Source organism: Qipengyuania sp. (assembly GCF_964227205.1).
In the GTDB taxonomy this organism is placed as follows: Bacteria; Pseudomonadota; Alphaproteobacteria; order Sphingomonadales; family Sphingomonadaceae; genus Qipengyuania.
On record NZ_CAXQVB010000004.1, the window covers coordinates 1 to 54,714 of the forward strand.

Consider the following 54,714-nt stretch of genomic DNA (forward strand, 5'->3'; position numbering starts at 1 on the left):
TCCGGGATCCAGGATGTGGGTGCTGTCTGAATTGGGCAGGCCATGTCGAAGACGGGATGAATACGAAGGTGGCATCGGTCGACAGCAAGGACATGGCGGCGATCAAGACCGCGCGCGGCGTACCGGAAGAATTGTGGTCGTGCCACACGATGGAGGTCGATGGATACATCATCGAAGGTCACGTGCCCGCCGAGGCAGTAGACCAGCTTTTGCGCGAGCGGCCCGCCGGCGTTGCCGGCCTTGCGGTTCCGGGAATGCCGCTGGGATCTCCTGGCATGGAGGCAGGAGACCGGATCCAGCCCTATGAGGTCATCGCCTTTGGTCCGACCGGACAGAGCGTCTTCGCATCTTATCGGTGATTGTAAGGAACTGACGCCAGTGGCCGCGCGAGAAATAAGGGCGATGTCTCGTTGAAGAACAATCGCGCGGGAATAACACAGAAGCCCGGGACACCGGGACGGGCGCTAAGATGCCTGTCGATCATCCCGCTGGGTCCGGGGCCGGCTGCCCCGACGGTCCCGGACCCTTCCGTTTGCATAATTTTAGGACGCACGAAGTGGGAGAAATGCGATGGTAAAAGGATCAATCAAGAACTCGATATTCGCATGGGGCTGGACGCTCAGCGTGTTCCTGCTTGTCAGCTACCTCCTATGCATTGCCTTCGGAGGCCTCGCACCCGAGCGGTTTCACATGCACCAAGCCTGGGCTCCGTTGCTGCCATGGTTCGAATGGCTGACCCTGTCGGGATTTCTCGCAGGAGCGGTGGGCAGTTTTCTCTACGGCTGGTACATCGCACTCATCGCGGTCCCGCTGCACCGGTTTTTCCAGGCCCGGTTTTCCTGATTTGACGCGCTGAATATTAGGCGCACTCAGCGTGGACTGCCGTGCCTTGACGCGCCGCCATCGGCATCGCTGCAGGAAGAAAGAGCGCGCCGCCGGAAATCGATAGCTCAACGCGATTCCGGGGCCAGCCCAAGGATGGCTCATGCCCCGCCAGAAAATTTTTTGAGGGGTGAGCCGCTTCGCAACGTACTGCTTGTCGTGATGTTTCTCGGACGGGAGGACATCGACAGGGGAAAGACTTGCAGACAGATGGCGACGATCAACATGGGAAGAGTGCTGGATCGATAACGCTGCTTGGCGGTGTCGCAATGGGAACCGGCGTCATGATCGGCGCTGGTATTTTCGCACTGACCGGCCAGATTGCCGAACTGGCTGGACCGCTATTTCCGCTTTCTTTCATAGTCGGCGCCCTGATCACTTCCCTAGCCGCCTACAGCTACATCAAGATGTCGAACCGCTGGCCCTCCTCTGGCGGCATCGCGATGATTCTTCAGAAGGCCTACGGACCGGGTGTTGTTGCAGCATCGGCATCGCTCCTGATGGCGCTGTCGATGGTCATCAACGAAAGCCTGGTCGCTCGGACCTTCGCGACCTATGCCTTGCGGCCCTTTGGGCTCGAGAGCAGCGGCATTCTGGTTTCCGTCGCGGCACTGGCGCTCATCGTCTTCGCCTATTTCGTGAATGCGGCAGGCAACAAATCGGTCAGCGGTTTCTCTCTCGTCATGTCGGCGATCAAGATCGGCGGCATCGCCCTGTTCGCGATTGCGGCGATCTGGGCCAGCGGCTTTTCGGGCGGCGCCTTCTCAGAGCCAGTCGCGCTTTCGGGTCTCGACGCGTTGCTCGCGTCGGTCGCCTTCTCGATCCTCGCGTTCAAGGGTTTCACCACCATCACCAACAGCGGCGGCGAAATCATCGATCCGCACCGAAATGTTGGCAGAACCATTATCATTTCGATCACAGTATGCGTGGTCGTCTACCTTCTGGTCGCGGTGGCGGTCGGAGCCAGCCTCAGCACTTCGGAAATAGCGCAAGCGCGCGATTACTCGCTTGCGGCAGCTGCGCGCCCCGCGCTCGGAGAGCTTGGGTTCTATTTCACAGTCGCAATCGCGATCGCAGCCACGACCTCGGGTGTCATCGCCAGCGTTTTCGCCGTTTCGCGAATGCTGACGATGCTGACCGAAATGAAGATGATCCCGCATAGCCATTTTGGGATGAAGGGACCGATCCGCAGTCACATGCTGGTCTATACCGTCGTGGTCGCCGGCACGCTCGCGGTCCTGTTCGATCTTTCGCGGATCGCCTCGCTCGGAGCGTTCTTCTATCTCGTAATGGACATGCTCGTGCATTGGGGCGTGCTGCGCGGTTTGCGGGAAGAAATAGGCGCGCGTGCCTGGATCCTCTGGTCGGCGCTCATGGCGGACGGCGTAGTCCTGACAGCTTTTGCCCTCGCCAAGCTCAAAACCGACCCTGCGGTCGTCGCCTATGCGGTCGCAGGTATTGCCGCAGTGTTCGGAGCCGAATGGTTCTATCTCCGTCGGAATCCTGCGCTGCGTGAAATGCCCGCCACACACGATGGAGATCATCGATGATCGCCGCACTAATTCTCGCCATTGCACTTTTTCTGGCCTCGGTCGGCGTGCATCTGTCGATCCTCGGCGCAGGGCATCGCATGCTCGACGCACCCGGAAATTTCTCCGCCAAACTTGGGGTCGCGCTTCTCGTCCTGGCATCGCACCTGCTTGTCGCGACGCTCTTCGCTGGCGGTTTCTGGCTGGGCGCGGAGCTGGGTCTCGGCGGGTTCGACAAGACGCCAGCGATGAGTGCGATGGACTATTTCTATTTCTCGCTGATCAACGTGACCACGCTGGGGCTCGGCGACATCTACCCGACCGAGCACCTGCGCGTCATTGCCGGCGTCGAAGCTTTGACCGGCTTCGCGCTCATCAGCTGCTCGGCACAATTGTTCTGGACCATGATGAAGGAAGGAGAAAACGCATGACTGAAAGCACATCCCACTCGGATAAGGGAGGGGGCGGCAACTACTGGCGATTCATGGCCATGGTATCGACCTCGACCGTGATCATGTTCTTCCTGATGTACGCCAACAGCTTCGACATGGACGACGTGTTCTGGAGCGAGACGCGCTTCTGGATGATGTTCGTCATGGGCGCGATGATGATGGTGGTCATGCTTCTCTTCATGTGGGGCATGTACAAGGACCGGACCAAGAACTTCATCATCCTGGGTGTCGGAGCCCTCGTATTCGCACTCGCGCTATGGCTCGTACGCAGCCAGACCACGGTCGACGACACTGAATATATGGCCGCAATGATCCCGCACCACTCGATCGCGATCATGACCAGCGAGAGGGCGAGCCTGAAGGATCCGCGCGTCCGCGAACTCGCACAGGCCATCATTGTGGCCCAGCGGCGTGAGATCGCCGAGATGAAATATCTGATCGAGGACATTGAGGAGAACGGTCCGCGCGCCGAAGAACGTCTGCCCGAGGAGATGCAGCAATGAACAAGATCGCAATTCTGACGCTTGCAGCCCTTCCGCTGGCGGCCTGCAATACCAACACCGCGATCGGCAATGATCGCGAAGCGCAGCTTGATCCTCCGGCAACGGCAGCTCCGATAGAGAGTGCTGCGAGCGCTCTTGCCAATCTCAGCCCCGGCCTCATGCTGCCTGAGACCATGAGCGAGGCGGACCTCACCGCGCTGGGAGCCGAGAACACGTGCCAGTTCCGCTTCACTGAGGTCGCATTTCCTACGTTTGTTTATGATAACAGCGGTCGCGGAGCGATCAAAATCAACGGCAAACTGATTCCCGTCACGGCGAGCGCGACAGGCGGTTATGCGAACGGCGATCTCCGTATCCGCACGCGCCTACTTGATGACGCTGGAGACGCCGGATTGCAGATGCAGGAGCTAATCGTCGCTGGTCCGCGGATGAAGGACGAGTTCGGCTTCTGGGGCTACACCACCTGTGGCGGCCGCGAGGCTTGAACATGATCCGGTAGTCGACGGCGATCGGGGAACTGTGACGGGGCGATGGGATCATCTTGAGCGCGGCATTATGGGGAGCCGGGGCAAGGACGGAAGCTAATGAAAAACCATTCCGATCCACAATAACCGTCCCGGCTGCCCGACTATGACTTCAATAGAGCCGCCCTCAAGCCTGACTGAGATAGCCTCGCCAGATCCCTGGCTCGCCGTTCACAAGCCCCGCTTCCTGCTCGACTTGGGCTTGCAGGGGCAGACCGTAGCCACAGCCAACTTGGGGAGTACGAAATATGGCCGATGAGCGTAACGCGATCAAGGACACGGCTACCGACCCGGTTTGCGGAATGAGCGTGAAGATGAACCGAGCCCGCTTCGTCGATCGATACGAAGGTGGCGACCATTACTTCTGCTCCTCGCGCTGCCTCGACAAGTTCCGTGCGGATCCGGAGACGTATCTTTCGAAGGCGCACGTCGATGCTGTCGAGGATGTCCCGGAAGGTACGATATATACCTGTCCGATGCATCCGGAGATCCGGCAGTCTGGGCCGGGCGCTTGCCCGATTTGCGGGATGGCGCTCGAACCTGAAACGGTCAGTCTCGATGAGGGCCCCGATCCGGAACTCGTCGACATGCGCCGACGATTCTGGTGGAGCGCACTCTTCACGCTCCCTCTCTTTGCCTATGCAATGGGCGACATGATCCCGTCGCGGCCGTTCGATCAGGTCATCGAACCCGCTTTGGCACAGTGGCTCCAACTCGTCTTGGCCACTCCGGTGGTGCTTTGGGGCGGCTGGCCCTTTTCCATCCGAGCGCTGCAATCGTTGAGGACAATGAACCTCAACATGTTCACCCTGATCGGGTTTGGCGTAGCGATCGCGTATGCTTTCAGCCTCGTGGCAACGCTCGTCCCGGACATTTTTCCCGATGCCTTCCGCGATCATGCGGGCAGGGTCGGCGTATATTACGAGGCTGCAGCGGTCATCACGACCCTCGTGCTGCTGGGGCAGGTACTCGAACTAAAGGCGCGCGGATCGACATCGAGCGCGCTGCGGGCGCTTCTGGAGCTCGCGCCCCCGACGGCGATGAAGATCTTCGGGCGTGGGGACGAGCGCGAAGTGCCGCTCGATGAACTGACGTCGGGGGACCTGCTGCGCGTGCGCCCAGGCGACAAGGTACCCGTCGATGGTACGCTGGAAGATGGAAGCAGCGCCATCGACGAATCCATGATCAGTGGCGAACCCATTCCCGTCAAGAAAAGCGCGGGCGATCCGGTGATTGGGGGCACTGTAAACCAGACCGGCAGCTTTACCATGCGCGCGACGCAGGTCGGCGCGGACACCATGCTCTCGAAGATCGTACAGATGGTCGCTGAAGCCCAGCGCAGCCGGGCACCGATCCAGCGGCTTGCCGACCAGGTTACCGCGTGGTTCGTACCCATCGTTGTCCTTGTCGCTATCGTCAGCTTTGTCGTCTGGGCCATCTGGGGGCCTGCGCCTGCGCTCGCTTACGCACTTGTCAACGCAGTCGCCGTTTTGATCATCGCCTGTCCCTGTGCGCTCGGACTGGCAACGCCAATGTCGATAATGACCGGTACCGGTAAGGGGGCCCAGCACGGGATATTGATCAAGAACGCTGAGGCTCTCGAAACGCTGGAAAGGATCGATACGCTGGTCGTCGATAAGACCGGCACACTGACCCGGGGCAAGCCCGATCTTGTCGACGTAAAGCCTCAGCCCGGCGTGGATGAGCAGGAGTTGCTGAGCCTAGTCGCAGCCGTTGAGAGAGGAAGCGAGCATCCGCTTGCCCATGCGATCGTCGAGGGTGCGGAAATCAGGGGCGCTGCCATTCTGGATGCTTCCGACATCGAGTCCGTGACCGGTGAAGGCATTCAGGCAAATGTCGACAAGCGCAGCATTGCGATCGGCAATGAGAAGATGATGGAGCGCGTAGGGGCGATCGGAGAAGGCTGGCAGTCGTCGGCGAATGAAGGCCGAAGCCTGGGCCAGACGGTGATGTTCGTGGCCGTGGATGGGGCGCCGGCAGGCCTCATCGCTGTCGCCGATCCGATCAAGGAAACCAGCCGCACTGCTATTACCGCGCTGCATGAGCGTGGCGTCAAGATCGTGATGCTTACCGGCGACAGCGAAGCCACCGCGCGTGCGGTAGCAAGCCAGGTCGGTATCGACGAAGTCGAAGCGAACGTCTCGCCCGAGGACAAGCATCGCAAGATTGAGCAGTTGAAGAGCGAGGGTCGCCGGGTAGCAATGGCCGGTGATGGCATAAACGACGCCCCTGCGCTCGCCGCTTCGCATGTCGGCATCGCGATGGGAACGGGCACCGATGTCGCGATCGAAAGCGCGGGCGTGACATTGGTGCGCGGCGACCTTGTCGGCGTTGTTCAGGCGCTTGTCCTGTCTCGGGCGACTATGCGCAACATCAGGCAGAACCTGTTCTTTGCCTTTGCCTATAACGCGCTTGGCATACCGGTCGCCGCAGGTGTTCTATATCCGTGGACCGGGTTGCTCTTGAACCCGATGATCGCGGCAGCAGCGATGAGCTTGTCTTCGGTTTCGGTCATCGGCAACGCCTTGCGGCTGCGCGGCCTTGACCTGCCCAGGTTTGAAACATGACCGGCTCAGAAGAGATGGATCACCTGTCAGCCTTGGAGGCCATTATCCTGAGAGAATGGCGGCCACGTTGGGTGGTTGGGCCGATCGTCTGTGAAGGCACAGCTCACACAATTCGGCGCCAGTACGATCTGCTTGGCATCTCGGCTGCCGAAGGTAAGGAAAGCCATGTTTGAGTTCGACAAATCCGATAAAGAGAACCGCCTGCCTTCGCCACCAAACAAGTCCGTGAGAGCTCCGGTCCGTGCGCAGCATCGTAGTCAGTTGCTTTGGGGAGAGCATTGCACCGAATGCGCCGCGCCAGATTGCTACGAAAGCTGCTCGCTCTACGACCCACGGCCCGATGGCCGCTGTCGACGGTTTGAATTCGGAGCACTGCCCAATCGAAACTTCCCTTCGGCGGGCAGTGCCGCCGCCGAGATCAAGTTCAGACGATGGGCGCGTCTTATGGCGAAGGGGAATACGTTGCTGCTTCCCAGTTGGCTGGCAACGGCGACTGAGTGGCTGATCTTACGAACGTCGCCCATCTTGGACGCAATCGGATCGCTCGCAGCAAGAGTTTCGGGGGATCGCCGCTGGTCGTACCTTGGATACCATGTCTGGGACAGAATGACCGGGATTGCCGCCAGATTTCAAACCGAGCGCCCCTATGCGCTTGCGATCGAAATATTTAATCCGACCGACCGGATCGTGGAACTGGTGCTGCAAATCTCGGTTGATCGAAGCCGGATGCGCCCGCGACGCGAGGAGCATAAACTACCCGTGCCGTTCTACGAAACGCTCCGCATTCCTTCCGGACACTTTTCTCAGATCATCCCTGGGGAAAAATTCGCTCCCATCGCCTCTTCGGGACTACCATTCGAAATCGCGATCGAGCCACTTCAAGAAGATACTCATCTGGTCTTCCTAACACTGGATCTAATCGCGCAACCCAAAAAGATCGACGAACAGAAACCGGTGCAGGATCTGCCCGTCAAATGTGTCATCTTCGATCTCGACGAGACGTTATGGAAAGGCACGCTGGTCGAAGGCGACGTCCAGCTGAAGAGCGGGATCGCGCACCTTTTTGAGGTGCTCGACCACCGAGGAATTCTGATTTCAGTGGTAAGCAAGAATGATCCGGCTGCAGCCGAGGAACAGCTTCGGACCTTTGGCCTGGATCATTATGTGCTGAAATCGCAAATTGGCTGGCGCCCCAAGTCGGAAGGTGTGAAGGCAATAGCGGATCAGCTCAACATCGGGACCGATGCGCTGCTTCTAATCGATGACAGTCCTTTCGAGCGGGCCGAGGTCGAACGTGCCGTGCCCGGCGTCAGAACCTTGTCGGAAAAGGCGCTGGACGACCTGCTTGACGACCCTCGACTGGCCGGCGCCGCAACGAGCGAGTCGAAGGAGCGGCGCCGCTTATACAAGGAAGCGGAAACGCGGAAGGAAGCATCCACATCCTTCGATGGAAACTACAACGACTTTCTCCGCTCTTGCGAAATTCGTTTGACGATACGGACCAATGAGTTGCGTGACGCAGAGCGTATTCAAGAGCTCGTCCAGCGAACTAACCAGCTGAATTTCTCCGGCCACAAATACTCAAATCGCGAAGTAGCACTGCTTCTGGATGACTCCACCTTAGTTCGCCATGTAATAGAATGTTCCGACCGCTATGGTAGTTATGGAGTGGTCGGCTTCTGTCTTACACGCCTTGAAGGCAGGGTGCTGCGCATCGAAGACCTGATGCTCTCATGCCGCGTACAGGGGAAGCAGATCGAACGCGCGCTGCTGTACCACTTAACAAACAACAATGGTCATACGCTTGACGCTGTAGAGATCGCATTCCATCAAACCAAACGGAATGGACCGGCTAGCGCGGTCCTCGACGACTTGGGCTTCGAACCCACAACAAATGAGGTTCGCCGCATCACAATGACGCCCGGGATTTTCGACACCGATATCGTAACGATCGAAAATTGTCAGCCGGGGCCGACAGGCGATCTACCGTAGCGCACTGAAAGAGCCTTTTTTGTACCAAGTCATGAACCGATTGATCGCGAACCATCCAATTCCGACCGATATGAACAGTTCTTTGAATTCGGTAGCGTTGGGTATTTCGATCATTCGCTGACCGAGCGTGAGGAAGATCGACTGCCCCGCAAGGATCCCGAAGGCTAAGAATCCGAAAAGGCATGCCTCACTTCTGTCTCCGCGCAGGCGGGCAGCATTTCCGAACGCAAGCATGACGAGCAAAGTGGCGAATGCGGTCACCTGAATGGGTATCAGGTTCCAGTGTCCGTAATTGAACATTGCCGTCGGCGCACTGATGGCGGCGACGCTGCGCGCTGGTAAGAAACCAAGCAATGCATCGAGTGCTGCGACGCCAGGCCTTACAGTTTCCCGCAACAGGGGAAACAGGCACAGAAATATCCCGGCGCCTGTATAATAAACGGTTTCCGACAGGTCCGTATGGATATTGTGGAGATTGAATTCTCCCTGCCAATTGATCTCCTCGATTGCAGCGGGCGTGTCGAAATCGGCGATACGCTGCATCCATGAAATCTCCTCCATGCCGATCAGAAAGAAGAGTAGAGCGAACCCGCTGGCAATCAACACCGGGACGTGTCTCAGCCGCCCGCCCTCTAGATTTCGAGCTCGTATCAGAGCCTCGACCGCGAATAGGCAGCCCGCGCCGAGCGTGAAGATTGCTGACAGCCATTCCGCCGTGCTGTCTTCCTCGGCCATGGCACGGAACGTTTCGGGATCGGCGAGAAAAACCGCCGTCAGACCGAAACCTGTAAACATCGTGGCGAGCCCGAGAGTCCGCTCGGTAATACTTAACCGGCCACGACATTGCGAGGTTTCCGCTGCCCCCGTAGAAAGTACGCTGACCAACGTCCCGGCAATTGCCAAGGCGAACAAGGAACGAAGCAGGAAATACGTCGTGAAGACCGGGGGCTCCTCCCTGACCGGGTAGAGGCCGAGGGCGAGAAACTCGTAAGCAGTCAGGGCAGACCACGCGACAATCGAGGCGAGTGCAATGATGAGGAAACAAGCCAAGGGTTTTGCGTCGTGAGAGCTGAGCGGGTTTTCCATCATCCATTGCTCGCAGTCAGCAAACGATCAGCTTTTACCGGATCCCGTATTAGATCCAAACTTAAAGGCTTTGCTGTCGGATCGCTAGCTGGCAGGCAGCTTTTCCCCATTTTCAGTGGATAGTCGACTGTCAGCTAACGGCCCCAAAGTCGCCACGCTACTGGTCGACGCAATCGTCAGGTTCTGAGGCGCGCTCCCTAGCCCGCTATTGATCGCGTGTCGGAGCTCGGCGACGCAAAACACTGCCCGAGCGCGTTGGCCACAGTCGGCCCGGCATGGAAATTTCCAAGGCCAATCGGACCTGGATATCTCGCGGACGCGGCTGATACTGCCGCAAGACCTCCCCTCGGCGGCCCGTGCCAAGGTCCGCCCGTGGATGAGGATGATTTTTTATGATGCGATCAGGGTTTCGGTGGCTGAGGTGAGGACCGGTTCACGGCATTGACCGAAACGTAGGTCCTGTTCCTCCACGGCCGCTGACGCTTCATCCGATTTCGCCGGCGCATTCCTACGAACTTCCAGGCGTTTTTACTGCGCTGGCTGTTGGCCACAGTGAACGGATGGATGCCGTGAAGCTGAGTGTATTTCTTCATGGCGGCATCCCCGAGGCGGTTGGAGATGGAGATACGCTTGAAAGGGACAAATCCCTGCGGCCTGTGCTGAATGTGATAGTGTTTCGCGTAAGGCGGATCGATTCCCTTGCACATGTACATCGCGTAGCCGACCGGCTTGTCCAGCGGCGTTATGTCGATCGCGTCACGTGGGACGCCCTGGCTGTATTTGCGCAGGACCCGGTTGGCGATCTGTTCGATGAGTCTGGTGGGCACACCATACCAATGGATCATCCAATGGACGTGCAGCGGGCCGTAGACCGGTCTTCCGAATCGGCGTCCAAAGGGAGGGTTCTCGAACACGGCGAGGTAATACAGCGGATCGCTGACCGCTCCTTTCCTGCGCCTGTAATTCCATGCGCGCTGGACCTTGTTGCGGATCTCGATGAACACGTCGCGCGCGCTGATCCCTGGTTTCAGGGGCCGGGTGAAATTGATGGTCACCGCGTGGGTCATGGGCCGCTGGAGCGACCGGGCGAAGCGTTCGGCGTGCAGGAGCTGAAGCGCGCTGGTCCAGGGGAGACGGTATCCTCGCGGAAGCGAACGAACGCCCGGTTGCATCTTGTCGTATCTGGACATGCACGATCGCTTGCAACAGCAACCGTTACGAGGGCCTTACCGCAAACCACATATGACGTCGCAACTAGCAGCCCCGTTATACATTTACATACGCGCGGGTAAGACCATTTCGGGCCTTGGTTCCGGTGATACAGGGGCGCTATTGCCTGCATCGACAGTTAGCCGAGCGGTTGCGTCTCGTAAAGGATCCTGCGGATCGACGTGAACAAAGCGAGCGCTGGGAAGCAACCGTAAATGGGGGAGGGCACCTGCCTGCCAAGCGGGGGCGCCCCAGCGGAGTCGCTAATTTGGTGCCGAGCAGATCAACCCAGCATGATCATGAGGGCAATCACTGATCCGAGAAACGCTGCCCCGAAGCAAGCTGCGATAAACGCCGCTATCGTATGTTTCGATATCGGGGGCGCGCCTTCGGATGCGGGCACCGAATAAAAACCGATGAATGGATTGTAGCCGACCTTCGCATGCCCATACTCGCGGATTTCCTGCAAAGCATGCTGAGCACTTTCGATGTCGATCTTGAAGGCCTCCATTTTGCCATGGAGATCCCCGTAGGTCTCGTTGATCCGCAAGACCGACCGGCGATTCTCCTCCATCGCCTGGCCAAAATTCCGCAGTACCTTGAACGGGCTCGCCTTGTGCTCGATGAGCACTAGGAACAGCATGCGGACGAGAATTGCGGCAAGCATGGTAACGGGTGCGTCGCGTTCAAATTGCTCGCTTACGCCGATCATCACCTTCTCTTCCAAGATCGTGATGTCTTTTTCAAAGAGGTCTCTCCAGAGTTCTTCGAGATAGGTCATCTGTCACCCACCAGCGCTTTGTAGAATTGTTCCAGATTGAGACGGGCTTCCTGGAGCGTCCAACTCCCACGGCATTGTTCGAGAGATGTCTGAAGGTCACCCGCGCCAGCCCACAGGAACTCCATGATCGACCTGTCGAGCCAGGGTAGTACGAGCCGGTCCGCATCTTGGGCCGCAGGGCATTGAGCAGCCTGTTGACAGATGAAGGTCTGGTCGATCTTGTTTGCCAGGGCATTCCTCTCGTATAGCGGATCGGCTTCGTGGCGCGCGCAGACGTAGAAGATCGTCGGCAGCAGGCCTGCGTCGAGAGAGATCATGTCCTTCGCGATGCGCAGCGTATCGGTATAGAGGGCCGGCTCGAATTCGAGGATCGCGACCCGGTCGGGATGCGCCAGCCTTAGGTCCATCGCTTCGTTGATCCGATTGCCATCGGAAATCGGAAAGTGTGCGTGCAAATCCTCGCTGCGCCCGCGGAACATGGGACAGCGATTGCCGCCCACCTCGATGATGAGCGCCTCTTGCCGCATCAAGAATTCGAGGATGAGCGCGAGCGTGCTGGTGCCGGTGCCACCGTAGCGCTTGGCCAGCATGATTGTGCTTGCGAGCCCGCTTTCGGACGCGTCGTCCATCACCAGAACAGGCGCTTTGGACCACCACTTTTCAGCAAGCTTCTCGCGCAGCAGGGCCGCGGCAGGATTGAATGTCGTGATCTCGCTAGTCATCTTCCCACACCATTTTCTCTTCTTCGAACAGCGGCAGGGCGCGTCTTGCGACACCCTGACTAGAGGTCGGTGCTTTGTCGCTGCCCGGCGGCTTGTGACCGTCAGCGGACCGGCGTGCCGACCTCGCAGATTGGTTCTTTTGTACCGGTTCAGACACCTGTTCAGCGGATTTTGCCGATCCGTGGTCGTCGCCATTGTCGGCTGTCAGGGACGCCGACGCGAGGCTGGAAAGCCCCTCTCGGTCGTATGCCCGCCGCTCTAATGAGGCGGTAGACCACCGCGCGAGCTCGACATTTTCGCTGGCATCCTCGGGATTATCAATGTCGTCGTCGTCGTCATCGCTCCGCGCCACAATGGCGTAGAAATCGACTTCCTCGCCTTCTTCATCCTCATCCATTGCCGATGCGTATTTGCGGCTTTCGAGATCGGCGGGATCGGGCTCGAGCGGGGTTCCGCCGTTGTTTTCCCACTCCGGTTCGATGGGCACCAGCACAGGATTCAAACGCTGATCCTGCGCATTCGAAGCGGAATATGCCGGGGTCTCGCCGGCCGACCGATCGCTGTTCGTTTCGCCTTTAGGGCCATCCTGTTCGTCGAGAACGAGGGCTTGGTAGACCTCGGCGTCCAGCTCGTCGAAACCTTCTTCGTCTTCGCAAACGGGAAAGCCGAAGCCGTCGATCTTGAACGCGCGTCCTTCTAGGACGGCGCCGCGCATGAGCCGCAGCCGATTGAGTTCCGCGTCCTTCGCCGCGCGGATATCGGCCTCGTTCTCGAAGTGCCGATAGGTGTAGCTGGAATGGATCGCGGCGCTCAGTAGCGCGTAGAACGCATCCTCGCTGGAGAGGCGGCTGCCGAAGACTTCGGCTAGATTGCCGAGCTTCTCGGTGACTTTTCCGACCCATTCGGTCGCAGGCTTCACATGCGCATTCTGCGTGTCGATGACCCGCCGCATCACATCGATCTCGACCCAGGTCGGCAGTTGGGGATGGGTCGATACCGATTGCACTCGAAGGAAATTGAGGAGCACTTGCAGCTTAACCAAGCCGGGCTCGGAGTCGATTCCGAGAAGCATGCCGAGCTGCTCTGCATCCTTGTCCCGGACGAGGTTGTGGGCATCGGCATAGGCCTGTGCCAGCCCATCCGAGAGGGTGCTCGCGGACTGCATGATGCGCGCCGCGCCCAGCGCCACGCCCGTGCTGACGGTTAGGCCGTCCGGAAGGAATGCGCGCGCTTTTTCCAAGGCCTCGGCCGCCTCCTCCTCGCGCAGCGTAACAGCGACATCAAGGAGCCTCGCTTCGTCTTCGGTAAGCCCAGTGCGGTAGGCATCGATGTGGCCGGAACGGTACATCGCGACCCACGGATTGTTTGGGTCCTCATACTTCGGATCCTCGTGTGCCGACTGGATGAGCTGGGCAATTACATCGGCCTCGCTGGCCCTGCGCCGGGAAATTGCAGCGGGGGTTACGCGGCGTGCGATCATGTCCTGAACGAACGGTTCGGCGATGCGCGCGATGCCGTCGCGGGTATGATCCTCGCGGCTCTTGGGCACCAGCCTGGTGCCATCATCCTTGTCGCTAAGCAGCCCCGCTTCGATGTCCCACTGCTTGTAGACGACGTATGCTGCCAAGGCTTGCGCGATGGCGGTTTCGGCCTTTGCCTTCGCTTTGCGTCGCTGCTTTTCGACCTCTTTTTTCGCACGCTGATAGGGCCGCATGTCGAGCAGATCGCTGCGCAGATACTGCCTCGCATCATGGGCCGCGCGCGTGAGATTGCCGTGCTCGTCGCGCTCATCTATTCGTTCGAACGCCGCGTTAAAGGCATCGAGTTTCTGCTTGGCGCGCGGGAAGTCCTTCGCGCACAGTTCCAGCGCATCGGCGAGCAGCTCGTCTAGTGGTGTATTCTCCATCTACCAGCTTGTAGGACGAGATTCTGGGCACCCCAAACGGGTCGGGAATTTTTTCGATCGTGCTCGCGGTCGTGTAAGTCCGACCGCACCCAACCTATCCCAGTCCGTCGAATTTCTGTTGTACCCTTCGGAAAGGGGGTCCTTTTTCCAATCCGAAGGAAATGGCCCGGTTCCGTCGGAACGTTGAACCGACAATTCCAGGGAAATTGTCGAAAAATCCGTAAATCCGCCATTCCGAACGAACGCACGAATTTTCAGCGTTCTCGTTTTTTTATGCGCAATACCGCAAAATGGTATGCACCTGTTGGCGCGAACCATTTTGCTGCGCTTGTTCGGACCCGTATGGGGCCTCCAAGGGTAGCTCGACCGGCAGTCTCGCACGTCGGTTTGACAACCTCCTTGGGTGCGACCGCCAGCGGTCTGGGGCGGCGTCACGACGCCTTGGAAGAAGCGCGGACCCTGCGCTGACAGCTTCGGGCCGCAAGAGAAAACATCATTTTGGCCTGCCGGGTGAAGCCGGCAGGTGAAGGGAAAAGTTGAGTGTGAAAGCTCAGATCCCGCCTCGCCGGTTTCGACACGAAACCGGAGAAACCGAAATGATCAATACCGACCATCTGTCGCCAGACGCGGAGGCGCTGGCGAAAGACCTTGAGCAGCACGAAGGATACCGCGTGCTGCGGCGCGTCCCGAAACCGTATTCCTCGATGCCGCATCAAGGGCCAGTGCCCGATGGGAGATGCGTAGCCATCTTGGATGTCGAAACGACCGGCCTTTCGGCCGAGCACGATGTCATCATTGAGCTCGCCATCATGCTTTGCTTCCTCGACGGTGAAGGCGAAGTTGTGGGGCACTTCGGACCGTTCAGCTGGCTGCAGGATCCAGGCTGCGAACTCGATCCCAAGATCAGCCTGGTCACGGGCCTACGTACGCAGGACGTGGCGGGCCAGAAAATCAACGACGCCTTCGCCATCGGCCTTCTCGATCGTGCCAGCCTCATCGTCGCGCATAATGCCCGCTTCGATCTGGGGTTCATCGAGCGCCGCTACCCTCTTCTTGCGGGGCGCGCTTGGGCCTGTTCGTGCAACGAAATCGACTGGCTCAAACTCGGTTTCGAAGGGCGCGCGCAATCGGCGCTCCTTGCCCACGTCGGATGGTTCAGCGATGCGCATAGAGCGGCTGCCGATGTCTGGGCCTTGTTCTGGCTTTTGCAGCACCGTCAACGCGATGCCGGTGGCGGGTCAATCCGCACGCATCTCCAGCGCCTGATCGAAGCCGCCAGCAGGCCCTCGGTGATCGTGCAGGCCGAACGCGCCCCGTTCTCCAAGAAGGATATGCTGAAGGCTCGCGGCTACAGATGGAATCCCGATGGTCCGTTCTGGCAGATCGAGCTGCCGCCCGAGCGCGTCGAGCACGAGCAGGCGTGGGGCTACCGCTCCGGCCTCCCGGCCATGACGACGCGCACCATCACGGCGTGCCAGCGTCACCGCTAAGCAGCACCTCTTCACCGCTTCACAATTCGAGCCGACGACCCGCCATCCGAGCGGGTCTTTTTTTATGGAGATTACCAATCATGCACAACGACAATGTAAGCTTCGAAGAAGCTCTCGAGCGCGAAGCTCGCAAGTTCCTAGGTCACCACGCCGGAGACAGCCGAGCAGGACGCAACCCGCAGCGCATCATCGTCGCCGATTTCGAATATCGCTGGGACAGAAGCCGATACGATGGGTACCGTGTCAGCGAAGGCGAAAGCGCCGAGCCGACGATCCGCTGGCCCTTCCATCGCATTGCGGCTGCCTCGTGGCTACAGCTGCGCTTCGATCCAGGAGAAGAGGTTCCAGCGGTCGAAAGCATCGTGGTGTTGGCCGAAGACGAGGCGAGCGAGCAGGAGATGATCGCCCGGTTCTTCGAAGCGCTGCACCAGATGCCGACAGTGCAGCTCATAACATGGGGCGGGGAGGTCAAGGACCTGGCGGTGCTGCGCCGGTCGGCCGGCGAGTTCGCAATGATCCTGCCGCGCCAGCTTACGGACGGCTCCCCGCATGCGAGGGAGCGCATCGATCTGTGCCGTGCGGTGACTGTGCAGGCCAGGTCGCCCCACCTGCCGGAATACGCCGCAGCAACCGCCATCCCGGCAAAGCCGTCGCCGAGCAGGACAATCGGTGAACTGGTCGAGAAAGGGGACTGGCCCAAGGTGCGCGACCAGGTGCTCGCCGACGTACTGACCACAGCGGTTATCGCAGTGCGTCATCTCGCTGCGCATCGCGTAATCGAATGCCATCAGTCCAACACCCTCATGGCTGTCGCCGATGCGGTGGCGGCGGCGATCCCCGGCAGCGAGTTCGCTCGGCGAAGTTTCGCTCCGTGGGCAAGGGGACAGAAGGCTGCGAGCGGATTGCGCGGGGCGGTCTATCGTGCCGCCGCGTGAACGACAGGAAGCCTGCCACCAGGTTGGGCGGTAATGTGACAATACGAAAATCGAGGAGGAAAAGATGACGTAGCGAACAGCAAGAGCAGGCTGGCACGGGCCTTGAACATCACCAACCGTGCCGCGACGGTTCTGCCGCTAAGCAGATCAAGATAGAGCCGCCCATCCGCGAAGGATGAGCGGCATTTTTTATGCCCGAAAAGGAATCTGAAAATGCCGAAGAAGAAGGCCAACGCCGGCCACGCCATCGCGACCGCGAAAAACACCAACCTTGTTGAACTGCCCGAACGGATCGCCATCGGCGATCACGAGGTCAGGCCCGAGCAGCTCTATGTCATCAAGGATCGGCGTCCGCGCGGCCAGGGACCATGGAGCGATGAGCCGTTCGACAAGATCGCCTGGCGCGATGCTGCAACCGGCCTCGACTGTATCCTTCTGCGCCAGGCTTCGGGCGTTTGGGGTGGGTTCGTAGCGGTTGAAAGCGGTCACCCGCTCTACGGCTACCGCGAGGACGCGATACCGGCGGGCGCCGGGCTCACACCCCACGGCGGGATCGACTACGCGGAAATCTGCTCCCGCTACGGATCCGAGGCGGTGCGGGTATGCCATGCGCGCATGGGCGGGCGGGCCTCCATGCTCAACACGCCGAGCGCCGAACATCAAACCGCGGATGACGCCTGGTGGTTCGGCTTCGTCGCCGACAAGCCGGGTGACCTGGTGCCATCGGGTTCGAAGCCGATCCTCGCGCGCGAGGAGGGCGAGGTCTATCGCGGCATCGATTACATGTACGAGGAGACCATCAGTCTGGCACGCCAGCTCAGGTCGATCGAGGCAGGGCGTGACCTCCACACCGAACCCGCGCTCGCTCCGCCGCCGCCGCCGCGGCTCGGCAAGCCGGGAGGGCGCTGACCATGGACCAGCAGGACATCCCCTACGAACAGCGTCGCAACCCGAATTTGCCGTTCGGCTACTGGTGCATTGCGGACCCGGATGGCTACCCGCACCTCATCGATAAGCTCGGGCGGCGCTGGTCGTCGCTGCGCGAATACATCTGGTGCGGGCGGCTCTGCATGGCGCGGGGCTCGGACTGGCAGTTCACGGCCATGACCGAATTCCTGCTCGCGGTACTCGCTGCGCTCGATCGGCGCATCGTCCATGTCGAGGAACGGGTGAATGATCTGTTCGATGGCGCGTGGGATGTCGCGCGCCACTACGGATTTTGGCTCGAGGGGCACAAGCTCTCAGAAGGCCTGACCGGCGACCTGACACCGGAGGGGAGGGCTATCCTCGTCGCGCTGGCCAGCACGCGTGGGGCCGAAGCGGCACCCATTCCGATCGGGCTTCCGACGATCGCGCGGTGGCACGGCTTCGATGGCGGAGACACCCGCAACGAGCGCGAGCGGGTATTCAAGGTCAATGAGAGCTTTGCGCTCGACCTGCCGGGCAGGTTCGTGCGGGAGCGTATCAACCGTGATCCGGGTATCAAGCTCATCGGGATCCCGACCGGCGAAAACATCCCGCTTGGCCGGGTGCTGTGGACCATGACGTTCCCTGACGAATACGCGCGCGATCGCCTATTCGCCTGGCTGATCCATCGGCTCGACCGGTGGGAGGCCTGGGTGGAGCTTGCAAGAGGGAGTGGCGCGCAGGCGTTCACCGAGCACATCCTGCGGCTGCGCTTCGCCGACGAAACCATCGAGTGCGGGTGAGCGACCAGCTCCATACCATCCCCACCAAGATTGGTGCGGGCGGCGCCTTCACCGGGTTCCGTCCGCAGCCCTGATCAAGGATTACTCATGCCATACCGTCGTCGATCCACCATGCCCGAGCGCATGGTTGTTCTCTCGCTGCAACTCCCGCCTTTGCGGCACGAGCCACTCGCCCCCTTCGGGTTCGGCGCGTTCATCGTCACCCCACGGTGGCGAAACGAAGCGGCATTCGCCTCCCATGCTCACGGCTATGGGGCGGGCTACGAACCGCGTCGCATGCGCGAGGATATCCGCAGGTTGTTCACCCCCGACACCACCGCGCTGATCCACACGACTGCGCCAGCTGGTTTAAGGCAGGGCCGACCTCAGGCTACACGGGTCACGAGTAGCCTTCTCGACTTCATTCCCCGCTCGGGTCTAATGAGAAATATTCACGTGAACATCCCCCACGAGCAATTGGTCCATGCCGCGCGGATCGGCGGTCGCGAGCTATCTGGACCCAATCCATCGGTGATCCAGCGCCTGGTCCAACTACGCATCGAAACGCAGGCCGCATGGATATTCTGGCTGCTTGCGTCATGTCCACCGCCTGTCCGCCGGAACCTGCTCGCCAGTTATTTATCGTGGAGGGCGCTGGACCAGGCTGCGAGCCGTCAGGGGATAATCTGACTCGGAGGGGCGCACGAATGCGCGCCCCTTTTTTTGGGGACCTATATACCTGACTAGCCACGCCTCCACGTTCTCAGATGACATCCGTGGCACACTATGGCACAACGCCCGTTTAGGAGAGGTTATGCAATACTCTGGTTCAGATTTGGAAAATCTGGTGCCCCTTTGGGAGCGCAAACTCTCGAACGGCGTCAACCAGCCCGTAAGTCACCGCGTCGGCAGGCGTGATGTAAACGTCTTTGGCGCGCCGGTCGGTAAGGACGCTCTCAGGGACGTTGGCCCGCTCGCGCAAGATGTTTTCAGTGCGCTCCTCGTCAGCCAAGGCGGAATCAAGCGTACTCTGTAGGTGCGTGGCGGTCATTCCGGCTTGGGGGGACATGCTCGTAGGGTGAATCATAAACACCCCATGTTCTGAACTATAACGCTCTTGCGCTGCCAAGAAGATCGCTACGGCAATAGATGCGACCGAGCCGCCATTGTAGGCCACAAATTTGATCGGCAGCCCTCGTATGAAGTTATAGAGGAAAATGCCGCTATGGACGTACCCTCCGAGCGAACTAAAGCACAGATGTACCTCATCAACTCGATTGTTGATGGCGTCGTTAAACGCAGCCGCAATCCGAGTGACGCCATCGTCATCAATCATGCCGGTGAAGCCGTAGAAGCGCATTACAGGGTTGCCGCTTAGGTCAGGCATCAGTCGATAATCCGATTCATTTCATCAAAGAGATATGGCGCGACGGTGACCGCCTTCCTGCGCTTCGCTACCTCTTTGAACTGTTCAATATCGTCGCACATCTCCATGATACCCTCGACCTTGCCGATCTGGCGAGTGAGTATGGTGCGGCCCTCGTCCGTTAGCCACTGATGGAAGCGAGCGCGGCGCTTGCCTTCATCGGTAATGTTCAGCTTATCCAACTCGGCCTTTACGTAGCCGTGCTCAATGGGATCATAGACGTATTTGTTGATGAACCTGCCGTAGTATTGTGGTCGCGAGCGGGGCGTAGTCGGCGCGTTGTCGTATAGGCGGTCGAGTTCAGCAAAAAATGTATCTGGGAAAGTGTGTATCCACTTCTGCAAACCTTCCGCGATATAGCGCTCAAGCAGCATTCGCAGCGCGTCATGGCCGCGGTCCCGCTGGTATCCTGTCGCTTCATCAACCAGAGCGACAATGCCAACTTTTGCAAGCGCTCGGATGAGAACCTCGGCTTGGCGAGCGACGTGTTCTTGAGATTGGACTAAGGCGCCGGCGTCCCTGGCTTCAAGATATACCTCACAGACTTGCGGGAGCAGTTCAGCCTTGTAGCCGAAGGCTTTTTTGCCGCTTGGCAACGTAAACTCTATCTGGCTCGACGTCACATATAAGTCACTGGGAATAAATTGTTTTAGGTTCTTCGCAGTAAGAAATGCGGGGAGGTTGACGTCAGCATCGTAAAAGCCACGTCCTTTCGCCTGCCGCGCTCTACCGAGAGCCCGCATCATGTCACTTTGCGTCAGAAGGCGAGTGCCATCCTCAAGCACGGCGCACCCAATCTCGACGTCGCCTAGTGTCAGGGTGCCAGCATATCTCGCCGCCGGCAGTTTTGGCTCCGGACTATCTGAATTGAGCACCAGCGCTTTGGCGACGTCATCGAAATTAGCCGAGATAGGCTCGATGGTTTTCTTGTCCTCAGGCATTGATGAGACCCTTGTAGGTAAGGCGCTTGCCAGCCATGCGGGCAACCGTCTGTTCGATGAAGCGCATGGTACCAGCCTGCGCGGTGTTGTGGCGGAACGCAAATTCGTTGACGTACCGGTGCAGGTGCTTTGGCGACATGTAGTGGAAGACGCCGTAGTGACCGCGCTTTAGGAGCGCCCAAAAGCTTTCGATGCCGTTGGTGTGTGCCTTTTCGCGGACATACTCGCCAACCGAGTGATTGATGCGAATGTGCTGATATCCAGCATCTGCGAGACCGACATAGCCAGCGTGCTGGTCGGTCACCACGATAGCGCCCTCGGGTGCGTTCTTGCGAACGTAGCCCTGTAGGGTCTCAATCTTGGTATTGGGGATGAGTTCGGCGCGAACGGTGCCGGTCTCACCCTTGATGCCGATAACGGCAGTCTTACCAACGGTGCCGCGACCCGCGCGGAGCTTCTTGCTGGCGTGCTTGTTGGTTTCCTTGCCGCCAAAGTAGGTTTCATCAACTTCGACTTGTCCGCCCAGATCGTCGTTATCGGCGCTGGAAAGCCACGTTTCGCGGATGCGCTGAGCGAGGAACCATGCCGACTTCTGGGTAATGCCGAGTTCGCGGGCCATCTGGGTCGAAGGGATACCCTTACGGGCTGTGGTCATCATGTAGATGGCCATAAGCCACTTGTGCAGACCGAGGCGGCTTTCTGCCAGAACGGTGCCGGTGCGGACGCTAAAGTGCTTGCGGCAATCGCGGCACCGATACGGCATCGGCTTGTGATCTTTGCATTCGTGGACATTGAGGCTGCCACAGTGACCGCAAGCGGGTTCATCGCCCCAGCGGTTCTTTTCGAAATACAACCGAGCGGCTTCCTCATTCGGGAAGCGTTCGAAGAACTGATAAAGGCTGACGGTCTTTGGCTTGTCGGTCATAAAACCTAACTAGCCAAACGGGACCGGCTGGTCAAGCTAATTATGGCTAGCTAGGTATATAGGTCCCTTTTTTTGCATCCGCATTCGCGCGTGGAAGTCAGGACTGTGGCTTCCAAAATTCCACATCCCTCCCAACAGGGCTATCCGGAGAAACCGAATTTCGGACGCATTGCCAACTGGCAGGTCTTGGGCCGATTGCTGGCAGTCCGCTCCAAGCCGACTGCACAGCAAAAGCAGACGAGCCGTCCGCTAGATCAAGATTACCCGTTCGGGTTAGCCTAAACACGTCCTCGATGGAAAGTGCCTCGCTTCTGTATCCCGTGAACAGAAACCTGAGCTTACGCCAGTCTTCGCCAATACTTCCCTGCTATGCGTTCGGCAATAAAACTGCCAGCAACTACCCCAAACGTGACCCAGACGATGACGCTTGGACCGTGTTTCCCGAAATCAGCCAAGCCGAACGCCACCATGGCAAGAAGCGCGGCACCGATGATAAATGCCGGCCCAGCGATCAGGCAGTGGAGACGGCGGCAACGAATGGCGTTTAACAAGCATGCCGCTCCCATCCATAGGAACAGCACCGCCGCAATTCCCACCCTCTCGTGCGGTTGCAGAAATTCAGCGGTGAAATTCAGGCCAATCAGCAATGCAAACGGCACACCCCAGATCAGGATAAGGTGCAGACGATTGGCGGCCAAGTCGCGCTTGCTGGTGGCTTCCGCGTTTCTCATCCCAACATATACCCTACATCGGAGGCAGCCGTAGGATAGGCGAACATTGTCGATTTAATGTCTTCCGCCTTGAGCCCATGTCGCATGGCCAAGCCGAAGATATTGATGAGCTCGTCGGCGTCAGGGCCGACCAGGTGGGCTCCAAGGATGCGCCCTGTTCCGTTCTCGACCAGCAGCTTGTGGCCATAGATCTCTTCGTTCAGCCGCCTCGCCGAAAACCAATCGGGGTGCGAGCCAGCATGCACCGTGAAATCCAGATCTGCCTCACGCGCCTCGCTTTCCAGCATTCCGACTCTCGCCGCCGGCGGCTCCGTGAAAAGTGCACTCGGAACCCCCCGATAGTTCGGAGTTCGGCCGCTGTCTTCGAGGATGTTTTCTACCACGACCTTGGCATCGTGACTGGAGACCGGTGTTAGTGGCGGACCATGTGCAGCAGCGTCACCCGCCGCGAAGACCTTGGGGTTGCTCTGGCTGCGTAGCTGTTCGGTAAGCACCAATCGATCATCGTCAAGCGCGACGTCTCCGGCCTCCAGTTCGAGCGAGCCGATCGCTGGAACCCTTCCGGCAGCGTGCACCACCAGCTCCGCTTCGATCCTGCGATCGCCAGCATTGACGGTTAGACGGCCGTTTGTCTTCGTTACGTCGTTCACCTCGGCATCCACGATTTCGATGCCGAGATCGTCGAAACTCGGCATGAGCCAATCTACCGTGTCAGGGTCGAAGGCTTTCAGAATGCGGCCTCGTTGGACGATTGTGACCTTTGCACCGGCGCGCGCGGCGAGGTGGGCAAATTCTGCGGCAATGTATCCACCGCCGACGAACACGATCCGATCTGGAAGGGTTTCGAGTTCTAGGAATGCATCGCTGTGGGTCAGCAATTGCTCGCCTTCGATACCGAGTGGTCGAGGCTCCGCTCCCGTTGCGATGAGCGCGTGGGAGAAACTCAATTCGCGGTCACCTACCACGATCCTGTCGGGGCCAGCAAAGCGCGCCGCAGCGTGGAAGGTCGCGACGCCCTTACGCTCGTAGCGAGCTTCCTGCTTTTCAGGGACGGGGTCGGTGAAGCTGCGCTTGAATGCCTGGAGGTCACCCCAGTCAATCGCAACAGAACCTTCGATACCCTTCCCCTTCATTCGCCTGAATGCAGCAAGCGCTTCCTCTGCACTCACCATCATCTTTTTCGGGTCGCATCCGCGCAGCGCACATGTGCCACCGTAAGGCCGATAATCGATAACCGCGCAGCGCTTCCCGGCGTTGGCCATCCGGTGGACCGCGACCTGCGCAGCAGTTCCCGATCCGATAGCGACGAAATCGAAAGCCTCAGCCACGACAGCACTCCCCTTCCTGTATCGGGGGGCAGGGAACGGTGCCGTATGAGCAGAACACGCAGCAATCGCCTTGGAGCGGCTGAAGGCGAACGCCGCAACCCGCGCAGTTATGGAAGAACAGGCAAGCGTTAGTCGGCATTTCCATGTCCTCCTCATGACTGCATTCGGGACAGCGCAAGCGCGAGATCAGGATCGGATCAGCCATAGAGGAAAGCACCTGTCAGCAGCGCCGCACCGATTGCAATTCCTATGGCGGTCAGCGCTCGATAGGTCGATGATCCGCATGCACCGTCCGCCGGGCATGTTCGTGCCTGCCGAAGCTGCCAGAGCAAACGGAGGGTCGCAGCGAGAAGAAGAGCCGACGCGAGGGTCAGCAGCGGGACGCGATAGGGGGCTACAACCGGCGAGATGCTGCCAAGCCACGCCGAGCCCACACCCACCGACGCGAGCATCAAGGGCAGTGCACAGCATGCAGCTGCCCCGAAGGCTGCAAAGATACCCCCGCCCGTCGCCAATCCGTTCCACCATGTGCTGATGCCGCGCATCGATCGTCCTTTTGCAAACCTCGATTCGCACACCTATTTACAGTCTGTAGCAACTACAGACTCAAGAGGTTGACTTTGAAAATTGGCGAAGTGGCGAAGCGGACCGGGTGTAACATCGAGACAATCCGGTATTACGAACGGATAGGCGTTATCGATGCTCCGCCGAGAAGGGGCGCCTACCGCGACTATGGTCCTCGCGACACCGAGCGCCTCCGCTTCATTCGGCGCGCGCGCGAACTCGGCTTTTCCCTCGAAGAGGTACAGGCATTGCTTGACTTAACGCCAGGTCAGGAAGTGCGTTGCGATGAGGTGCAATCGATCGCCGAACAGCACCTCGCGAACGTTCGTGCGAAACGGGCCGACCTTGAGCGTATGGAGAACGCTCTCGCTAAACTGATCGAGCAATGTGGCGCCACGAGCAATGATCGGTGCCCGGTATTGGAAAGTCTAGCGGGCGATGGTTGAATCAGCGAGCATCAAACGCCGAAAGGCAGCAAATATTGCCGTGCACCACCATGGTCCGCCGTGTGCTTCGCCCCGTCAACCGAGACGCTCATGCCGCAGACCGGATCGAGGGCAATGCTTTCGAGAATGTTCTGACCCTAAGCCATAAGATTTTCCTGCCTAACCTTTCACAACCACGAACTGCCCCATCATGCCGGCATCCTCATGTTCCAAGATGTGGCAGTGATACATGTAGGGCCAATCCGGATCGGTGTGCTCTTCGAAGCGCAGCAGCAGGCGAACCTGCTCGCGCGGATTGACGATCACCGTATCCTTGAATCCGGTTTCGAGGGGCGGCGGCGGTCGACCATCGCGGTCAATCACGCGAAACTGGACGTTATGGATATGAAACGGGTGAGCCATCATGGAGGCGTTGGCGATCTCCCAGATTTCCCATTGCCCGACTGGTATCCGTTCGTTGATGACATCCATGTCCATCGCCGCAGCATTGATCGACATGCCGCTTCCCATCATTCCCATGTCGAGAGTGAAACGGCGTGTGCGAACCGCTTGAGACGGATCGAGCGGAGCGAGCGCCGCCAGCTGCGAAGGAAGCGATTGAGCTCGTGTCGACCCGCTCGGTCGGATATCCAGGACTCGAAAGGGTTGGCCACTTTCGCCTTGGTCATTGCGACGCGCCATCATGCCGCCGCCCATCATTCCGCCACTACGCCTCCCCATCATTCCCATGTCCGGGCTGCTGGCGATGAGGCGAAGTGGATATCCTTCGGAAAGGTCGACTATTACCTGTGCGCGTTCTCCGGGGGCCAGTGCGATCGATCGAACAGAATGGGACCGGTCGAGCAATCCCCCATCGCTCGCGATCAATTGCATCGGTTCTCCGCCTTCTAGCGAGAATGAATAGAACCGCGCGTTCGAACCGTTGAGGATGCGCAGGCGCAATTGGCCCGTCTTCGCTTCGAACACGGCGTTCGGCGTGCCATTGACGAAAATCTCGTCTCCGCGCACGCCCATCATTTGCGCATGCATGCCGATCGGATAGATCAACCTGCCCGACCCGTCGATCACACGGTCCTGAACGATGAGCGGAATGTCGTCGACGCCGTAGTCGCTTGGCAGGCCAAGGCGGTCCTCCTCGTCATCGCGAACATATATCGCTGCTGCGAGGCCGGCATAAACCTGCGGGCCGGTGCGGCGGTGCATGTGTGAGTGATACCAGTATAACGAAGCACGCTGGCGCACTTCGAAAGAGGGACTCCAACGTTCGCCGGGCTGAATCAATTGGTGGGGACCGCCATCGGCGGTGGCGGGGAGCTCGAAACCGTGCCAATGCACGGTCGCCCCTTCGGCCAGTTCGTTATCGACCTCGAACCGCACACGTTCGCCGCGCCGCATCTCCAGTGTGGGCCCCAGATAGGGCGCTTCGATCCCGATCGTGGGTGATGAAACGCCTAGTGCAAATTCTTTTTGTCCGGGCGAAATAGGCAAGCGGAAAACGCGCACCCCATCCTCTACCTGCCCCATGCGGAGCTGAGGGATTGCCAGCGGCTCGGTCGATGCGTCACCGCGGCGAATTGCTGTGCTGCGTGCTTCGCAACCGGCAAAGGGAGCAAAGGCCAGGCCAGCTAGGGCCAAGCCAGATCGTCGCATCAATCCGCGCCTGTCGAGAGACTTCGTCCAATCGGTCTGGCTCATTCTCATCGTGCTCCCCTTAGGGCGGCGCCGGTTCTGAAACCGGCGCCGCAACGCGACTTCACTTCTTGACGATTGACGTGACGACACTGCCTGCTTCGCCGGTGCGGAACTCGAACGAGACCTCGTCACCAACCTTAACGTCATCACGAATCTGCTGATCAGCCTCGAAGGCCATGGTCATGGCGGGCCATTCAATCGCGGGGACGGGGCCGTGATCGATCGTGATCGTTCCCGCTTCCGGATCAATCGCAGTGACAGTTCCTTCGGCGCTCGCGGACTTCATAGCCCCGCCGTCCGTCAAGCGGTCGCCCATCATAGGCATGTCCGTGCCATCCATGGCCATCTGCTCATCGTCCATTGGCGTCTCGCTCATATCAGCGGCATCGTCACTCGGACCGCAGGCGGCCAGCACTAGCGGTGCGGCGAGTGCCGTCATGAGGGTTATGATACGCATTCATCTTCTCCTTGGGGGTGGTTTGGCCGGTCTGGCCGGGGACGCCGCAGCAAAAAGTAGGCTGCAGGCAATACGAACATGGACAGGAGCGGGGCGGTGATCATTCCGCCGATCATGGGCGCGGCGATGCGGCTCATCACTTCGGACCCTGCGCCTGTGCCAATCAGGATTGGAAACAGGCCGGCGAGAATGACCGCGACCGTCATCGCTTTGGGTCGGACACGCAGCAATGCGCCTTCGCGGATGGCAGTCGACACTTCCCCAGCATCCGGATCGGCCCCGGACCGTTCCAGCGCGGATTTCAGATAGATCAGCATGATCACGCCGAACTCGGCAGATACCCCCGCCAAGGCGATAAACCCGACGGCAGTCGCGACGGACTGGTTGTAGCCCATCAGATATAGCAACCAAAATCCGCCTGTCAGGGCAAAGGGAAGTGTGCCCATGATGAGCAGGGCTTCATCAAGTTGTCGAAAAATCAGGTAAAGCAGCAGGAATATGATCGCGAGCGTTGCCGGAACGACGATCTGCAAGCGCTCATAGGCGCGAGTCAGATATTCGAACTGCCCAGCATAGGACAGGCTGACGCCAGGTGGCAGGTCGACCTGCGTAGCGATCGCTTGCTGCAGGTCGGTCACGACCGAACTCAGGTCGCGCCCGCGCACATCGACGTAGACGAAGCTTGTAGGCCGACCTTGCTCGCTTTTAAGCATCGGAGGGCCGCCAGTTACCCGGATATTCGCCACCGTGCCGAGCGTAATCTGCTGACCCGCCGGGGTCAGCATGGGCAGGCTTCGCAGTTCGTCGACACTGTCCCGGATTTCCCGCGGATAGCGCACATTGATCGGATACCGCGCCAGCCCCTCAACGCTGCGCGCAACGTTTGCACCGCCCACTGCTCCCGATACGATCTGCTGCACATCGGCAATATTGAGACCGTAACGAGCCGCAGCCGATCGATTGATATCGACATCGACATAGCGACCGCCCGATAGCCTTTCGGCGAGTGCGGAGCTCACCCCTGGGATCTCCCCGGCGATCTGCTCAACTTGCAAGGCAACCCTCTCGAGTTGGTCGAGGTCCTCGCCGGAAACCTTCACCCCGATCGGGCTCTTGATGCCGGTGGCGAGCATGTCGATCCGGTTACGGATCGGCGGCACCCAAACATTGGCAAGGCCTGGCACCTGCACGGCGCGATCCAGTTCCTCGACCAGCTTGTCGGACGTCATGCCCTCGCGCCATTCGCTGCGTGGCTTGAATCGGATGGTCGTTTCGAACATCGTGAGCGGGGCGGGGTCTGTTGCCGTATCTGCGCGTCCGGCCTTGCCAAACACGGTGTCCACTTCGGGCACTGATTTGATCAGTCGGTCGGTTCGCTGAAGGAGCGCCGATGCCTCCCCGGGCGATAGGCCGGGAAGCGCACTGGGCATATATAACAGATCGCCTTCATCGAGCGGTGGCAGGAACTCCCCGCCCAGCCGAGAGAAGGGGATAAGCGTCGTCAGGAAGATCAGCCCGGCAATCGCCAGCGTCGTTTTCGGCCGATGCATCACCCAGTCGAGGCCCGGACGATAAGCGCGCGTCAGCACCCGATTGATCGGGTTACGCTCCTCCGGCGGGATTTTGCCCCGGATCAGCCAGCCCATCAGCACCGGCACCAGTGTGACAGACAGGATTGCCGCCCCAGCCATTGCGTAGGTCTTGGTGAAGGCAAGCGGAGCGAACAGCCGTCCCTCTTGTGCTTGCAGAGTGAATACGGGGAGAAAAGACAGGGTGATAATCAGTAGGCTGAAAAACAGCGCAGGGCCGACCTCTTTCGAGGCATCGGCCACGATCCGCCACCGTTCCTTTGCCGACATCACCGTATCTGGGTTCTCCTCGGTCCAGCGTTCGATATGCTTATGCGCGTTCTCGATCATGACCACCGCCGCATCAACCATGGCGCCGATAGCGATGGCGATACCACCCAACGACATGATGTTGGCGTTCACGCCTTGAAACCGCATCACGACGAAGGCCGCCAGAACGCCCAGCGGCAGCGTGACGACCGCGACGAGAGCGGATCGCGCGTGCCAGAGGAACAGCAGGCAGACGATCGCGACAACGATGAATTCCTCGATCAACTTGCTGGTCAGGTTGTCGACCGAGGCGTCGATCAGTTGCGATCGGTCATAGGTGGTTACGATTTCCACACCCTCAGGAAGGCTCGCCCGCAACTGATCGAGCTTGGCCTCGACCGCCTCGATCGTGCCGCGCGCATCCTCTCCCTGGCGTAACACGATGATACCGCCCGCGACCTCGCCTTCACCATTGAGTTCAGCAATGCCGCGGCGCATTTCGGGGCCGACCTGCACATGAGCGACATCGCCAAGCGTCACCGGCACACCACCGGCTTCAGTGCGTAGTGGAAGGCTACGAAAATCTGCCAGGTCACCGAGATAGCCCGAAGCGCGAACCATATATTCGGCTTCGCCCATCTCGACGATCGAGCCGCCGGATTCCTGGTTGCCTGCCTGCACCGCGTTGACCACTTCAGCGTGAGTCACGCCCAGCGAAGCCATACGAAATGGATCAAGGACGATCTGGTATTGTTTCACCATCCCGCCGACGCTCGCGACTTCAGCTATGCCCGGGATGGTCTGGAGTTCATAACGCAGAAACCAGTCCTGAAGGCTTCTCAGGCCGGCAAGGTCGAGGTTGCCGCTGCGATCAATTAGAGCGTATTCGTAGATCCAGCCGACGCCGGTCGCATCGGGGCCGAGCGTGCTTTCGACGTTTTCGGGTAGGCGATTCTGGACCTGATTCAGATATTCCAGAACGCGCGACCGAGCCCAGTAGAGATCGGTTCCGTCCTCGAAGATGACATAAACGTAGCTATCCCCGAAGAAGGAATAGCCACGCACGGTTTTCGCACCGGGAACCGATAACATGGTGGTCGCCATCGGGTAGGTAACCTGGTCTTCGACTATCCGGGGCGCCTGCCCCGGGTGGTTCGACCGGATCACCACCTGCACATCGGATAGATCAGGCAGAGCATCCACTGGCGTCGTTCTCACCGCCCAGAAACCTGCCAAAGTCAGTCCGATGGCAGCCAGCACCACGAAAATACGGTTGGCGATCGAGGCATCGATAACGCGCCCGATCATTGGCTAGCCTTCGCAATCGAGACGATGCGCGGCCCGGTGGGCCGCTGCTCAAAGGTGAACGCCACGCGGTCCCCGCTCTTGAAACCGCGCAACTGCGCGGGCCCTTCGCTGGCAAACGTCATCGTCATCGCCGGCCACTCCAATGCGGGCACCGGGCCATGGCGCAGTGTGACGCCGCGCGCGGTGATGCTCTTGATGGTGCCCGTAGCGCGATATGTCGGGGACGCTTTGGTTTCTTCTCGCGTCTCGTCGCCCGGCGCAGCTGTCGGCGCCTCGTCTATTGGCCTCACGTCGATGCCGGCCAAACTGGCCTCGGAATCGATCAGGAACTGTCCCGAGGTCACCACCTTTTCGCCGGGGGCAAGTCCCGCCAGCACTTCCGTGCGTCCATTTGCATCCCGACCGATGCGGACTTCCGCGGGTCGATAGCCGCCGCCCTGGCGAGCGATCATAACAATGGCCCGCGAGCCAGTTCGGATGACCGCCTCGGAGGGCACAAGCAGGGCTTCACGGCGCTCCGGTGCGAGTGTCACCTGCGCGAACATACCCGGCTTCAATCGTAATCCCGGATTGGGCATCGTCGCTCGCACGGTGATCGTGCGGCTGGCATCCTGCGCACTAGGCAGAACAGCGATGATCCGGCCAGCAAATCGTTCGCCGGGAAAGGCGGTCAGCGTCGCGCTGACAGGTTGCCCGACACGTGCGCTGGCCGCCAATGCTTCCGGCGCCGCCGCTTCTAGCCAGATCGGATTGTAACCGCTGATCTCAGCGAGCATCTGACCTGCGCCAACAGTCATGCCCGGTCGCACACCCAGCGAAGTGATCGCCCCCGATTGGGGAGCGCTCACCGTTATTGTCGAGTGCGGCCTGCCGCTTCGAGCAACCGAGGAAATTATTGACTCGGGCATGCCAAGCAGCCGCAAGCGCTCACGTGCCGCGCGGGTAAGGGCTTCATCCCCAGTCGCAGCGACGGCGAGAAACTCGTTCTGCGCTCCTCCCCATTCTGGGATCAGGAGGTCGACGATGGGTGCGCCCCTCGCGATCAAGTCTTGCGGCGCATGGCCATAGGTCCGCTGCACGTAACCACCCGCGCGGGGCTGCACGATCGCCACTTCGCTACCGTTGTAAGCGAGCGTTCCGGTGACACTTGTTTCCGGTTCGAGCACGCCGAATTCGACCGTCGCCGTTCGAATACCTAGGTTCTGAACCAGCGTGGGGTCAATACTGACCCCGCCGCCGTTCTGGGCATCGCCGCCAGCGCATTTCGGCACCAATTGCATGTCCATGAAGGGCGATTTTCCCGGCTCGTCGAACCGCTGGTCCGGGACCATGGGATCATACCAGTATAACACTTCCTCACAGCCAGCATCGGTCCCAGCATCGTTGCTTGTTCCGGCACTGTCTTCCCCCAGCGTCGAAAGGCCATAGCCTGCGGCAAGACTCACAAGCGCGATGCCAGCCGCTGCCAGATACGACCGCTGGCGCGGCGTAAGGCGTTCGAGAACAGCCTTCATTACCGGTTCTCCCCGTAGGTGAGTTGCAACTTCACGGCCGCCTTGACGGCCGCCTGTTCGCGTTCGAGTATCTCCAGCTCCAGAAGCGCGAGCGCAGCTTTGGCTGCAATCACGTCGACGAGATCGGCTCGTCCTGCGGCGAAGCTGGCCGTTTCAAGGGTGGCACGGTCGCGCGCTAGTGGGAGCAGCTCATCGCGCGCGCGCTCCCATTGCCGAACCGCGCTGCGCCATGATGCCAGATCGGTTTCGAAGTCCGCGATCAAAGCAAGCCTACGATCCTCGCGTTCAGCCACGGCGGCGGCGGCTTCGGATTCGGCTGCGGCAATGCGCGGGTTTTGCCTGTTGCCGGCAAAAATGGGAAGGGTAACCGATCCCATCACGGAAACGGCATCGCCGAAACCGCTGCCACGACGACCATAGGTGACGCTCACTCCGAAATCGGGCCTCTTCTCAGATCTCGCGAGGTCGATGCCCACTTCCGCCTGCACACGTTCGGCGTCGGCAAGCATCAGTTCCGGATTGCGCTCCAGATTGAGGCGCAGGGATTGTGGTTGGGCGGCAGGCGACGGCGCTACGCCGACCGCAATCGGATTCTCGGTGGGCACGTAACGCGCAATGCGGGCCTGCGCGGCCTCGCGCTCCGCATCGATGCGGGTCATCGCGTCTTCGATTTCGAGCAGCTCGCGCCGAATAGCGAGGCTTTCGGCAGGGCGAGCCGAGCCCGAAGCTACGGCGCTGTTGGCGACCGGCACGAAGCTGCGCAAATCGTCGAGAGCATCACGCGCCAAATCCAGTCGAGATTGAGCATAATAGAGGCTGACCCAAGCCGTCCCCGCTTGGACGAGGACATCGCGCTCGGCCAGACCAAGCCGCGCCTCGGCTAATTGGACCTCTGAACTCGCGGCAGCCGATCGCGCCCGCCGCCTGGCGAGATTGGGAATCTCCTGGTCGACCCCGATGGCAAACTGCGTGGGCAGTTGCTCGCCGAACTCGAACGCGACCGGGCCGGTAACGGGGAAGTTCATTATACCTGCACGAACACGCGGATCGGGCAGTGCATCCGCAGCCTTGGCCGCTTCGCGGCTGCCCTGAACCCGAAGGTCACCAGCTTGCAGCGTTGGTTGTTCGTCTCGCGCAGCCGCGAGCGTTTCTTCATAGCCGATCGACTGCGCATTTGCAGTCTGAGCAGCAAGCAGGGCCGTCAACGGCACCCAGCCATTTCGCCAATTCATAGGTCTCACTCATGCTGAGCAAGCATGACGGGCCATGAGTCCGTGCCCGGCTATTTTCCAGGCGTACCCGTGCATCCGCCAAGCTCGCAAACGGCGCAGTGCGCCATCTGGGAAAATCAGACGGTGAGAGTGACTTTTGGAGGTGGCGATTCAGGTATGAGCGGCGCGCTGTGGAGCCACTTGATGCCAAGGGGAAGAAAGGACTGCGGCACTGAAAGCTGGACCATGTCCGACGGACTGTCACCGGACATGGCTAGTGGAGGCAGGCAATTCATGGCAACCAGACAAGCAAGCTTCATGTCCTCGCATGGCGTGCCGCTATCTTTTTCCCGAGATCCTGCCATCGCAGACATCGCCATTTCGGAACAATGTTCCGTGCTCTCAACTTCCAAGCTCATGGGAGCCGCCGCATAAGCCGCAGCCTGCACGGTCAAGCCACCGGCAATCAGCATGAGGCAGAAGATACCGAACAATCGCACGAGGCTTAGCTAGAGTGTGGGAGGCGGAAAAGCAACGAGCTTCCCCGTTTCGCTAGTTCACCAAGCGCAAGCCTAAGCTTGGCCAACACGCTCTCAACTCGTCATGCAAGCCGTCCACGATATCTGGCTTTATGGGGTAATGCTCAACAACAGCCAGCCTTCGCGGGCTCTTCGGTTGGCTCCGAGATTTCTCGCAGGAGGTCACCGGCCTCCATTTTGCTACCCTCCATGGCTATGTCAGCCTGCGAAACAATTCCGCAGCACTTTCCTTGCTCGTCGACCACGGGAAGCCGGCGAACCTGCCCGTCTTCCATCTTCGCGCAGCAGTCCTCTACCGACTCTTGGGGCTCGGTCGTTACTAACTGTTGGGACATTACGGCCTCCACAGCGGTGTCGTTTGATTTACCTTCAGCGACGCACCTGCAAGCGATGTCCCGATCTGTTACGACCCCCACGAGAACGCCGCTCTCGTCGATCACCGGGATTTCTCCGCAATCGTTGTCGATCATCAATTGTGAGGCCGTCTTCACGCTATCGGATGGCGCGCAGCAGGCGGGAGCCTTCGTCATGATATCTTCAACCTTCATCATTTCCTCCTTTAATCGAGAGAAGGTGACGATCATAACTATGGGTGTGGTGCGAACATCGTTCCGGCACTCAAGACAGAGCGAAAACTACATGCGATAAAGGTGTCGTGGAATCGCTCACTTCCGGTCCCTGGATATCCGAATGAACCCCCAATACGTCAGTTTCGAGGGGCATCGTCGCATTGGTGCCTAGCTCTTCGCGCTGCGAGGCTTATCCTCGCCCGCCCCAGTATGTTCATTAATCATCAACACCAGTCCGGCAAATACCAAGCCGAAGCCGATGAGATGCGCCCAGCGAAAGATCTCACCCAACAGCACATAGGACAAAACCAGGGCCGAAATGGGCATGACCGCCATGGCTCCGGCGGTCAGCGCTCCGGGTGCCTCCCGCGCGCCGTTATACCATAGGACCGGAGCCAGCCCGCCTGTCGCTGCGCCCCAGAAGATGAGGGCTGCAGAGGCTCGTATTTCAACGTTTGACAGGTCGAACGGCCTGGGGTCGAATAGCAGGGCGAGAACTACGAACAGGATCGCGGCGACTAGCGATGCAGCCAAAGTCGCTTCGAGCGAGCTAACTCCGCTGGACAGTTTCTTAGACAGCAGGGTGTAGGCTGCTTCGCAGCACACGGCTGCAGCAACGAGTGCTGCTCCAAGTAACGGTGCTCCGCCCGCGCTGTCCGCCTCATTGCGAAGCAGATTGATCGCCGCGATACCGGCCACTGAAAGAGCGAGCGCGCCCCATTTGCGCCTATTCATCGCGGCACCGAAAAATAGGACCGCCGCACCTGCGGTCACGGCCGGGGTAGCACTCATGATCGTCGACCCGACAACGCCCGTGGTAAGACGCATGCCAAACAGCATCGTTGCCGTGAAGCCGACCATTCCAAAGGCCGAAATCGCGAGTATCACCACCCAGTCTGAACGCTTGGTTCGTGCGAAACATTCGGTCATCCACCAAGTAAAAGGCGCGAGCACGATACACGCGATCCCCATGCGGAAGGCCGATGCGGTGAAGATCGAGAAGTGCTGGCCGATGATCTTGCTGAGCGGGGTCGCGCTACCGAAAAGCGCCATTCCCAAAAGCAATTGGAGGGTGACGGTGTGAGCGGTGAAGGTCTTCTTCGATTTCATGACAACGCCAACCGCCTATCACGCGAGAGGTGCTATCAGCAACGCGAGCTACGCCTCCGTCACTAGGGTTAGCCACTTGGGCAGCGCGACGTCGATAACATCCGCGATCCCACCGACCATCTGGCTCAAACTGAGCAGCACATTGATCGCCACAGCAAAGATCAGCTGCCGATCGCTGAGGTTTTCCTCACTGTGGGTATGCCCGGCGTGGCCGCCGCCATGATCGTATTTCCCGCTCATCGCTGGAACTGGTCGCCCTTCTGATGCTCGCTGCCTTCCTCGTCATGGATATCCATGTGGGCGTCGCGCAGGATCTGAACACTTCCGTACAGCGCAATACACGCGACCGCGATGCCCACGACCAAATCAGGCCAGTTGGCACCCGTCAGCATGACGACGCCGCCGGCCACGATGATCCCACCATTGGCGATGAAGTCGTTGAAGCTGAATGTTGTCGCGGCGCGCATGCTGACGTCCTTCTCCTTTGTCTTCTGAAGCAACCGCAGGCAGATCAGGTTTACGACGGCCGCCACCGCCGCCATCGTCAACATCATCAAGCCGCCCGGCTCCGATCCTTCGAGGAAGCGGCGCACGGCATCTACGATGACCCCAACCCCGAATATAAACAGCATGATACCCGAGAAGCGTGCGGCCCCGCGCTTCCAGACACGCGAGCGGGTCAACGCCAGCAAGCTCAGCGCGTAAACGATTGCATCCGAAGAATTGTCGAGCCCGTTTGCCAGCAGCGCGTTGGAATCGGCGAAGTAACCGACCACGAAGAAACCGATGGCGATCGCGACGTTGAGCCATAAGACGATCCACAACGTCCGGCGCTTCCCGGCCGAACCGAGGTCAATACTATGGTCACCACTCATGCCGTATCCTCCTTCGCCGGATCATCATGCGATGTCCGTCAGTTCATGCTACTCGTCGCTGGTCACATTCCGACGCAGACGATCCCACCACTTCTCGCGCCAGCTGCGCTCATCATCCGATCGATGGAGCACGAGCCGCGCGATCGCTGGCAGGACGAAGAGCGTTAGCGCGGTCGCAGTGATCAATCCGCCGATCACCACCGTAGCCAATGGACGCTGGACTTCCGCGCCGGTTCCAGTCGCGATGGCCATCGGCACGAAGCCCAGCGAGGCCACCAGCGCGGTCATCAGCACCGGTCGCAATCTCGCCAATGCACCGTCGCAGATCGCGTCATCGAGCGGCATCCTCCTGTCTAGACGCTGTCGGATTGCTGTCATCATCACGAGGCCGTTCAGCACTGCCACACCCGATAGGGCGATGAACCCCACTGCGGCCGACACCGAGAACGGCATCCCCCGTAGGGCAAGCGCGAAGACCCCGCCTGCCAGCGCCATCGGGATCGCGCTGAACACCGCCAGCGCTGGCACCCATCCGCCGAGCGCCATGAACAGGAGCAGCAACACCAGCGCGAAGCAGACCGGAACGACGAGGGCGAGCCTTGCCTGCGCGGCCTGGAGGTTCTGGTATTGTCCGCCCCATTCGATGAAGGAAGCGGCCGGCAATTCGACGCTTTCGGAGACGCCTGCGCGAGCCTCCTCGACGAACGAGCCGAGATCGCGCTCGCGCACGTTCGCCGACACGATCACCAGTCGGCGACCCTGCTCCCGGCGAACCTCCGCGAGACCATCGACCACCTGGAAATTCGCCAGTGTGCGAAGCGGAACCGTGACCCCGCTTTCGAGGACTATGGGAAGAGCTCCGAGCTGATCGAAATCGTCCCGGGTCGCATCCTCGAGCCGCACGACGACATCGAACCGGCGGTCACCCTCGAATACCAGCCCCGCTGGCCGACCACCCAGCGCGATGGCAACGGATTGCGCGACCTCCTCCACGGTCAGACCGTATCGGGCGATCGTCGGACGATCGAAGGCGATGTCCAGCGTAGGAAAGCCAGTGACCTGCTGGACCTTGACGTCTGCAGCACCCTCGACGCCGCGCAGCACCTCGGCCACTTCTCCGGCTGACCGGGTCAGCGCGGTCAGGTCGTCTCCGTAGAGCTTGACCGCCACGTCGCCGCGAACACCCGCGATCAGCTCGTTGAAGCGCAGTTCGATGGGTTGGCTGAACTCGTAGAGGTTGCCCACCAGACCGCTGAGCGACTCCTCCATCTGCGCGACGAGTTCATCCTTCGACAGGTCGGGATCGGGCCACTCTTCGCGCGGCTTCAAGATCACGTAGGCGTCGGACGCGTTCGGCGGCATCGGATCACTCGCGACCTCGGCCGTGCCGGTGCGCGAGAAGACCAGCTCCACCTGCGGGAAGGTCTCGAGCCTGTCCTCCACCTGTCTCTGCATGGCGAGCGAGCGCTCGAGCGAAGTCGACGGTATCCGCAGCGACTGAACCGCGATGTCGCGCTCATCCAGCTGCGGTGTGAACTCACTGCCGAGAAGGGTGAACACGAAAGCCGCTACGGCGAAGAGTCCGGCGCCCGCACCGATCACCGGCCAGGGACGTGCGATGGCGCGGCGCACTGCCGGGCCATAGCGCTCCTTCGCCATCCGAACGGGCTTGACCTCCTTCTCGGTCAGCGTGCGATTGAGGAGCACCGCGATCATCGCCGGCACGAAGGTCAGGGACAGCACGAAGGCGGAGGCGAGTGCCAGCATGACCGTGATGGCCATTGGCGAGAACGTCTTGCCCTCGACCCCCGTGAAGGTGAGAAGCGGCGCATAGACCAAGAGGATGATCGCCTGACCGTAGACGGTCGGCTTGATCATCTCCTGTGCAGCCAGCCGTGTCTCCGTCAGCCGTTCGCCGAGGCTGAGCAATCTACCTTCACGGTGCTGCCTGGCGGCGAGCCGCGCGACGCTGTTCTCGACGATGATAACGGCGCCATCGACGATAAGCCCGAAGTCCAGTGCCCCGAGGCTCATCAGGTTGCCGGAGACTCCAAGCCTGTTCATTCCCACGGCGGCCATCAGCATGGATATCGGAATGACCAATGCGGCGATGATCGCAGCACGGATATTGCCGAGCATTAGGAACAGCACTGCGATCACCAGAAGCGCGCCCTCGACGAGGTTCTTCTCGACCGTGGCGATGGTCGCATCGACCAGCGACGAGCGGTTGTAGACGATCTCGGCGACCACTCCGGCAGGGAGCGAGGCGCGGACTTCTTCCAGTCGCTCGGCCGAGGCGGCAGCCACTGTGCGGCTGTTCTCGCCACTGCGCATCAGGACCGTGCCAACGACCGCCTCCTCGCCATTGAGCGAGGCAGCACCGGTTCGCAGATCGCCGCCGATGCGCACCGAGGCGACATCCCCGATCCGGATCGGCACGCCCTCGCGGGTCGCGACCACCGCCTGTTCGATGTCCTGTGTGCCCCCAAGCCGCGCATCGACGCGGACGAGCAGAGCCTCCCCGGCACGATCGACGAAGTTGGCACCTTCGGCGAGGTTCGCCGCTTCCAGGGCCTCGATCAGGGAGTCGAACGACAGGCCGTAGCCGGTGAGACGAGCAGGATCGGGCTGGACGAGAAACTGCTTCTCATAGCCGCCGATCGAGTCCACGCCCGCCACCCCGTCGATGGAGCGCAGGAGCGGAGCAACGACCCAGTCCTGCACCGTGCGAAGATAGGCTGCCTTGGCGACTTCGGTGTCAAGGCGATCGCCGCGTTCGGTGATGAAGCTCCCGTCCGGCTGCCACCCTGTTCGACCACCCTTGGGCGCATCGCGACCTCCCGGATACTCGTATTCGATCGTATACATGAGCACTTCGCCCAGGCCGGTCGAGATCGGTCCCATGGTGGGCTCCGCTCCTTCCGGCAGCGAGGCACCGATCGGGGCGAGCCGTTCGTTCACCTGTTGGCGCGCGAAGTAGATATCGGTGTCTTCTTCGAAGATCGCCGTGACCTGGCTGAAGCCGTTGCGCGAGATCGAGCGGGTCATCTCGAGCCCCTCGATCCCGGCAAGCCCGGTCTCGATGGGAAATGTCACCTGCGTCTCCACCTGCGACGGGGAGAGCGCGGGCGCGCTGGTGTTGATCTGCACCTGCGTGTTGGTGATGTCCGGCACCGCATCGATCGGCAGGCGCAAAAGGTTCATGGCGCCGTAGATCGCGGCGAAGACGGTGAGGACGATGACCGCCCAGCGGAACCGCACGGCGATGTCGAGGATGGCCCCGATCAAACCGTGGCGATGACGGGCCGTTTCGGCATGGGTGTCCCCGGTGGGCTCGGTCTGAGTATCAGTGACCATGTTCGGCGCCCTCCTTCCCGAGTTCGGCCTTGAGCAGGAAGGCGTTGGTGACAGCGATCCGCCATCCCTCCTGAAGACCGGAAAGGATCGTCACCACGCCTGCAGACCGTGTTCCGACTTCGACCTCACGGGCCTGGAACCCGGTCTTCGTCCGGACGAAAACGACATCTCGCCCCTCGACCACCTGGATAGCGTCCTCCGGCACCGCGATGCGGTCGCGGTCGATCTCAGCCGAAGGTCTGATCCGCGCCTGGAGAAACGCGCCCGGCTGAAGGCCAGGAATACCGCGCGACAACGACAGGACCGCAGTGGCACTGCGGCTTTCCGGATCGAGAGAAGGCGTGACCGAACGCACCCGGGCGCCGATTTCGCGGCCATCGCCGACGACCAGCACGGCCTCGTCACCAGGCTGGATGCGGGAGGCTTCAGCGGAAGGGAGCGCCACCTCGATCTGAAGCCCGTTCGGATCGACCACGCTGTAAAGCTCCTCGCCGGCGTTCACGAAGGCTCCGAGCACAACGGGTGCCGCGGTGATTCTGCCGGCCAGAGGAGAGGTGACTGCCAGCGACCTTCCGTCACCGCTGACACCGGCTGCTGCTACTGCCGCCTGCGCCCGTTGCAATTCCGAACGCGCTACGCTGAGATTGGCTTGCGCGGCTTCCAAGTCCTGGCGGGCGGTGACGTTTGCTTCGAACAACCGCCGTTCGCGTTCGTAGGCGGCCGACAACTCGCCCACCCGCGCACGCGCGGCACTGAGCTGCGAGGCGAGAGCCGCAGCGTCCGCGCTTTCGATGCGGGCGACAGTTTCTCCGCGCGACACGTAGTCGCCGAGCGTCTTGCCAACGGAGCGGACGACCCCCGAGGCGCGGGCGTCGATCCGCGCGGAAGCGGTGGGGCTTGCAGCGACCGTTGCCGGGAAGACGAGCTCGACAGCTGCACCAGACCGAACGGCGGCCAGCTGTATCCCGGCCTCGCTGATCTGCTCCTCGCTCAGCGTGACCACCCCCTCGGATGTCTCCGCCTCCGCTTCCTCCTGCGCATGGTTGTCCACCTCAGCGGTCGGCCAGAATATCAGCGCCATAGCGCCAATCGCGATTACGATACCGACGATGATCGCCAGCTTTCTGCGTGTCATGGATGTATCCTTCATTGCGCGGCCAGCCCGATCAATTCGGCTGCGGCCAGGCCCCTCTGTTCGCGGGCAGCGATAAGCGCCTCGCGGATCGTGTCGCGTGCCTCGGCGGCAGCGAGAACTTCGATCAGGGGGAAACGTCCGTTGCGATATCCGATGCGAACGAGGCGCAGCGCCTCCTCCGCCTGCGGGAGCGATGTCTGCGAAAGGGTCTCAACGCGCGCTTCGGCACCAAGATATCTCGCCCGCGCGGTGGCGACCGCCTGCTCGTAGTCCGCGAGGGCGACGGCTTCGCGAGCGTTCGCTGCACGCAACCGAGCCTCGGCAGCGGCGATGTTACCCTGGTTGCGGTCGCGAAAAGGAAGGGGGATCGATACGCCGACGAGGAAGGCATTGTCGCCGCTTTCCCCAAAGCGCCGCACGCCCGCAGAGACCGTCGGATCGGGAATACGCAGACTTCGCTGCCGCTCGATCTCCGCCGCCGCAGCAGTGCTCTCGGCTCGCGCGACCCTATAGCTGAGGCTTTCCTGCGCCTCGGATATAAGCGATGCGGGCGGAAGGATTTCCGGAAATCGCGCCGGAACGAGCGGCGCTTCACCGCCGGCCCAAAGAGTTGCGAGTGCTGTCCGAGCCGACAGGCTCTCCGCCTCTGCCTCAACCAGGCGCGCGCGCGCTTCGGCAAGGGCTGCATCCGCTCTTAGTGCGCGCAGAGGCGGCTCGCGGCCGACCTCCACAAGGACGCCAGCTATACGCGCCAGTTCTTCATTGCGCGCGACCACATCCTGCGCAAGTTCAACCCTGGCAGCTGCGGCAACAGCCGTGAGATATCGCTCGCGTACCAGTTGGCCGAGTTCGACCGTGGTCAGATCGGCCCTGAGGGATGCGAGTTCCGCCTGGGCTTCAGCCGCACCGACACGGGCGGAGCGTTTGCCGCCGAGTTCGAGGCGCTGTCCTACAGAGAGTGTGTACTCGGTCGCCTGAAGGCCGGAAAAAGCCCCGCTGCCAGCGAGGTTCTCGACCTCGAAGGACACTTCGGGATTAGGCCGGAGGCGAGCCTGATCGACAAGCGCCGCTGCCGCCTCGGATTCCGCGCGGGGACCCACGAGGCGTGGGTTGGTGGCGGGGACATCGGTCTCAAGTGCGACCCCACTGAGATTGAGGGCGTCGTCGAGCGTGACGACACGCTGGGCCTGCGCGCTGGCAGATCCCGTGGACAGGGCGAGTACCAGTCCCCAGACGGGGGCCGCTCGCCACGATATGGCGGACATGAATGGCTATTCCTCTGCTGACGTTCGGTTCGGCGTCGGATCAATGGTCAGACGCGCGGCGAACGTCAGGCTCGAGGAGGGGGTGTGGCCAGTTCGGTCAGATTGGACGCAAAAAAGGGCTGGTCGCCAGCGCGCAGGGCACTCATGACCGAGCCCAAGGCAAAGGCGTCAGACGACCGCCCCACAGCCTGTGAAGCATGATGACAATGGCCATGCGCACATGCGCTGTGCTTCTCCGGGCCACGGTCATCATCGCCGGGCTCGTCGTGCTGCTCGAGCTGAAATGCTACCGGAGGCTCTCCCGCGCATTCGGCCGCTTCCGCCACCGGAGCCCACAGGACACCGAATGCGGTGCACAGCGTGATCAGCTGCAGTAAGAGGGAGTGGGCGAAGAGCCGGATCATCGTGTGTCCGGTAACAGCGGAGGCTCGGCTGCGAAAGAACTATCTCGCGAGATGGAATGTGATTTCATAACAATACCATCGATCTACTTTGACGCGGGAAGATCTTGAGCTGGCGATTGACCAAGCAAACCACTTATCTCTGGCTCTATTTCCATCCGAGCGAATGCGCTTACATTCGAACGACCACTGTTTCCGATCGGAAGTCGGCCGGTGATGTTGCCTACGGGGGCAAGGAAAAGCCTAAATATCTGACCGAAAACTTCGCGCCAATCACGCGTCCTCCACGCAAGCTCCAGCATACGCCAATGCGAGACGCAGTGCGGTCCCCAGCGATCTTGGGCAACTACGTGGGCCCGTTCGAGATGGTGCCAGGCTTCCTCGAAATTCTGCTCGTCCAAAGCGTCTGCTGCGCGTCGGTATTCTTCTGCCAGAAAGACATCCCTGCTGGGAAAGGTATTGCTATTCATGGGCCAGCTCTCGGCGTGCCTGGCCGAACACCTCCACGCTGCCCCACAGGGCCAGTCCGGCCATGATCGAGGCGACCAGCAGGTCGGGCCAGGCTTGGCCCGTTCCGAACACGCCAAGAGCGGCGCCGAGAACCGCGATGTTACCGATCGCGTCGTTACGTGAGCAGATCCATACCGACCGCATGTTCGCATCGCCGTCTCGGAACCGAAAGAGCATGAGCGCGACCATCGCGTTAGTCGCCAGAGCCAGCGTGCCGACCACTCCCATTGTCGCCGGCTCCGGATCGGCACCCGCCATCAATCCATAGATCGCATAGCCGATCACCCAGATGCCAAAGGCGAGCATGGTCGCTGCCTTTAACAAGGCAGCCTTTGCCCGCCATGCGAGCGCCATCCCGGCAACGCCAAGACTGATCGCGTAGTTCGCGGCATCGCCGAAGAAATCAAGCGCATCGGCCTGGAGCGAACGGGAATCTGCAGCCACCCCCGCGATCATTTCAACGACAAACATGGCCGCATTGGCGAAGAGCGCGATCCAAAGGACGCGGCGCCAGCGCGGATCGTTGTGCACGGCAGTGTCTGGTTTCGGTGTCTGGCAGCAGGACTTGGCCATGCCGCTCTCCTTGCAACGTTCGAGTCGCAAGCACATATGCACCTTGTAGCAACTACAAGGTCAAGCAATGCGTATTGGCGAACTGGCGCGGGCCACTGGAACGAAGGCGGAAACGATCCGGTATTATGAGCGCGAAGGCATACTGCCCGCCGCAGATCGAACCGACAGCAACTACCGCGACTATTCCACCGAACATCTGCAGATGCTCAGCTTCGTCAGAAGAGCACGAGGCCTGGGTTTCAACATGGCGCAGGTGCGTGAATTGCTGGCTCTGTCCGATCATGACGAGAAGCCATGTCAGGATGTCGATCATCTTGTTCGGCAGCAACTGGCCGATGTCGAGCAAAGGATGACCGACCTTGCATCACTGCGCGACGAACTCAGTCAGATGCTTCGTTCGTGCGATGCCGACAAGATTGGTGAGTGCCGGATCGTGGAGAGCTTGGCGCGACCAATCGAGCTTTAGTCTGCTTTTCCGACGTCTTGTGAGTAGGCGGAATGACCGAAATGAGGCGCAAAGCTGCCGAACCCTTGCTGAACCCAACGGTGCTGCTAGCCTGCGATCGTGAGCACTACCATCCCGCCCTGGTCGCCATATGAAGGCCGTCCGTCGCTTGTGTCTAAGGGTCGCAAAACGCTGACCGCCGCTTTTGCGGATGTGGTCCAGTCCCGCGCTGGATTTCCGTCTTACGAACTTCCCGACATCTTCGCCGCACCGAACGATGAGGGTGAGAACGACGCCGCGCGCGATCTGGTGCGCCTCAATGCCGAACACCTCGTCCGGATGTTCGCGAATGATCGGCTTGCAACATTCGCGCGTCCCCTAGGCGGAGGCGAGGTCGTCGGTATCGACGCTGGTCTATGGGAGCTGGACGATCCGCTTCCCCGCTTCGCAACTGGGGCGTTCAACGTCGAACGATGGACCGACCCCGGGGCACCGTTGACCCATCGCATTTTTGTCGACGATGCGCAGTTCGACGAATGGTTGGCTGCGCTAAAGCCGCTTGGCCCGCTGACCGCTCGGCAGGTCGACGAGATTGTCGATCCGCAGCTGCGTGCCGCGCGTGTAGTCGCAGCACGAAGAGTGAACTTGGGTCAGACAGTGAAGGCGGGAAGCGGCGAATTGCACATAGTGGCCTCGTCCGATCCACCCGGTGTCGGCCCGATGTTACTGTCGATCGACGAGGTGAGCGAACTGATCGGGCGCAGCCAGTCGTCGATCTACGAAGACGAGAAGAAAGGCGTGTTCCCCGAGCGCCTCAAGCTAGGGTCGAGCTCGCGCTGGCGCAAGGATGAAGTGCTCGCGTGGATCGAGGAGCATTCGGCAAAACGCGGCGGGCGCTAGCGCGGCTTGCGGCGCGGGCTGTCGATGATGTCATGGGCCGGGATCGCATTTTCCATGATCATGTCCGCCCAGCGCTGCGCAAGTTCGCGGCGCCGCGGCATGTAGGCAGCGCGATTGTAGCGCAACTCGCTTGCGCTCATCCCCTTTGGCGTATGCGCAAGCATTAAATCGATGATCATCCGATCGGCGAGCAGCCGTAGGTCCGTACCCAGTTCTCGCTCTGCTTGCTCGTTCATGATGGTTGAGAAGCTCGACCGCCAGCCATGGGGAACGTGGCGGCCCTTGTAGCCTTCGCGGTTGTAGAGATAGCCGATCGCGTTCTCGCTGATCGGCTTGAGACCGGAACGGGCACCCGGGAATACAAAGGGCGAGCGCCCCGTCAGCCAGCGCACGGCGCGAAGCGTGTCGACCGCCTGCAGGGACAGCGGCACCGGATGATCGAACGCTTCGTCGGTGCGCAGGTGCAGTTCTTGCTTGATCTTCTCAGCCGGCACCTTCCACAATGCCGCGCTCGTATCCGCGTTCGAATCGCCCCAGTCGATCCCGGTGATGTCATCCCATTCCATGAACCGAACCATGCCCGGACGCTGTGCGGTGAGCGCCAGCAGGCGCGCAGCGAAGCGGTTGACTGGCGAGGCACCGGCACGATCGATGTCGCCGATCATCATACGGATCGCATCGATGTTGGTAAGGGCAGGATAGCGCTTCGCAGGCGGCAACGGTGTCAGCGCGTCGTTGATATCCAGGGCCGGGTTCTCAAGGCCAGCGCCTCCGGCATTGGCGTAGCGATAGATGGCCGCCACGCGCTGCTTAATACGCCGTGCTGATTCGATCGCACCGCGTTGCTCGACCTTACGCAGAACCGAAAGCAGCAGCGGCTTGTCGATTTCGGCCAGCGGCATCTCGCCCAGATGCGGGAAGACATCACGTTCGAGGCTGGTGATGACATCGTTTGCGTGCACCGGCTTCCAGCGTGCGACCTGCAAAGCATGCCATTCGCGGGCCATCCCCTCGAACGACTTCGCAGCATCATTCCTGCCAATCAACCGACTGCGCTTTGCGCTGTGCCTCGGGTCTCTACCATTTCTTAGAATCTTCTTCGCTTCGTCGCGCTTCTCGCGAGCATCGGCCAACGACACCTCGGGGTATGCACCTAGCGTCAGTAAGCGCTCCTTGTTTTGGAAGCGGTATTTATAGCGCCAGCTTTTGTGACCGCTCGCAGACACGTGAAGATGCAATCCGCGGCTGTCGGTAAGCTTGTATGCCTTTTTTCTCGAAGCGGCCGCGCGCACCGCCTTGTCCGTCAGCATCCGATACCCCCAAGTCGATCAGTTGGTTACCCCCAAAATACCCCAACATGCGTCTGGCTAGGGGTGAGGTGGGCTGGACCGCATAGGAGTCGCAAACGGCGGAATTGTAAAGCTTTCCGCACGATTTTGGAGGCGATTGGAAGGCCTTGGAAAGGCCGGTGGCGGAGACGGAGGGATTCGAACCCTCGATACCCGTTACCAGGTATGGCTCCTTAGCAGGGAGCTGGTTTCAGCCACTCACCCACGTCTCCGCTGACGCATGCTGGCTGCGAGGGGCGCGCTATAGCCATGGCCCCGCATGCCATCAAGGGGAGTTTTCGCAGGAATTTTGCAGCACTGCCCACCGCGCTGCACGACTCGCTTCGCCGCATTTTGGATTCGGTTCATCGCCGTTTCATTGCCGCGCCGCTCAAAGGGGATTCTTCTCACCGCGCAGCTGTCTGCGCCTTTGCCGCCGACACGGAGGGATCGATGACCAAATTCACACAGATGTTGCCGCGCCTCGGCCTGGCTCTCGCCGCTTTCGGCATGGCCGCGGCTCCGCTCGCCGCGCAGGTCGAGACGATCGACCCCGACTCCGCGATCGACGGCGACATCGTCGAGCGACCGGGCGACCAGCCCGTCTATGCCGAACCCGGCGCCACGCCCACTTACGCTCCGCAGGCCGAGCCCACGACTCCGCCCGACACCGCGACCGTACAACCGCAATGGTCGGAACAGGCGGCCGAGGAAGCGGCGAGCGAGGCAGTCGACAGCGCTCAGGTCGACGATCCGGCCACCACCTATCGCGAGGACGATCTGATCGGTGCGGCGGAAGGCGTGTTCGGCAAGGGTGCCGAGGGTGTCGCCAAGATGATCCGCAAGCTGCTCAAGGACCAGGGCGAGCCCAACGCCTACATCGTCGGACGCGAGGCGAGCGGCGCCTTCATCGTCGGTGCGCGCTATGGGTCGGGTACGCTTTATCACAAGGTCGAGGGCGAACGTCCGGTCTACTGGACCGGTCCCTCGATCGGCTTCGACGCCGGTGCCAACGCCGGCAGCACATTCGTGCTGGTTTACAATCTCTACGACAGCGAGGAACTTTACGAGCGCTATCCGGCGGGCGAGGGGCAGGCCTATGTCATCGGGGGCCTCACTGCGAGCTATCTGCGCAAGGGCGATGTCGTCCTCATCCCGATCCGTATGGGTGCGGGGCTCAGGCTGGGCATCAATGCCGGCTATATGAAGTTTTCCAAGAAGCACCGCTGGCTGCCGTTCTGACGGTTTGGCAAAGAAGGAGCCCTTCGGGTCGTCCAATCATAAATCCGAATGGCTCCGGGGTCGCGGCAGGATTTCCTGTTGCGGCCCCATCCATATCCGGCGATGAGGCGCCCATGCTTGACCAACTCGAAGCCCAGGCCCCCGACGCGCTGCTCGCGCTCATCAAGATGCATGCCGAAGACCCGCGCGAGGACAAGATCGACCTCGGTGTGGGTGTCTATCGGACCAATGACGGCGCGACGCCGGTCTTCCGCTCGATCAAGGCGGCCGAGCAGCGGCTGGTCGATACGCAGGAATCGAAGAGCTATCTCGGTCCCGAGGGCGACACCGGCTTTGTCGATGCGCTCAAACCCTATGTTTTCGGCAAGGATGCCGCCATGGGCGGGCGGCTCGAAGGCATGCAGACGCCGGGCGGAACCGGCGCGGTGCGGCTGGCGGTGGCTCTCGCCAAGGCGGCGGGTGTCACCCGCATCCACCTCGGCGTGCCGAGCTGGCCCAACCACGCGCAGATCCTGCAGGATGTCGGGGTCGAAACCAGCACCTTCCACCATGCCAAGGCGGACGGCACGGCCGATATCGAGGCGCTGCTCGAGACGATCGACAAGGCGGATGCAACCGACGCCGTGCTGCTGCACGGCTGCTGCCACAACCCGACCGGCGTCGATTACACCGACGAGCAGTGGGAGCAGATTGCCGAGGCCTTCGCCGCCAAGGGCATCCTCCCGATCCTCGACGTCGCCTATCACGGTCTTGGCCGCGGCTTGGAAGAGGACGTCGCCGGCGTGCGCAAGGTGCTCGCACAGGTGCCCGAAGCGCTGGTGGCCTATAGCTGCGACAAGAACTTCGGCCTCTACCGCGATCGCGTCGGCGCCTTCTACATGATCGCGAAGCAGCCGTCGGACCTTCCCGCGATCACTTCGAACGCCAATGCGCTGGCGCGGGCCAACTGGTCGATGCCGCCCGATCACGGTGGCGCGGCGGTGCGCACCGTGCTGCGCGACGGGGACCTGACGAAGCAGTGGCTCGACGAACTCGACGAGATGCGCGCGCGGATGCGCCGCGTGCGAGCGCGGCTGGCCGCGGCGGATAACGAGGCACCGGGTCTCAACCTTGCCGCGCTGGGCGAACAGAACGGTCTCTTCGCCATGCTGCCGCTGAGCAAGGAGCAAATCGTCCGCCTGCGCGAGGATCACGGCATCTACATGGCCGGATCGGGCCGGATCAACGTGGCGGGCCTGCACGCGGGCAATACTGACAAGTTCATCGCCGCGCTGGCGGACGTCACCAAGGGCTGACCCGCAATGGACCGCCAGCCGACCCTCGAGACCGAGCGGCTGGTTATCCGCCCGCTTGCCGAAGCCGACCGCGAGCCGCTCTTTGAGGTGGCGGGCGATCCCGCCGTCTGGGAACAGCATCCGATCCACGACCGCTGGCGGCGCGAGGTGTTCGATGCCTTTTTCGACGATGGTTTGGCGAGCGGCGGCGCGCTCGCGGTGACCGACAAGGTGAGTGGCGCTATTCTCGGCTCGACGCGTTACGACAAATACGATCCGGAAGAGGGCGGGGTGGTCGAGATCGGCTGGACCTTCCTGGCCCCCCGTTGCTGGGGCAAGGGCATCAATCCCGAAATGAAGCGTGCCATGCTGGCGTATGCCTTCGAGAACGTTGCGCTGGTCGAATTCCGTGTGGGCGACACCAATTACCGATCGCGCAATGCGCTCGAAGCCATCGGCGCCGTGCGCACCGACCGCTATGAACTGGAGAAATACCAGGGCAAGCGCGTGGTCCACCTGGTCTACGAGATCACCCGCGAAAGCTTCGCCGCCGGCCCGCTGGCGTGATGTAGGAACGGTGTTGGATTGCCGCAGGCAAGTCCCATGACATGGACCGCATGTTACACGGTCCAGGCGAGAAAAACGGCGGAATGCAGCCGGGCCTGCAGAAAAGAGGATAGGGGGCTGGCAAAGCGAGTGCGGCATCGCGCAGCTTTGAACAGATCGGGCGCGAGTAGGAAAATCCCGTTTCCCCCTTCCCATTGCGGCAAGGGATGTTATTGAGAACGCTTCTCAACAAGAGGATATCATTCGATGCGTAAGCTGGTACTTGCCGCCGCCCTTTCGGGCACCATGCTCACCCTTGCTGCCTGCTCGGGCGCAACCGAAGAGGCGACCGACACGGCCGGGGCCGAAACACCTGCCGCAGCAGACACCGCTGAAGCGACGAGCGAAGCTGCCGTGCTCGATGCCAGCACCGCCACCGCCGACCAGCTCGCGGGTGTCGAAGGCGTTAGCGCCGAGCTCGCCGCGGCTATCGTGGCCGGCCAGCCCTATGCCAGCGTAACCGATCTCCACGCGAAGCTGCTCGAAATGGTGAGTGCGGAAGAGGCCGCCAAGATTCTCGAAAGCGTTTTCGTGCCGGTCAATCTCAACACCGCGACCAAGGAAGAACTCAAGCTCATCCCCGGTATGACCGAAAAGATGGAGCATGAGTTCGAAGAATATCGTCCCTATGCGGACATGAGCGAATTCGACCGCGAGATCGGCAAATATGTCGACGAGGCCGAAGTCGCCCGCTTCCGCAACTACGTCACTCTCTGACGGCGCTGCAAATAGACCCTGACGATCTCGATCACAGCCAGGATCCCTGCGTGGATCCAGGCCGTGGTCGGATCGAAGGCCGACCACACCCAGTGCAGGAAGGTCAGCACCGCCGCCGGATAGACGAGCCGGTGCAGACGCTTCCAAGAGCGTTTAAGGCGCCGCACCGAGACATCGTTCGATGTGATCGCAAGCGGCAGGAACAGCGCCAGCGCGAGCCAGCCTACGAGAATGTAGGGCGTCGCCATTTCTGCAAATATGAGATCGGGTGAAGCCTTGCGCACGAGGTAGGCGCCCGTGTGCCCGGCAGCATAGACGAAGCTCGTCACGCCGAGATCGCGCCGTCGCTTCATCAGCCAGTTGGTCCAGCGCGCCTTGCGGAAAATCAGCCGCAGCGGGGTGACCGCCAGCGTTGCCATCAGCAGCCATGCCGCCCAGTCGCCCGTGTCGCCGATAGCATGGCCATAGCCGTAGGTTTCGGGCGTCATCGCCCAGCGCCAGCCGATCCACAGACCGGGCAGGGCGAGCATGAGCCACAGCAGAGGCCGCGATTGTGCGATGGCTTTCAGCACGTGGCCCGTCGTCCGGTCGCCCTCAGGCCGCGAGGCTCTGCATCCGCCTGAGATAGCGCGCGAGGACGTCGATCTCGAGATTGACCGCGTCGCCTTCGGACAAGTCGCCCAGCGTGGTCACTTCGGCCGTGTGCGGGATGATGTTGAGCGCGAAGCGGACGTCGCCATTCTCCATGTCCTCGATCTCGTTGACGGTCAGCGACACGCCATCGACAGTGATCGAGCCCTTTTCGGCGACATACGGCGCAACGTCCTCGTTCGCGAGGATCTCGAGCCGGGTCGAGCCGCCGAAATCCTCGGCCAGAGCCACTCGCCCGACTGCGTCGACATGGCCGGTGACAAGGTGGCCGCCGAGCTCGTCGCCGAGCCGCAGCGCGGGCTCAAGATTGAGCCGACGGTCGGCCTGCCACTGGTCCGGCGCGGTTCGGCCGACCGTCTCTCCCGAGACGTCGACCGCGAACCAGGCGTCGCCCTCCACGCCGCCCTTTTCGACCACCGTCAGGCACACGCCCGAACAGGCGATCGATGCGCCGATGTCGATCCCCGCCGGGTCCCATGGGCAGGCCACGACGACGCGCAGGTCGCCCCGGTCCTCGATGTTCGTGATGGTGCCGATGGCGGTGACGATCCCGGTGAACATGCGTGCTCCTGGCTGGCGCTCTAAGTCTGGCGCAGGCGGCTGTAGGCTTCGAAGCTGTCGCTGCCAAGCTGGCGACGTTCGACAAGCATCCAGCGGCCATGCGCGTCGGAGAGGGTGGCGAGGCCGAGGTCGCCAACCGCGCCGCGCCCACCCCCGATCACGATCGGCGCGCGGTAGAGTTCGAGCCGGTCGACGAGGTCGGCGCCGAGCAGGCTCGCGGCGATATTCGCACCGGCTTCGACATAGAGATACTGCGCTTCGATCGACGCGATCTGGTCGGGACGGTTGATGACCCGCACCTCGTCGGGCGCCACGCCGCGCGTGAGCACCACACGTTGCGGCTTGCGATCGCCCAGCCCCGGCAACCGGACGTCGAGCCGGGGCTTGTCCGCGCGCCAGGTGCCGCCGCCGACCAGGATGGCATCGGCCCGGGCCCGCTGGACGTGGACATGGGCGCGGGCGGCCTCGCCGGTGATCCACTGGCTTTCCCCGCCGGCCATCGCGATGCAGCCGTCGAGCGACATGGCGAGTTTCAATGTGACGTGCGGACGGTTTGCCCGCGCACGGGTGAGATAGCCGGCAAGGCTCGCTTCGGCATCGCGAGACGGCAGCAGCTCGGCTTCGATTCCGGCCTTGCGCAGGCGCGCGAATCCGTCGCCCGCCGTCCGCGGGTCGGGGTCCTCGACCCCCGCGACGACGCGCGCCACGCCGGCCTCGACCAGCAATTCGCTGCACGCCGGACCGCGCTCGGAGCGGTGGGCGCAGGGTTCGAGCGTGACATAGGCGGTTGCGCCGCGCGCGCCTTCGCCGGCCTGTGCCAGCGCCGCGGCCTCCGCATGCGGACGACCGCCGGGGGCGGTCCATCCCCGGCCGACGACGATACCATGCTTGACGAGAATGCAGCCGACGCCGGGATTGGGGTAGCTAGTCGGCCGCGCACGGCGCGCCAGCCGCGCGGCAGCGGAAAGCCAGCGCGCGTCGCTTGTGTTTGCCCTCAACCGCCCGAACCTGCCTGGTAGAGTTCGCGCTGACGGGCCTCAGCTGCGGCCGCCTCGCGCGCGTTTTCGATTCGGGCCTCGCGCTCCATCGTGTCGACGTCGAGCCCGGTCGCCCGGCCGAGTGCCTTGTATGCCTCCACCTTTTTCTCGCGCAGTTCCTCGCGTTCGGCCTCGCGGGCCTCCTTGCGCTTCTGGTTTTCGAGATTCGAGCGGCGGATTTCCTCGTCGCTGCGCCCTTCGGCGAAGGTCGAGATGAAGGAAACCTTCGGGGCATCGGGTGGCCGGAAGTGCGATTCGCGCGTCAGCATCGCCAAGCCGCTCAGCGGGATGGCAACGGACAGCGCCAGCAACGGCCACCGGTAGGGCCGCGGTTCGCGGAGGTAATCCCACAGGTCGGCCATGCCGGCCTTGGCGTTGAAGCGTGTCTTGAGGCGCATGGGCGCCAAGATAGGAGCTTTCGCCCGGGGGCGCCAGTCAAGCTTAGCCGAAGGCCGCGTAGAGCGTGCGGCCATGCCGGCTGAGCCAGCGGTTGGGCTCGTCGATATCCTGTTCGTAGAGCCGGTCGAGCAGTGCGTGGAAGGCGGGCGAGTGGTCGAAATGGACAAGATGCGCGACTTCGTGCGCAACGACCGAACGACGGACGTGGTCGGGCGCCTGGACCAGCCGCCAATTGAGCCGGAGCGTCCCCTCCGACGAGCAGCTGCCCCAGCGGCGGCGGGCGCGGGTCAGCTTGACCGTTGCGGGGGCGAGATCGCCGCGCGCGCAGTACTCGGCCGCGTCTGCCGAAAACAGCTGCAGCGCCTCTGTCTCGAGCCAGCGCTGGATGCGCCTGCTCAAGGTTTCGCGCGGGCCGCCGAGCGCGAGCCGGGCGCCATCGAATTGCGGCTTGCGCGGCGCCTCGGCGCGCCACTCGAGCGCGATCTCGCCACCGCGATAGAGCAGCGTTCCGTCCTGCAGCGGGTCGCGGCGTGCCGGGACCTTGGCGAGCTGTTCGGCAAGCCAGTCGCGCCGCGCATGTGCGAAGGCCACCGCCTCCGCGCTGCGGCACCAGTGGGGCAGCGTGATGCGCACCGCGCTGCCGTCGGGCGCGAGCCGCAGCGTCAGCCGCTTGGCGCGGCGGTTGCGGGTGAGTTCGATCGGCAGTGCGCGCCCGCCCAGTTCGATCACCGGCTCCAGCGCTTCGCGGCGGAGCCAGTCGATCACGCCGCCTCCTCCTCGTCTTCGAGGCCCTCGTCGTCCCAGTCGACGACGTGGTGCTCGAGCGGGCCTGCCTCGTCTTCGCTCACTACCCGCCCGGCAACCGATACGCCGGCGCGCACGACGTCCTCGTGATCACCGGTGAGCAGGTAGTGCCAGCGCGGCAGCGGGTTGCCGTCCGCGCGGCGGCGGTAGGCGCAGGTTGGCGGCAGCCACGATACGTCGTCGACGATCTTGAGCGTCAGCCGCAGGCAGTCGGGCACCAGCGCCTTGCGGTGCTTGTAGTCGGTGCAGCGTGCGGTCCGGGTGTCGAGCAATGTGCAGGCCACATTGGTGTGTTCGATTTCGCCGGTGTCCTCATACTCGACCTTGTGCAGGCAGCAGCGTCCGCAGCCGTCGCACAGCGCTTCCCATTCCTCACTGGTGAGATCGGCCAGCGGCCGCTCCCAGAAGCGGTCTCTCAGTGCACCCATTTTTCCAGTTCCGCGGCCACCGCTTCGGGGCCTTCGTCGGTCGGCAGGATGGCCAGCGGCTCGCCCTCGGGACCGAACAGGTAGGTGATGTTGGTATGGCCGACGAGATAGCCGCCGCCCGGCTGTTCCTCGCCGATCGAATAGGTTGCGGCGAACGCCTTCGTGACCGTGTCGATCTGCGCCTTGGCTCCGGTCAGGCCGAGCAAGCGGGGGTGGAAGTTTGCGGTGAACTCCTTGAGCATGGCGGGCGTGTCGCGCGCTGGATCGACGCTGATGAAGAGCGGCTGGATTTTCGCGCCGAGTGCCGGATGGCCTTTCTCGAAGATCTTGAGCCCCGCCATCGCGCGCTGGGTGTCGACCGGGCAGACGTCGGGGCAATAGGTGTAACCGAAGTAGACGGTGCGGTACTGTCCCTCGAAGTCGCTCCAGCTGACCGGATCGCCGTCTTCGCCGGTGAGCGTGAAATCGCCGCCGATCGCGGCACCGGCCAGCGGCGGTTCCGCCGGGGCTGGCTCGGTGCAGGCGGAAAGGGCCAGGAGGACGGCGAAAAGCGGGGTGAGGTTGCGCAGCATGGTCTGACGGTTCATGGTCTGCTAACCGCCCGTCTTCAAGGGCGAGTCAGCCATTCGATTGAGGATAATAGGGGCTTTCACACCGTGAAGCGTTTCGCGAAAAATTTCCTTCTGGCCGCAATTGCAGGGGCGCTGCTTGCACCGCCCGCGCAGGCGCAGATGCAGCGGGAAGGGTACAAGTTCCTCGAGGCAGTCAAGAAGCGCCAGGGCGACGATGTTACCCAGATGATCGACGGGCCGGGCAGCATTCTGGTCAACACACGCGACATATCCAGCGGCGAAACCGCGCTGCATATCGTCACCCAGCGGCGCGATCCCCTATGGTTGCGCTTCCTCCTCTCGAAGGGGGCCAATCCCAATATCGCCGACAAGAACGGCACCACTCCCCTGCAGCTGGCCGCGCAGCTCGGCTTCACCGAGGGCGTCGAAATCCTCGCCGAGCGTGGTGCCGAGGTCGATGTGCCCGACAGCACCGGGGAAACGCCGCTGATCTCGGCCGTCCACCGCCGCGATAGCAGCCTCGTCCGCCTGCTCATCGCGAAGGGCGCGAGCGCCGACCGAGCCGACAATTCGGGCCGCACCGCGCGCGACTATGCCCGTTTGATGGGAGCGCGCTCGGATATGCTCGGTGAAATAGAACGGGCCGAGGCCGAGCGCGGCGAAAAGGCAGAAACCTACGGGCCGAACTGAACGATGGACGTAGCCGATCTCACACTCGACGAACTGCGCCTCGCACTCGCGCCCGGCA

General features: G+C 61.4%; 59 protein-coding genes and 1 tRNA gene (1 of these 60 only partly in view). 23 read left to right on the plus strand and 37 right to left on the minus strand.

Annotation, left to right across the window (positions count from 1 at the left end):
- The 9 genes from ACEQZ0_RS11315 to ACEQZ0_RS11355 form a co-directional block, all read left to right on the plus strand.
- Positions 1-359: DUF411 domain-containing protein (locus ACEQZ0_RS11315; RefSeq protein WP_370190907.1), on the plus strand; the 359-nt coding region annotated here is incomplete at its 5' end.
- A 211-nt stretch (positions 360-570) separates the two neighbouring features.
- Entirely contained in the window at positions 571-843 is a 273-nt protein-coding gene (locus tag ACEQZ0_RS11320) for a hypothetical protein (RefSeq protein WP_370190908.1), read from the plus strand.
- Positions 844-1,082: 239 nt separating this feature from the next.
- The gene (locus tag ACEQZ0_RS11325) at positions 1,083-2,432 is read left to right on the plus strand and encodes an APC family permease (RefSeq protein ID WP_370190909.1); all 1,350 of its coding nucleotides are present in this window, start codon (positions 1,083-1,085) and stop codon (positions 2,430-2,432) included.
- The gene (locus ACEQZ0_RS11330; RefSeq protein ID WP_054527894.1) at positions 2,429-2,842 is read left to right on the plus strand and encodes a potassium channel family protein; all 414 of its coding nucleotides are present in this window, start codon (positions 2,429-2,431) and stop codon (positions 2,840-2,842) included. The genes ACEQZ0_RS11325 and ACEQZ0_RS11330 overlap by 4 nt, the downstream gene beginning before the upstream one ends.
- A complete protein-coding gene (locus tag ACEQZ0_RS11335; protein ID WP_370190910.1) occupies positions 2,839-3,366 on the plus strand; it encodes a DUF305 domain-containing protein in 528 nt (175 codons plus the stop codon). The genes ACEQZ0_RS11330 and ACEQZ0_RS11335 overlap by 4 nt, the downstream gene beginning before the upstream one ends.
- Positions 3,363-3,851: a DUF6692 family protein gene (locus ACEQZ0_RS11340; RefSeq protein WP_370190911.1), complete on the plus strand. Its 489-nt coding sequence runs from the start codon at positions 3,363-3,365 to the stop codon at positions 3,849-3,851. The genes ACEQZ0_RS11335 and ACEQZ0_RS11340 overlap by 4 nt, the downstream gene beginning before the upstream one ends.
- A 287-nt stretch (positions 3,852-4,138) precedes the next feature.
- Positions 4,139-6,478, plus strand: coding sequence for a heavy metal translocating P-type ATPase (locus tag ACEQZ0_RS11345; RefSeq protein ID WP_370190912.1), 2,340 nt, complete (start codon positions 4,139-4,141; stop codon positions 6,476-6,478).
- Positions 6,475-6,651, plus strand: coding sequence for a hypothetical protein (locus ACEQZ0_RS11350; protein WP_370190913.1), 177 nt, complete (start codon positions 6,475-6,477; stop codon positions 6,649-6,651). The genes ACEQZ0_RS11345 and ACEQZ0_RS11350 overlap by 4 nt, the downstream gene beginning before the upstream one ends.
- Positions 6,644-8,470, plus strand: a complete 1,827-nt coding sequence (locus ACEQZ0_RS11355) for an HAD-IIIC family phosphatase (RefSeq protein WP_370190914.1) — start codon at positions 6,644-6,646, stop codon at positions 8,468-8,470. The genes ACEQZ0_RS11350 and ACEQZ0_RS11355 overlap by 8 nt, the downstream gene beginning before the upstream one ends.
- On the opposite strand, the gene ACEQZ0_RS11360 is transcribed toward ACEQZ0_RS11355, so the two are convergent.
- From ACEQZ0_RS11360 to ACEQZ0_RS11380, 5 genes are all read right to left on the minus strand, one after another.
- Positions 8,462-9,559, minus strand: coding sequence for a hypothetical protein (locus ACEQZ0_RS11360; RefSeq protein WP_370190915.1), 1,098 nt, complete (start codon positions 9,557-9,559; stop codon positions 8,462-8,464). The genes ACEQZ0_RS11355 and ACEQZ0_RS11360 overlap by 9 nt on opposite strands.
- Before the next feature lie 398 nt (positions 9,560-9,957).
- The gene (locus tag ACEQZ0_RS11365) at positions 9,958-10,746 is read right to left on the minus strand and encodes a hypothetical protein (protein WP_370190916.1); all 789 of its coding nucleotides are present in this window, start codon (positions 10,744-10,746) and stop codon (positions 9,958-9,960) included.
- A gap of 302 nt (positions 10,747-11,048) precedes the next feature.
- A complete protein-coding gene (locus tag ACEQZ0_RS11370; protein WP_370190917.1) occupies positions 11,049-11,546 on the minus strand; it encodes a hypothetical protein in 498 nt (165 codons plus the stop codon).
- Positions 11,543-12,268 (minus strand): hypothetical protein, encoded by a 726-nt coding sequence (locus ACEQZ0_RS11375; RefSeq protein ID WP_370190918.1) that lies wholly within the window; start codon positions 12,266-12,268, stop codon positions 11,543-11,545. Before ACEQZ0_RS11375 ends, ACEQZ0_RS11370 begins: the two co-directional genes overlap by 4 nt.
- Positions 12,261-14,174 carry a hypothetical protein gene (locus ACEQZ0_RS11380; RefSeq protein ID WP_370190919.1) on the minus strand — a complete coding sequence of 638 codons (1,914 nt, stop codon included), beginning with the start codon at positions 14,172-14,174 and terminating at the stop codon, positions 12,261-12,263. The genes ACEQZ0_RS11375 and ACEQZ0_RS11380 overlap by 8 nt, the downstream gene beginning before the upstream one ends.
- Before the next feature lie 596 nt (positions 14,175-14,770).
- Here ACEQZ0_RS11380 and ACEQZ0_RS11385 point away from each other — a divergent pair.
- From ACEQZ0_RS11385 to ACEQZ0_RS11405, 5 genes are all read left to right on the plus strand, one after another.
- On the plus strand, positions 14,771-15,664 hold the full coding sequence (locus tag ACEQZ0_RS11385; RefSeq protein WP_370190920.1) for a 3'-5' exonuclease: 894 nt from the start codon (positions 14,771-14,773) through the stop codon (positions 15,662-15,664).
- Positions 15,665-15,744: 80 nt separating this feature from the next.
- Positions 15,745-16,599, plus strand: a complete 855-nt coding sequence (locus tag ACEQZ0_RS11390) for a hypothetical protein (RefSeq protein WP_370190921.1) — start codon at positions 15,745-15,747, stop codon at positions 16,597-16,599.
- A gap of 213 nt (positions 16,600-16,812) precedes the next feature.
- Positions 16,813-17,508, plus strand: a complete 696-nt coding sequence (locus ACEQZ0_RS11395) for a hypothetical protein (protein ID WP_370190922.1) — start codon at positions 16,813-16,815, stop codon at positions 17,506-17,508.
- Positions 17,509-17,510: 2 nt separating this feature from the next.
- The gene (locus ACEQZ0_RS11400; protein WP_370190923.1) at positions 17,511-18,308 is read left to right on the plus strand and encodes a hypothetical protein; all 798 of its coding nucleotides are present in this window, start codon (positions 17,511-17,513) and stop codon (positions 18,306-18,308) included.
- A 123-nt stretch (positions 18,309-18,431) separates the two neighbouring features.
- The gene (locus ACEQZ0_RS11405; protein ID WP_370221341.1) at positions 18,432-18,977 is read left to right on the plus strand and encodes a hypothetical protein; all 546 of its coding nucleotides are present in this window, start codon (positions 18,432-18,434) and stop codon (positions 18,975-18,977) included.
- Between the two features lie 139 nt (positions 18,978-19,116).
- Here ACEQZ0_RS11405 and ACEQZ0_RS11410 read toward each other — a convergent pair whose 3' ends face one another.
- The 7 genes from ACEQZ0_RS11410 to ACEQZ0_RS11440 all read right to left on the minus strand — a co-directional run bounded on the left by ACEQZ0_RS11410 (position 19,117) and on the right by ACEQZ0_RS11440 (position 24,183).
- Positions 19,117-19,647, minus strand: a complete 531-nt coding sequence (locus ACEQZ0_RS11410) for an ATP-dependent Clp protease proteolytic subunit (RefSeq protein WP_370190925.1) — start codon at positions 19,645-19,647, stop codon at positions 19,117-19,119.
- A 26-nt stretch (positions 19,648-19,673) separates the two neighbouring features.
- Complete coding sequence (locus ACEQZ0_RS11415; RefSeq protein ID WP_370190926.1) at positions 19,674-20,654, minus strand: P63C domain-containing protein; 981 nt, start codon at positions 20,652-20,654, stop codon at positions 19,674-19,676.
- Positions 20,647-21,579, minus strand: coding sequence for an IS1595 family transposase (locus ACEQZ0_RS11420; protein ID WP_370190927.1), 933 nt, complete (start codon positions 21,577-21,579; stop codon positions 20,647-20,649). The genes ACEQZ0_RS11415 and ACEQZ0_RS11420 overlap by 8 nt, the downstream gene beginning before the upstream one ends.
- 338 nt (positions 21,580-21,917) lie before the next feature.
- Positions 21,918-22,310: a hypothetical protein gene (locus tag ACEQZ0_RS11425; RefSeq protein WP_370190928.1), complete on the minus strand. Its 393-nt coding sequence runs from the start codon at positions 22,308-22,310 to the stop codon at positions 21,918-21,920.
- The gene (locus tag ACEQZ0_RS11430; RefSeq protein ID WP_370190929.1) at positions 22,307-23,638 is read right to left on the minus strand and encodes an NAD(P)/FAD-dependent oxidoreductase; all 1,332 of its coding nucleotides are present in this window, start codon (positions 23,636-23,638) and stop codon (positions 22,307-22,309) included. Before ACEQZ0_RS11430 ends, ACEQZ0_RS11425 begins: the two co-directional genes overlap by 4 nt.
- Positions 23,631-23,843: a GDCCVxC domain-containing (seleno)protein gene (locus ACEQZ0_RS11435; protein ID WP_370190930.1), complete on the minus strand. Its 213-nt coding sequence runs from the start codon at positions 23,841-23,843 to the stop codon at positions 23,631-23,633. Before ACEQZ0_RS11435 ends, ACEQZ0_RS11430 begins: the two co-directional genes overlap by 8 nt.
- Positions 23,836-24,183 (minus strand): mercuric transporter MerT family protein, encoded by a 348-nt coding sequence (locus tag ACEQZ0_RS11440; RefSeq protein ID WP_370190931.1) that lies wholly within the window; start codon positions 24,181-24,183, stop codon positions 23,836-23,838. Before ACEQZ0_RS11440 ends, ACEQZ0_RS11435 begins: the two co-directional genes overlap by 8 nt.
- A 75-nt stretch (positions 24,184-24,258) precedes the next feature.
- On the opposite strand from ACEQZ0_RS11440, the gene ACEQZ0_RS11445 reads away from it, so the two are divergent.
- Positions 24,259-24,648 (plus strand): helix-turn-helix domain-containing protein, encoded by a 390-nt coding sequence (locus ACEQZ0_RS11445; RefSeq protein ID WP_370190932.1) that lies wholly within the window; start codon positions 24,259-24,261, stop codon positions 24,646-24,648.
- 159 nt (positions 24,649-24,807) lie between these two features.
- Here the strand turns inward: ACEQZ0_RS11445 and ACEQZ0_RS11450 are convergent, their stop codons facing one another.
- The 16 genes from ACEQZ0_RS11450 to ACEQZ0_RS11525 all read right to left on the minus strand — a co-directional run bounded on the left by ACEQZ0_RS11450 (position 24,808) and on the right by ACEQZ0_RS11525 (position 43,002).
- Complete coding sequence (locus tag ACEQZ0_RS11450) at positions 24,808-26,343, minus strand: multicopper oxidase family protein (RefSeq protein WP_370190933.1); 1,536 nt, start codon at positions 26,341-26,343, stop codon at positions 24,808-24,810.
- A gap of 58 nt (positions 26,344-26,401) precedes the next feature.
- Positions 26,402-26,797: a copper-binding protein gene (locus ACEQZ0_RS11455; protein ID WP_370190934.1), complete on the minus strand. Its 396-nt coding sequence runs from the start codon at positions 26,795-26,797 to the stop codon at positions 26,402-26,404.
- The gene (locus ACEQZ0_RS11460; protein ID WP_370190935.1) at positions 26,785-29,943 is read right to left on the minus strand and encodes an efflux RND transporter permease subunit; all 3,159 of its coding nucleotides are present in this window, start codon (positions 29,941-29,943) and stop codon (positions 26,785-26,787) included. Before ACEQZ0_RS11460 ends, ACEQZ0_RS11455 begins: the two co-directional genes overlap by 13 nt.
- On the minus strand, positions 29,940-31,457 hold the full coding sequence (locus tag ACEQZ0_RS11465) for an efflux RND transporter periplasmic adaptor subunit (RefSeq protein WP_370190936.1): 1,518 nt from the start codon (positions 31,455-31,457) through the stop codon (positions 29,940-29,942). The genes ACEQZ0_RS11460 and ACEQZ0_RS11465 overlap by 4 nt, the downstream gene beginning before the upstream one ends.
- The gene (locus tag ACEQZ0_RS11470) at positions 31,457-32,689 is read right to left on the minus strand and encodes a TolC family protein (protein WP_370190937.1); all 1,233 of its coding nucleotides are present in this window, start codon (positions 32,687-32,689) and stop codon (positions 31,457-31,459) included. The genes ACEQZ0_RS11465 and ACEQZ0_RS11470 overlap by 1 nt, the downstream gene beginning before the upstream one ends.
- A 116-nt stretch (positions 32,690-32,805) precedes the next feature.
- Complete coding sequence (locus tag ACEQZ0_RS11475; protein WP_370190938.1) at positions 32,806-33,162, minus strand: hypothetical protein; 357 nt, start codon at positions 33,160-33,162, stop codon at positions 32,806-32,808.
- Between the two features lie 149 nt (positions 33,163-33,311).
- A complete protein-coding gene (locus ACEQZ0_RS11480; RefSeq protein WP_370190939.1) occupies positions 33,312-33,791 on the minus strand; it encodes a CBS domain-containing protein in 480 nt (159 codons plus the stop codon).
- Between the two features lie 153 nt (positions 33,792-33,944).
- The gene (locus ACEQZ0_RS11485) at positions 33,945-34,886 is read right to left on the minus strand and encodes a DMT family transporter (RefSeq protein WP_370190940.1); all 942 of its coding nucleotides are present in this window, start codon (positions 34,884-34,886) and stop codon (positions 33,945-33,947) included.
- 48 nt (positions 34,887-34,934) lie between these two features.
- A complete protein-coding gene (locus ACEQZ0_RS11490) occupies positions 34,935-35,126 on the minus strand; it encodes a hypothetical protein (RefSeq protein WP_370190941.1) in 192 nt (63 codons plus the stop codon).
- Entirely contained in the window at positions 35,123-35,761 is a 639-nt protein-coding gene (locus ACEQZ0_RS11495) for a cation diffusion facilitator family transporter (RefSeq protein WP_370190942.1), read from the minus strand. Before ACEQZ0_RS11495 ends, ACEQZ0_RS11490 begins: the two co-directional genes overlap by 4 nt.
- A 48-nt stretch (positions 35,762-35,809) precedes the next feature.
- Entirely contained in the window at positions 35,810-39,049 is a 3,240-nt protein-coding gene (locus ACEQZ0_RS11500; protein WP_370190979.1) for an efflux RND transporter permease subunit, read from the minus strand.
- Positions 39,050-39,107: 58 nt separating this feature from the next.
- Positions 39,108-40,253 (minus strand): efflux RND transporter periplasmic adaptor subunit, encoded by a 1,146-nt coding sequence (locus ACEQZ0_RS11505; protein WP_370190943.1) that lies wholly within the window; start codon positions 40,251-40,253, stop codon positions 39,108-39,110.
- Positions 40,254-40,264: 11 nt separating this feature from the next.
- Positions 40,265-41,518, minus strand: coding sequence for a TolC family protein (locus tag ACEQZ0_RS11510; RefSeq protein WP_370190944.1), 1,254 nt, complete (start codon positions 41,516-41,518; stop codon positions 40,265-40,267).
- Positions 41,519-41,583: 65 nt separating this feature from the next.
- Positions 41,584-41,922, minus strand: a complete 339-nt coding sequence (locus tag ACEQZ0_RS11515) for a hypothetical protein (RefSeq protein WP_370190945.1) — start codon at positions 41,920-41,922, stop codon at positions 41,584-41,586.
- 83 nt (positions 41,923-42,005) lie between these two features.
- A complete protein-coding gene (locus ACEQZ0_RS11520) occupies positions 42,006-42,389 on the minus strand; it encodes a DUF3703 domain-containing protein (RefSeq protein WP_370190946.1) in 384 nt (127 codons plus the stop codon).
- A complete protein-coding gene (locus ACEQZ0_RS11525; RefSeq protein WP_370190947.1) occupies positions 42,382-43,002 on the minus strand; it encodes a cation transporter in 621 nt (206 codons plus the stop codon). The genes ACEQZ0_RS11520 and ACEQZ0_RS11525 overlap by 8 nt, the downstream gene beginning before the upstream one ends.
- A gap of 67 nt (positions 43,003-43,069) precedes the next feature.
- On the opposite strand from ACEQZ0_RS11525, the gene ACEQZ0_RS11530 reads away from it, so the two are divergent.
- Together ACEQZ0_RS11530 and ACEQZ0_RS11535 are read left to right on the plus strand one after the other, a co-directional pair.
- Complete coding sequence (locus ACEQZ0_RS11530) at positions 43,070-43,468, plus strand: helix-turn-helix domain-containing protein (RefSeq protein WP_370190948.1); 399 nt, start codon at positions 43,070-43,072, stop codon at positions 43,466-43,468.
- A 99-nt stretch (positions 43,469-43,567) separates the two neighbouring features.
- Complete coding sequence (locus ACEQZ0_RS11535) at positions 43,568-44,347, plus strand: helix-turn-helix transcriptional regulator (RefSeq protein WP_370190949.1); 780 nt, start codon at positions 43,568-43,570, stop codon at positions 44,345-44,347.
- Here ACEQZ0_RS11535 and ACEQZ0_RS11540 read toward each other — a convergent pair.
- Both ACEQZ0_RS11540 and ACEQZ0_RS11545 read right to left on the minus strand, forming a co-directional pair.
- Positions 44,344-45,657 carry a tyrosine-type recombinase/integrase gene (locus ACEQZ0_RS11540; protein ID WP_370190950.1) on the minus strand — a complete coding sequence of 438 codons (1,314 nt, stop codon included), beginning with the start codon at positions 45,655-45,657 and terminating at the stop codon, positions 44,344-44,346. The two genes, ACEQZ0_RS11535 and ACEQZ0_RS11540, sit on opposite strands and share 4 nt — an antisense overlap.
- Positions 45,658-45,816: 159 nt before the next feature.
- A tRNA-Ser gene (locus ACEQZ0_RS11545) sits at positions 45,817-45,908 on the minus strand.
- A gap of 220 nt (positions 45,909-46,128) precedes the next feature.
- Between ACEQZ0_RS11545 and ACEQZ0_RS11550 the strand changes: the two genes are divergently transcribed.
- The 4 genes from ACEQZ0_RS11550 to ACEQZ0_RS11565 all read left to right on the plus strand — a co-directional run bounded on the left by ACEQZ0_RS11550 (position 46,129) and on the right by ACEQZ0_RS11565 (position 49,514).
- The gene (locus ACEQZ0_RS11550) at positions 46,129-46,917 is read left to right on the plus strand and encodes a DUF1134 domain-containing protein (RefSeq protein WP_370190951.1); all 789 of its coding nucleotides are present in this window, start codon (positions 46,129-46,131) and stop codon (positions 46,915-46,917) included.
- 113 nt (positions 46,918-47,030) lie between these two features.
- Complete coding sequence (locus tag ACEQZ0_RS11555; protein WP_370190952.1) at positions 47,031-48,212, plus strand: aromatic amino acid transaminase; 1,182 nt, start codon at positions 47,031-47,033, stop codon at positions 48,210-48,212.
- Positions 48,213-48,218: 6 nt separating this feature from the next.
- Positions 48,219-48,758, plus strand: a complete 540-nt coding sequence (locus ACEQZ0_RS11560) for a GNAT family N-acetyltransferase (protein WP_370190953.1) — start codon at positions 48,219-48,221, stop codon at positions 48,756-48,758.
- Between the two features lie 246 nt (positions 48,759-49,004).
- On the plus strand, positions 49,005-49,514 hold the full coding sequence (locus ACEQZ0_RS11565; protein WP_370190954.1) for a hypothetical protein: 510 nt from the start codon (positions 49,005-49,007) through the stop codon (positions 49,512-49,514).
- On the opposite strand, the gene ACEQZ0_RS11570 is transcribed toward ACEQZ0_RS11565, so the two are convergent.
- Genes ACEQZ0_RS11570 through ACEQZ0_RS11600 form a run of 7 tightly spaced genes read right to left on the minus strand, consistent with a single transcriptional unit; the run spans position 49,499 to position 53,981 of the window.
- Positions 49,499-50,086 (minus strand): sulfite oxidase heme-binding subunit YedZ, encoded by a 588-nt coding sequence (locus ACEQZ0_RS11570; protein ID WP_370190955.1) that lies wholly within the window; start codon positions 50,084-50,086, stop codon positions 49,499-49,501. The genes ACEQZ0_RS11565 and ACEQZ0_RS11570 overlap by 16 nt on opposite strands.
- Positions 50,087-50,108: 22 nt before the next feature.
- Positions 50,109-50,726: a riboflavin synthase gene (locus tag ACEQZ0_RS11575; RefSeq protein WP_370190956.1), complete on the minus strand. Its 618-nt coding sequence runs from the start codon at positions 50,724-50,726 to the stop codon at positions 50,109-50,111.
- Positions 50,727-50,746: 20 nt separating this feature from the next.
- Positions 50,747-51,724, minus strand: coding sequence for a bifunctional diaminohydroxyphosphoribosylaminopyrimidine deaminase/5-amino-6-(5-phosphoribosylamino)uracil reductase RibD (ribD, locus tag ACEQZ0_RS11580; protein ID WP_370190957.1), 978 nt, complete (start codon positions 51,722-51,724; stop codon positions 50,747-50,749).
- Positions 51,721-52,161 (minus strand): hypothetical protein, encoded by a 441-nt coding sequence (locus ACEQZ0_RS11585; RefSeq protein WP_370190958.1) that lies wholly within the window; start codon positions 52,159-52,161, stop codon positions 51,721-51,723. Before ACEQZ0_RS11585 ends, ribD begins: the two co-directional genes overlap by 4 nt.
- A 43-nt stretch (positions 52,162-52,204) precedes the next feature.
- A complete protein-coding gene (locus tag ACEQZ0_RS11590; RefSeq protein WP_370190959.1) occupies positions 52,205-52,927 on the minus strand; it encodes a M48 family metallopeptidase in 723 nt (240 codons plus the stop codon).
- Positions 52,924-53,394, minus strand: a complete 471-nt coding sequence (locus tag ACEQZ0_RS11595; protein WP_370190960.1) for a YcgN family cysteine cluster protein — start codon at positions 53,392-53,394, stop codon at positions 52,924-52,926. Before ACEQZ0_RS11595 ends, ACEQZ0_RS11590 begins: the two co-directional genes overlap by 4 nt.
- Positions 53,382-53,981 carry an SCO family protein gene (locus ACEQZ0_RS11600; RefSeq protein WP_370190961.1) on the minus strand — a complete coding sequence of 200 codons (600 nt, stop codon included), beginning with the start codon at positions 53,979-53,981 and terminating at the stop codon, positions 53,382-53,384. The genes ACEQZ0_RS11595 and ACEQZ0_RS11600 overlap by 13 nt, the downstream gene beginning before the upstream one ends.
- A 69-nt stretch (positions 53,982-54,050) precedes the next feature.
- Between ACEQZ0_RS11600 and ACEQZ0_RS11605 the strand changes: the two genes are divergently transcribed.
- Positions 54,051-54,656 (plus strand): ankyrin repeat domain-containing protein, encoded by a 606-nt coding sequence (locus ACEQZ0_RS11605; protein ID WP_370190962.1) that lies wholly within the window; start codon positions 54,051-54,053, stop codon positions 54,654-54,656.
- A 3-nt stretch (positions 54,657-54,659) separates the two neighbouring features.
- Positions 54,660-54,714, plus strand: the 5' end (the start) of a protein-coding gene (locus ACEQZ0_RS11610; RefSeq protein ID WP_370190963.1) for a COQ9 family protein. The gene runs 605 nt beyond the window's last position; 55 of the gene's 660 nt are visible here — the first part of the coding sequence; the start codon lies at positions 54,660-54,662; the stop codon falls past the right edge of the window.

What these genes read in the sequence shown, in the direction of transcription:
- ACEQZ0_RS11540 (WP_370190950.1), bottom strand. Translation starts at nt 45,657, where the DNA reads ATGCTGACGGACAAGGCGGTGCGCGCGGCCGCTTCGAGAAAAAAGGCA.
- ACEQZ0_RS11370 (WP_370190917.1), bottom strand. Translation starts at nt 11,546, where the DNA reads ATGACCTATCTCGAAGAACTCTGGAGAGACCTCTTTGAAAAAGACATC.
- ACEQZ0_RS11350 (WP_370190913.1), top strand. Translation starts at nt 6,475, where the DNA reads ATGACCGGCTCAGAAGAGATGGATCACCTGTCAGCCTTGGAGGCCATT.
- ACEQZ0_RS11470 (WP_370190937.1), bottom strand. Translation starts at nt 32,689, where the DNA reads ATGAATTGGCGAAATGGCTGGGTGCCGTTGACGGCCCTGCTTGCTGCT.
- ACEQZ0_RS11365 (WP_370190916.1), bottom strand. Translation starts at nt 10,746, where the DNA reads ATGTCCAGATACGACAAGATGCAACCGGGCGTTCGTTCGCTTCCGCGA.
- ACEQZ0_RS11520 (WP_370190946.1), bottom strand. Translation starts at nt 42,389, where the DNA reads ATGAATAGCAATACCTTTCCCAGCAGGGATGTCTTTCTGGCAGAAGAA.
- ACEQZ0_RS11405 (WP_370221341.1), top strand. Translation starts at nt 18,432, where the DNA reads ATGGTTGTTCTCTCGCTGCAACTCCCGCCTTTGCGGCACGAGCCACTC.
- ACEQZ0_RS11400 (WP_370190923.1), top strand. Translation starts at nt 17,511, where the DNA reads ATGGACCAGCAGGACATCCCCTACGAACAGCGTCGCAACCCGAATTTG.
- ACEQZ0_RS11505 (WP_370190943.1), bottom strand. Translation starts at nt 40,253, where the DNA reads ATGACACGCAGAAAGCTGGCGATCATCGTCGGTATCGTAATCGCGATT.
- ACEQZ0_RS11440 (WP_370190931.1), bottom strand. Translation starts at nt 24,183, where the DNA reads ATGCGCGGCATCAGCACATGGTGGAACGGATTGGCGACGGGCGGGGGT.
- ACEQZ0_RS11375 (WP_370190918.1), bottom strand. Translation starts at nt 12,268, where the DNA reads ATGACTAGCGAGATCACGACATTCAATCCTGCCGCGGCCCTGCTGCGC.
- ACEQZ0_RS11385 (WP_370190920.1), top strand. Translation starts at nt 14,771, where the DNA reads ATGATCAATACCGACCATCTGTCGCCAGACGCGGAGGCGCTGGCGAAA.
- ACEQZ0_RS11600 (WP_370190961.1), bottom strand. Translation starts at nt 53,981, where the DNA reads ATGAACCGTCAGACCATGCTGCGCAACCTCACCCCGCTTTTCGCCGTC.
- ACEQZ0_RS11515 (WP_370190945.1), bottom strand. Translation starts at nt 41,922, where the DNA reads ATGATCCGGCTCTTCGCCCACTCCCTCTTACTGCAGCTGATCACGCTG.
- ACEQZ0_RS11320 (WP_370190908.1), top strand. Translation starts at nt 571, where the DNA reads ATGGTAAAAGGATCAATCAAGAACTCGATATTCGCATGGGGCTGGACG.
- ACEQZ0_RS11455 (WP_370190934.1), bottom strand. Translation starts at nt 26,797, where the DNA reads ATGCGTATCATAACCCTCATGACGGCACTCGCCGCACCGCTAGTGCTG.
- ACEQZ0_RS11450 (WP_370190933.1), bottom strand. Translation starts at nt 26,343, where the DNA reads ATGAGCCAGACCGATTGGACGAAGTCTCTCGACAGGCGCGGATTGATG.
- ACEQZ0_RS11380 (WP_370190919.1), bottom strand. Translation starts at nt 14,174, where the DNA reads ATGGAGAATACACCACTAGACGAGCTGCTCGCCGATGCGCTGGAACTG.
- ACEQZ0_RS11465 (WP_370190936.1), bottom strand. Translation starts at nt 31,457, where the DNA reads ATGAAGGCTGTTCTCGAACGCCTTACGCCGCGCCAGCGGTCGTATCTG.
- ACEQZ0_RS11585 (WP_370190958.1), bottom strand. Translation starts at nt 52,161, where the DNA reads ATGCGCCTCAAGACACGCTTCAACGCCAAGGCCGGCATGGCCGACCTG.
- ACEQZ0_RS11560 (WP_370190953.1), top strand. Translation starts at nt 48,219, where the DNA reads ATGGACCGCCAGCCGACCCTCGAGACCGAGCGGCTGGTTATCCGCCCG.
- ACEQZ0_RS11550 (WP_370190951.1), top strand. Translation starts at nt 46,129, where the DNA reads ATGACCAAATTCACACAGATGTTGCCGCGCCTCGGCCTGGCTCTCGCC.
- ACEQZ0_RS11525 (WP_370190947.1), bottom strand. Translation starts at nt 43,002, where the DNA reads ATGGCCAAGTCCTGCTGCCAGACACCGAAACCAGACACTGCCGTGCAC.
- ACEQZ0_RS11565 (WP_370190954.1), top strand. Translation starts at nt 49,005, where the DNA reads ATGCGTAAGCTGGTACTTGCCGCCGCCCTTTCGGGCACCATGCTCACC.
- ACEQZ0_RS11485 (WP_370190940.1), bottom strand. Translation starts at nt 34,886, where the DNA reads ATGAAATCGAAGAAGACCTTCACCGCTCACACCGTCACCCTCCAATTG.
- ACEQZ0_RS11335 (WP_370190910.1), top strand. Translation starts at nt 2,839, where the DNA reads ATGACTGAAAGCACATCCCACTCGGATAAGGGAGGGGGCGGCAACTAC.
- ACEQZ0_RS11510 (WP_370190944.1), bottom strand. Translation starts at nt 41,518, where the DNA reads ATGTCCGCCATATCGTGGCGAGCGGCCCCCGTCTGGGGACTGGTACTC.
- ACEQZ0_RS11555 (WP_370190952.1), top strand. Translation starts at nt 47,031, where the DNA reads ATGCTTGACCAACTCGAAGCCCAGGCCCCCGACGCGCTGCTCGCGCTC.
- ACEQZ0_RS11490 (WP_370190941.1), bottom strand. Translation starts at nt 35,126, where the DNA reads ATGAGCGGGAAATACGATCATGGCGGCGGCCACGCCGGGCATACCCAC.
- ACEQZ0_RS11330 (WP_054527894.1), top strand. Translation starts at nt 2,429, where the DNA reads ATGATCGCCGCACTAATTCTCGCCATTGCACTTTTTCTGGCCTCGGTC.
- ACEQZ0_RS11460 (WP_370190935.1), bottom strand. Translation starts at nt 29,943, where the DNA reads ATGATCGGGCGCGTTATCGATGCCTCGATCGCCAACCGTATTTTCGTG.
- ACEQZ0_RS11575 (WP_370190956.1), bottom strand. Translation starts at nt 50,726, where the DNA reads ATGTTCACCGGGATCGTCACCGCCATCGGCACCATCACGAACATCGAG.
- ACEQZ0_RS11390 (WP_370190921.1), top strand. Translation starts at nt 15,745, where the DNA reads ATGCACAACGACAATGTAAGCTTCGAAGAAGCTCTCGAGCGCGAAGCT.
- ACEQZ0_RS11355 (WP_370190914.1), top strand. Translation starts at nt 6,644, where the DNA reads ATGTTTGAGTTCGACAAATCCGATAAAGAGAACCGCCTGCCTTCGCCA.
- ACEQZ0_RS11395 (WP_370190922.1), top strand. Translation starts at nt 16,813, where the DNA reads ATGCCGAAGAAGAAGGCCAACGCCGGCCACGCCATCGCGACCGCGAAA.
- ACEQZ0_RS11420 (WP_370190927.1), bottom strand. Translation starts at nt 21,579, where the DNA reads ATGACCGACAAGCCAAAGACCGTCAGCCTTTATCAGTTCTTCGAACGC.
- ACEQZ0_RS11345 (WP_370190912.1), top strand. Translation starts at nt 4,139, where the DNA reads ATGGCCGATGAGCGTAACGCGATCAAGGACACGGCTACCGACCCGGTT.
- ACEQZ0_RS11360 (WP_370190915.1), bottom strand. Translation starts at nt 9,559, where the DNA reads ATGATGGAAAACCCGCTCAGCTCTCACGACGCAAAACCCTTGGCTTGT.
- ACEQZ0_RS11595 (WP_370190960.1), bottom strand. Translation starts at nt 53,394, where the DNA reads ATGGGTGCACTGAGAGACCGCTTCTGGGAGCGGCCGCTGGCCGATCTC.
- ACEQZ0_RS11340 (WP_370190911.1), top strand. Translation starts at nt 3,363, where the DNA reads ATGAACAAGATCGCAATTCTGACGCTTGCAGCCCTTCCGCTGGCGGCC.
- ACEQZ0_RS11410 (WP_370190925.1), bottom strand. Translation starts at nt 19,647, where the DNA reads ATGCGCTTCTACGGCTTCACCGGCATGATTGATGACGATGGCGTCACT.
- ACEQZ0_RS11495 (WP_370190942.1), bottom strand. Translation starts at nt 35,761, where the DNA reads ATGAGTGGTGACCATAGTATTGACCTCGGTTCGGCCGGGAAGCGCCGG.
- ACEQZ0_RS11435 (WP_370190930.1), bottom strand. Translation starts at nt 23,843, where the DNA reads ATGGCTGATCCGATCCTGATCTCGCGCTTGCGCTGTCCCGAATGCAGT.
- ACEQZ0_RS11480 (WP_370190939.1), bottom strand. Translation starts at nt 33,791, where the DNA reads ATGATCGTCACCTTCTCTCGATTAAAGGAGGAAATGATGAAGGTTGAA.
- ACEQZ0_RS11415 (WP_370190926.1), bottom strand. Translation starts at nt 20,654, where the DNA reads ATGCCTGAGGACAAGAAAACCATCGAGCCTATCTCGGCTAATTTCGAT.
- ACEQZ0_RS11425 (WP_370190928.1), bottom strand. Translation starts at nt 22,310, where the DNA reads ATGAGAAACGCGGAAGCCACCAGCAAGCGCGACTTGGCCGCCAATCGT.
- ACEQZ0_RS11530 (WP_370190948.1), top strand. Translation starts at nt 43,070, where the DNA reads ATGCGTATTGGCGAACTGGCGCGGGCCACTGGAACGAAGGCGGAAACG.